This is a genomic window from Bacillus siamensis KCTC 13613, from assembly GCF_000262045.1.
Classification (GTDB): domain Bacteria; phylum Bacillota; class Bacilli; order Bacillales; family Bacillaceae; genus Bacillus; species Bacillus siamensis.
In genome coordinates, this window is record NZ_AJVF01000016.1 from 1 (window position 1) to 57,671 (window position 57,671).

A 57,671-nucleotide genomic window follows, 5' to 3' on the forward strand; every position below is an offset into this window, starting at 1 on the left:
GCGATTTATTTAAAACTTTGAATTAACAGGTACGTTTTGTCTTGTTTAGTTTTCAAAGATCATCTTCAACCTCATCTTGAGGCGACTTTCTCAGTATAACATTTCAGCAAGTTGCTGTCAAATGTTTTTTTGTTTTTATTTCTCCGCCGCTGTGTGCTTTTTGTCGAAGCGCATCAGCGACGTTTAATAATATAACACGCCTATAATTCAGCGTCAACACTTTTTTTGAAAGAATATCCTCGATGATATACTTCCTGCCCTTTTGTCTCTATTTGAGATACTTCAATAAAACCTTTTTCCGTCAGGTAATCAAGCATGACACCGAGATCTTGGGTGAAAGGCGCCAGCTCAGGATGCTGAAGCAATTCTCCAAACTGCCACATTTCTTTTTCACTCATAACTTGAAAAAGATGCGCAGAGCCGATTTCAGCTTTTGAATGGATGAGAAAATCATTTGCTAAGAATAATAATTCGAGCCTTTTCTCCAAACTTTCGTGGCTCTCGACAAGTTCGGAATATAACTTATATACCTGCGGTTCAATATGGCGGACCTGATTCCAGACTGTCGTTTCAGGATAAAACCCCCGGTCAATCACTTCTATGCGGGCCAAGTGGTGAAGAGCATGCACGACCGCATAATATGCATCCAGAAAATGATCAGCTTCAAAAAACGCTTTTCCTTCTACAAACCTTCTGATCAGCTTGCCGTATTCCATTCCGATCTTTAATTTACGCTCGGCGAAAGGAAAAGTGCTGAGCCGGTCATTAAGTTCAGATATATATTCATTGCGGTCAAACAGCACCTTGCCGTTTATGATCCAATCTATAACTCTTCTATTTGTCCCCAGCAGAATCCATTCCTGAAGCAGGGCATCCGTTACAATATGTAAGGAAGCGGTTTTGTGTTCGAATTCATAATGCTTTATAAAAAGAGGCTCTTCAGCCTGTTTGACAATGACAAGCATGACCGCATCAAAGTTATCTGTGATGGATGATGCTTTGCTCCTTCTCTCAATCATAAGGACGGCCAGCGTATCGGGATGACTTGCTCTTTCTTGGTAAATTGGACGGAGAAGATTGTCCATTACGATTCCTCCAATGCGATTGTTTCACAAGCTTTTGTTTCTACATTTCTATGATAAAACATGAAAGTCCTTTTTTCTAAACACATTGAACTATTATAACAAATTTCCTTTCAGCTGCCATATCTATTCTTCCCTTTTCTTACGAAAACATGAAGAATATGCCATCTGATTTGTGCTATAGTTAAACCAGAGGGGGATGGACATGGCGAAATACTCAAGCAAAATTAATAAGATCAGAACGTTTGCGTTAAGTTTGGTTTTCGTTGGGTTTATCATTATGTACATCGGGCTGTTCTTTAAGCAGTCTGTTTTGCTTGCCAGCTTGTTTATGATTCTCGGCCTGCTGTCGATCGGGCTCAGCACCGCCGTTTATTTTTGGATCGGCATGCTGTCCACAAAAGCGGTCCGGGTGATGTGCCCCGCCTGCGAGAAAGAAACGAAGATTCTGGGCAGAGTGGATATGTGCATGCATTGCAGAGAGCCGCTTACATTGGATAAAGGTTTGGAAGGCAAAGCGTTCGATGAGTCTTATAACAGAAAAAACAGTGTGAAATAAACAAAGCTGACCGTATCAAAGCGGTCAGCTTCGTTTAATGGTTTTCTTTTTTGGAGCATTCTTGGCAGACGCCGTAAATCTCCAAACGATGGTGGCTTACCTTAAACCCCGTTACGTGAGCCGCAAGCTGTTCCACTTCGTCAAGGCCAGGATAATGGAAGTCCACGATTTTTCCGCAGTTTTCACAAATGGCGTGATAATGGTCAGAGGTGACAAAGTCAAATCTGCTGGACGCATCTCCGTACGTAAGCTCCTTTACAAGCCCCGCTTCCCGGAATACACGCAAATTGTTATAAACTGTCGCAACACTCATATTAGGGAATTTCCCTTCCAAGGCTTTATATATATCGTCCGCTGTCGGATGAGCCATAGAGTCCACGAGATATTCCAGAATGGCATGACGTTGAGGAGTAATCCGGACTCCCGTATCCTTCAACGTGTCTAAGGCTTCTTTTAATTCATGTGCAGCCATCCGTCATGCACCTCTCTTCTAAAAAAGATTCTTACTTTATAATGTTTATAATTAGTGTACATCTTTTTCCGGTCTCCTGTCAAATGCAATCTGACGAAAACCCCGTGAGTTCAGCATTTGTCCATTAATTAGACGCAATTTGTTCTAATTCGCGAAGCGCTTCCGCAACATGATCTTTTACTTTTACCTTTCTCCATTCCTTCACGAGACGGCCTTCTTTGTCTAACAGAAAGGTGGAGCGTTCGATACCCATATATTCTTTCCCAAAATTCTTCTTCAGCTTCCACACATCAAAAGCTTCCGCCAGTTTGTGCTCATCATCGACGAGGAGCTGGAAAGGAAGATCGTGTTTCTGCTTGAATTTTTCATGTTTGTCACGGCTGTCAGGGCTTACTCCGATGATAACCGCATCAAGTCCCGCGAAACTTTCGTGCTGATCACGGAAATCGCATGCTTCCGTCGTGCATCCGGGTGTCATGTCTTTCGGATAAAAATAGAGCACGACGTACTTCCCTTTAAAATCTGTTAATGATACTTTTTCTCCGCTGTCGTTCACTAATTTCATATCCGGTGCTGCTTGTCCGATTTCAATCGTCATTTCTTATACCTCCGGGTTTTTTATTAAGCGTATCCAATTCGCGTTAAGATTACAACTGTTATCCCCCGCTCTTTTCTGGAAGCAAGAACCGTTGTGCTCGCATTGAAGCATGCTACAATAGAATATGATGTAAGGAGATATTAGGAGGGTCATTTTTTGTATACAAAATCAGTTGAACTTCATAAAGAAGCGTTAGAGCATATCGTGGGAGGCGTGAACAGCCCGTCCAGATCCTATAAAGCGGTAGGCGGCGGTTCACCAGTTGCGATGGAAAAAGCAAATGGCGCTTATTTCTGGGATGTAGACGGGAATCAGTATATTGATTATTTAGCGGCTTACGGTCCGATTATTACCGGACATGCCCACCCGCATATTACAGAAGCGATTAAAAAAGCCGCTGAAAACGGCGTACTGTACGGAACGCCGACTAAGCATGAGGTCACTTTCGCCAAAATGCTGAAGGAGGCCATTCCTTCACTTGATAAAGTGCGGTTCGTAAACTCTGGTACTGAAGCGGTGATGACAACGATCCGGGTTGCACGCGCTTATACAGGCCGGACAAAAATCATTAAATTCGCAGGCTGCTATCACGGCCATTCTGATCTCGTGCTTGTCGCTGCGGGTTCAGGTCCGTCTACGCTCGGCACCCCCGATTCCGCCGGTGTGCCGAAAAGCATCGCCAAAGAAGTGATTACCGTTCCTTTCAATGACATTGACAGTTACAAAGCCGCATTGGACAAATGGGGTTCAGAAATTGCAGCAGTTCTTGTCGAGCCGATTGTCGGGAATTTCGGCATCGTTGAACCTAAAGAAGGCTTTTTGGAACAGGTCAATGAATTGACCCATAAAGCGGGCGCGCTCGTCATTTATGATGAAGTGATCACGGCGTTCCGTTTTATGTACGGAGGCGCGCAGGATCTTCTCCAAGTAAAGCCTGATTTAACGGCGCTCGGAAAAATCATCGGAGGCGGGTTGCCGATCGGCGCTTACGGAGGCAAAAAAGAGATCATGGAACAGGTTGCTCCGCTCGGTCCGGCATATCAAGCCGGCACGATGGCCGGAAATCCCGCATCCATCTTATCCGGTATCGCCTGTCTGGAAGTGCTGAAGGAAGAAGGCGTTTATGAGCGGCTTGATCAGCTCGGCGCAAGACTTGAGCAAGGCATTCTCGCCCATGCGGAGACACATGGCATTACCATTACCGTCAACCGTTTAAAAGGCGCGCTTACGGTTTACTTCAGTGATGAAAAGATCGTCAATTATGAGCAGGCGGAAAATACGGACGGAGAAGCATTTGCCAAGTTCTTCAAGCTGATGCTTGAACGCGGGATCAATCTCGCCCCGTCGAAGTATGAAGCTTGGTTTATCACAACCGCACATACTGAAGAAGATATCGATGCCACTTTAAAAGCGGTCGAAGATGCGTTCAGACATATGAAAAAATAACTGTTGAAACAAGCGGAAGCCCGGGGCTTCCGCTTTTTCTTTTTGTCCGATTTGTGAGATAATGGTTTTTTCAAAAAAAGACCTTGAATAATTGGTATGATCCCTGTATATTACTTTATTGTTTAGCAAATAAACCGACAGGGAAATGTAAGTGTCAGCCGTTCGTTCGGCACATAATTTATTAGAGAAAGGAATGCACGCACAAACCAATGAAACTTGGTGCCCGCATTTTTAAAACAGGGATTGCGATTACGCTCGCCCTCTACTTAGCATCATGGATCGGACTTCCGTCGCCGATCTTTGCCGGGATTGCAGCTATATTTGCCATACAGCCCTCTATTTACAGGTCTTTTCTTATCATTATTGATCAGGTGCAGGCAAATATCATCGGCGCTGTCATCGCTACGGTATTCGGACTGATTTTCGGACCGAGTCCGATTATGATCGGATTGACCGCAGTCATTGTCATTACGATTATGTTAAAACTGAAAATTGAACACACCATTTCAATTGCGCTCGTTACAGTTATCGCGATTTTGGAAACACCGGGAAACAGCTTCCTGACGTTCGCTCTGATTCGAACAAGCACCGTTATTTTAGGCGTGCTTTCTTCTTTTATTGTGAACCTTGTGTTTCTTCCGCCGAAATACGAAACGAAACTGACTCATCATACGGTTGAATACACCGATGAGATCATGAAATGGATCAGACTGACCATGCGCCAGTCGACGGAGCACTCGATATTGAAAGAAGATATTGAGAAGCTGAAGGAAAAGATGATGAAGCTTGACCATACGTATCTTCTTTATAAAGAAGAGAGAAGCTACTTTAAGAAGACAACGTATGTAAAGTCGCGCAAGCTTGTTTTATTCAGACAAGCGATTATTACGGCGAACCGGGCGCTTGATACGCTGAAAAAGCTGCATCGCTATGAAAACGAGATTTATCATATGCCGGAGGAATTTCAGGAGACGCTGACAGAAGAAATTGATTATCTGCTTCATTGGCACGAAAGAATTTTGATGCGGACTGTCGGCAAGATTAAGCCGCATGATGACGATGCTGAAGAAAGCATAAGATATAAACAGCTTTTGACGAAGTCTTTCTTGAAAAATCAGCAGAACTGCGAGGATGAACTGCTTGATTACAATATGCTCAGCATTATGGCTGCGGTTGCGGAATACCGCGAGCAGCTGGAACATCTTGATACACTGATTACGAGTTTCCAGACATACCACCCGAAAGACAGCGAATTAGAAACAGACGATGATGAGTAACCCGGTGCTAAGAAGAACCGGGTTTTTTTGTATAAAAAAACTTATGCCGCCCATTCGGCCGGCATAAGTTTTTCGGTCAATTTAAATTCTGGATCGTAAATAAATGTCTGTACTGGCCGCCACGCGCCATTAATTCTTCGTGCGTGCCGGTTTCAATGACGGAGCCGTTTTCCATGACGACAATTTTATCCGCATGCGTAATCGTGGACAGCCTGTGGGCGACGATAAATGTCGTCCGGTTTTTCGCAAGCTTGTCCATCGCTTCCTGAATGTAGTGTTCACTTTCAAGATCAAGAGCCGAAGTCGCTTCATCCAAAATCAGCAGCGGCGGATTTTTTAAGAATACACGCGCGATCGAAATCCGCTGCTTCTGCCCGCCTGACAATTTGACGCCCCGCTCGCCTACTTTGGTCTCATAGCCTTCGGGGAAGCCCATAATAAATTCATGGGCATTTGCCGCTTTCGCAGCCGCAACCACCTCATCCAGAGACGCTCCCGGTTTACCGATGGCGATATTTTCACGAATCGTCTCACTGAACAGAAATGTATCTTGAAGCACCATTCCGACTTGATTGCGGAGGCTTCTCGCTTCATAATCGCGAATATCTGTGCCGTCAATCAGCAGGCTGCCGCCGGACACATCATAAAAACGCGGTATGAGGCTGACAAGCGTAGATTTTCCGCCGCCGCTCATCCCGACAAGCGCAACGGTCTCCCCTTTTGTCACCTTTAAGGAAACGTCCCGCAAGATCTTTTCTTTTCCTTCTTCATAGGAGAACGAAACATTTCGGAATTCAACCTCGCCTTTAATGCTGTCAGCCTTGACGGCATTCGGTTTATCAGTCAATTCATACGGCTCGTCGATAAATTCAAATATGCGGTCCATTGAAGCAATCGACTGGGTCAGCGTCGTCGATGAGTTGATCAATCTTCTGACCGGATTGTACATTCTGTCAATGTAACCGACGAACGCAACCATTGTCCCTACTGTCAGCGGGCCGTTTATGACAAAATAGCCCGCAAACGCGATAACGAGCAGCGGCGCTAAATCCGTAATGGTGTTTACGACCGCAAATGTTTTGGCGTTCCAATTCGTATGACGGATCGCTTTGTCCAGAAAATGTCCGTTTTTCTCATCAAAATTGGCTTGTTCATAATTTTCAATGGCGAAGCTTCTGATAACGGGCATCCCTTGAACTCTTTCGTGCAAATGGCCCTGCACCTGAGCGAGAGCCTGAGAACGCTCGCGTGTCAGTTTTCGGAGACGGCCGTAAAAGTATTTCACTGAAATTCCGTATAACGGAAATAAAATGACAGATATCAGTGTCAGCTTGACATCGAGTGTGAACATAATACAGATGACGATCAGCACCGTCATCATATCAAGCCAGATATTCATCAGTCCCGTTATGACAAAGTCTTTTGTCTGTTCGACATCATTTATCACCCGGGAAATGACTTCGCCTGTTCTCGTATTGGCATAAAACCGCAGGCTCAATTTTTGAATATGGTCAAACAATACTCCTCTGATATCGTAGAGCACCCGGCTGCCCGTCCATTGCGCGAAATATTGCCGATAATATTCTACCGGCGGACGCAGAACTAAAAACAGCACGAACATGATGCCCATAATCGTGAATAGTGATGACGTTTTAGCGCTTGCCGTGCCGCTCCCTTGAATAATGTCATCGACTACGTATTTTAACAGAAGCGGGAGAGCCAGCGGGATGGAGAACTTTATAATACCGATACACACTGTGATAAAGATTTGTTTTTTATAAGGTTTTACAAATTGCATATAGCGTCTGATTACGCCCACACTTTATCCCCCTCTCTCTTTAAGGCGTGTGAGCCCATGTGAAAAACCTGTTGACACCCCAACAGGTTTTTATTATATTCTTTATTTTGTATAGCGCAGATACCGTTCATACCACATATCAACAAATTCCGGAGCAAACGGTCCTTTCCGCTGATGAATCCAGTGCAGCAGCGTATTCAGATACTCCTTCAGAATGCTGTCGATCTCTTTAGGGTAATTCATTGATTTGCGGTGATCATCGTATTCATCTTCGTCAAGAATGTTATACGTCATATCCGGAAACACCTTGACATCCAAATCGTAATCAATATATTTGATGGCCTCCCCGTCATAAGCGAACGGCGAGCTGATGTTGCAGTAATAGTGAACCCCGTCATCTCTCAGCATTCCGATGACGTTAAACCACTGACGGGCATGAAAGTAGCAGATCGCCGGTTCTCTCGTCACCCACGTCCGTCCGTCGGATTCCGTCACCATTGTCCGGTCGTTAGCTCCGATGATACACAATTCCGTACTTTTTAAAATCGTCGTTTCATTCCAAATTCGATGAAGCAGCCCGTTATGCTTATAGCTGTGAATTTGAATGGTTTCTCCTTCCTTGGGATATCCCATATTTCTCCCCTACTTTCTGTAAAGCCCTGCAGTCAATGCAGCCGCAATTGCTTTCCGACAAGTCTTTTCACTATTATACCGTTACGAATTAAAAAATGAAAATAAAAGAACCACTCCGCTTCCGGAATGGCACATTCATTTCTGCACATAGGAAGACGGCTTTTCCGTGCTGCGATAAGACTGGATGACTTGCTCTGTCTGCCTTTGGAATAACTCCTGTATGCCGGCCAGATCTTTTCGCTTTGTCGCAATTTCGTCCTGTACATTGTCCAGCTTCGCATCTCTTTCCAGACTGATGAGTTCCGCCTCCACCTGCCGGCAGCGGTCGAGTTCTGACTGCAGCTCGAGAAGCTGATCCATGATCTTCATCTGTTCACTTACAAGCTTTTCAAACTCTGACATCGGGTTCCTCCTTAGGCTTTTAGGTTGATACTCCTTACCATTTCGATTTTCAGCCGGAAAACCCTTTGACTCATTCTGTAGAGGAATCACAAGTTTTGTCGTTTTGAGAAAAGAAAAAAGCACTTCCATCCGAGGATGAAGTGCTTTTTTGTTTCAGTGATTAGCTGTTTTGCTGTTTGTTTTGTTCAGCAGATTGGTTTTGCTTTCTTACCTGCTGCGCATCAGTTTCACTGCCGAATTCAGTGCCGTATTGACCTTGACCGGAAGCTGATTGCTGATTTTGTTTTTTCACCTGCTGAACGTCTGTTTTGCTGTATTTTGAGTTTGCCATTGTTATCACCTCCACGCACTTTAGAATGTGCAGGAGGTGTTAAGGCTATTCATGTTTTTTAAAAACTTATACGAGCAGAGAGCGTCCGCCGTCGATAATGATGGTCTGGCCGCGGATCATGTCCGCTTTTGAAGAAACTAAAAACTCCACCGTATCGATCATATCTTTAATTTCGACCATTCTGCCGGCCGGCGTATTTTGGCGGGCATCTTCAAGCAATTCGTCTCTGTTAGGGAAATGCTTCAGCGCGTCCGTATCAATCGCTCCGCCGGAAACCGCGTTTACGATGATATTTTTCGGAGAAAGCTCAACCGCCAGGTAACGGGTTAACGCTTCTAAAGCGGCTTTTGAGACACCGACCGTCGTATAGTTCTCAAGGTAACGGATGCTGCCGAGCGAGCTGATGCTGACGATGTGGCCGCCTCCGTTTTTCTCCATCAGCTTTGCCGCTTCCTGAGCGCAGAAAAGCAATGCTTTCGCGTTGATATTCATCGTCCAGTCCCAATGTGTTTCTTCGAGTTCCATAACCGGTCTCAGCACGCCTGAAGCCGCGTTATTGACGAATACGTCCAGTCTGCCGAATGCTTCGTCGATCTGGCGGAACATGTCTTTAATTTTTGCCGGCTGGCCGACATTGGCTTTAATGACGAGCGTTTTAACGCCGAGTTTCTCAATTTCTTCGGCAGTTTCTAGTGCCGCTTTTTTACTGCGAGCGTAATTGATGACGATGTTGTAGCCTTTTTCTGCGAGTCTGATGGCTGCCGCTTTTCCGACGCCCCGGCTGCTTCCCGTGATCAGTGCGCATTTATTTTGTTCCATTTTTCCTCAGCTCCTTGCTGCGTATAGTTCTTTTCATTCAACAAACAATAAAAGCAATATTCATTGAAAGGGGTCTTTTTATATGTATGTCGGACGTGATATGGGCGAATTGGCCATGATGCCCAAACAAGATTGGAAAGATTCAGAGCTCGCCTATTTCCACCATGCCTTCCAGCAAATTATGCCGTATTTAAACGAGGAAGGCCAGTCCAAATACCGGGAACTGATTCAGGAAATCGAAGCCCGCGGCGGACTGAAACGGAATGAGGCGGATTACAGCCACGGCACGCGCGTCAGCTATGACTGACGCTTTTTACCGGCGGCCGCTTTCGTCCGCCATTTTCCAAATCTTTTGATGGGAAACGGGAAAAGCATATTCCTCGAGTTCCTCTTTTGTGACCCGTATTAATTCTGATGTATCCGACACTTGTTTTACTTTACCGAAAAAGACCGAAATATTCCAGACGAGATGAGTAAAAACATGCTCAACGATGCCTTCCAGCTCCCCGATTTCAGCGGTTGTTCCCATCTCTTTTTCTAAAAAGGCTTCAAGCTGCTCTCTTTCGGTTTTGATTCCTTTTTGGGTTTCGGTGTTCGGAAACTCCCACAGATTGGCGAGCAGTCCTTTTGGCGGCCGTTTATGAATATAGACATTGTCCTGGTCGTCTGTCAGCACAACGGCTGCCATTGTTTTCACCCCGGGTTTTTTCTTTTTGCTTTTGACAGGCAGCTCCCGCTCTGTCCCTTCCGCAAATGCCGAACAGTGCTTTTGCACGGGGCACAGCAGACAGGACGGCGATTTCGGGGTGCAGATGATCGCACCGAGCTCCATTAAACCCTGGTTGAATTCAGATGGTTTTTCATGAGAAATAAAAGCGGATACCGCCTGTTCGAAAATGGTTCTCGTTTTCGGCTTTGCGATATCGTCCCATATGGAAAGAATTCTCGACATGACACGCATCACATTGCCGTCTACGGCCGGAACCGGCTTGTTGTATGCAATGCTGAGCACGGCGCCTTTTGTATAAGGGCCGACACCTTTCAGTCCGCCGAATTCCTTTTCCCCGTCAGGAACGACTCCCCCGTACCGCTCGTGCACTTCTTTTACGGCGCTTTGCAGATTTCTCACACGGGAGTAATAGCCTAACCCTTCCCAGGCTTTGAGCACTTTTTCCTCATCGGCTTCAGCGAGCGCCGAGACGGTCGGAAATTGCTCAAGAAACCGTTGGAAATAAGGGATGACAGTATCTACGCGCGTCTGCTGCAGCATGACCTCTGACACCCACACCCGATACGGATCCTGATTTTCTCTCCACGGCAGAATTCTCTGTTCTCTTTCGAACCATGTAATTAAATCCTTACGAAATGCGTCTATATCTTTTTGTTTCAATTTTTCTTCAAGTGCGTTCATATCTTCTCCTCAGATGTTTCGGGTCCCGCTTTTCTTGACACTGTATTTTGGTGTAAACTAAGGGCACGTTACGATAATATGTTACATTAAATAGTGATAAAGAAAAAGCGGAAACATATGAGAACGGCGGATAAACGCCATGATTGGGCAAACAGAAAATGGGGAATATCTTATAATGCGAAATATGCGGGCGACTGATGTATAACGCCTGCTAGGAGGTCACCAATGGATACTGGCACTCACGTTGTCATGGGCATCGCGCTTGGCGGAATCGCAACTCTCGATCCTGCCGTCGGCATGCATACCCCCATGTCTCAGGCAGTTATGATCGCCGCTCTTGCCGGCTCTCAGGCACCTGATATTGATACCATATTGAAGCTGAAAAATAATGCCGTTTATATTCGAAATCATAGAGGGTTCACGCACTCCATTCCCGCCGTTTTATTTTGGTCCATTCTGATTCCGGGCATTCTGTTTATGTTTTACCCGGAAGCGAACTTTCTGCACTTGTGGCTGTGGACGCTTCTGGCTGTCGTTCTGCATGTGTTTGTCGACATTTTTAACGCGTACGGAACGCAGGCCCTCCGCCCGTTTTCGAAAAAATGGGTCGCTCTCGGTCTCATCAATACCTTTGACCCGTTTATTTTCATCAGCCATTTGGCCGCGATTGCCGTGTGGTATATCGGAGGCCATCCGGGCGTGACATTTTTGACGCTGTATATCATCCTCGCGGGATATTACGCCGTCCGGTTTTTGATGCAGCTGCGGATTAAGCGGCGGCTGCGTGAGATGATTGAAGAAGAAATTGAAACCATCATTATTTCGCCGACGATGAAATTCAGGCAGTGGCGAATCGCCGTAACGACGGCGCATGCCTTTTATGTCGGCAGAAGCCTTGACGGCCATGTGGTGATATTGGATACATTCAACCGCGTGCCCGTACCGGAAACCGATGTGATGAAGGCCGCGAAACAGGATGAAAATATTGCAGCCTTTCTATCGTTCTCGCCCGTTTACAGGTGGGAGGTCGATACCTTTAAAGATCATTATGAGGTGCGTTTTATTGATTTGCGCTATCGAAGCAAAGGGCACTACCCCTTTGTCGCCATCGTCCACCTCAGTCATGATTTAGAGCCTCTTTCTTCTTACACGGGCTGGATTTTCAGCGAAGAAAAACTGCAGAAAAAATTAAAGCTCGGCTCTGTTTAAGAGCCGGGCTTCTTTTGTCTTCTCACATATATGGCGGCAAGCACGAGGCTGATGACCGATAGAGTGGCAGCCGGTTTAAAAAACGGCGGGTAATACGTTAATTGAATATCATTTTTTCCTTTTTGCGCTTTAAATCCGATAAAGGAATAATCCGCTTTTTCAATCTGTTCTTGTCTGCCGTTTATCTTCAGTTCCCATCCTTTTTCATATGGAATCGGAAGCATGATATACGGCGCGCCTGTTTTGTTTTCATACGAGATATGAAGCGTATTTCCGCGCCAGCTGAGATCGGCCGGCGGTTCTTTTTCCGCTTTTCGGTATGCATTTTTCAGTGTTCCGTACCGTTCTTCGTAAAGCGCCAGTCTGTCGAGCTGATACGTTCCTTTCGGCAGCCGGATTTGAATGTTTTTTGTTTTCGGCACTCTGACGGTGAGATCATTTACACCTGTTTTATAAATGGATTGATTCGATTTTCTCGTTGTCGTGTAATCGTTCACTTTTAATGTAAATCCCTGGTCCTTCGCTTTGTTCAATAAATAAAAGCTGACATAATAATCTCCGCCGCCAGCCTCAGCGCCGTGCGGTGTAATGATCAGGCCGCCGCCGTCTTCGTTTACCGTCAGGATGCCGTCTTGATAATCCGCATGGTCGGCCGTTACCTTGGCCTGACGGATCATATTTTTCGCTTTTGGGGTTTTTTTCGTTTTTACTGTGCTCGATTCCGTGATGATTCCATCAAGCATCGCCCGCTCCCTGGCAAGGGCGGGCGCTTTTTTCAGGTCGCCCTCGTTATATACGCGATCGGCTGTCCGGACGAACGGGAGCACATATTGATTTTGATAAACCGCATAGCGGGATGACTCCATGATTTTTTTGAATCCGTAAGGGACGCCGGCCTCGTTTGTTTTTTCCGTCATATAATATTTTCCGTAAAGCAGGCTGTGTAAATTAGCCCTGTTTCCTAATGTCGCATAGCGGCTGACGCTTTCTCTGCCCATATCAATCTGAAGGTCGTTCCAGTAAAAGGACAGCAGATTGCGGTTCAGGATGCTTGAGTATACGCTGAATCCGTTGAACCCGTAAATGATCGGAGTGTTATTAAATACTCCGTTCATCCAATCTAAACGGGCAAAGGGATCCGGGTCTTTTTCTTTCAGACGCTGAATAAGCTCTGTTTGTTCTTTGCCCTTATAATCAGGACCCGTCATAAAGGTATGCGATACCGTATAAATCTTCCCGCCTTCTGATAACGCATATTTTTCATATGTATTAGCCGTCAGCACCGCCGTGAAGAGAATGACGGCATAGACGGCGGGCACCGCGCCTTTCAGTCTTGTCTTTGCTGCAAGGAAAGCGGCAATGGTCAGCCCCAGAAGGAGCAGGATAGGCAAGTTGGCCTGATCAGAAATATCCAGACTGAACCGTCTCACCTGGCTCCAATAGAGCAGAACGGCGAGTACGGCGGATATTAGCATACTCTTCATGCTGATGTCTGAAAGCTTAGAAAGCCCTGCTGCGACTGTTCCGGCAATCGTGAAGCACAAGACGTATTCAAACCTGTTTTGCGGAGCTGAAAAACCGTTAAAGGCACTTGCCGCAAACGGACTGAAGTGAAACAGAATGTACAGCAGACTGATTCCCGCGAACAGCCGGAACAGCCGGTTTTTATATAAAGAAAATGTAAATAGAAAAAGCAAAAAAACCGCCGGCAGAATAATTATCCGGCTTGAGAATAAAATGTTGTCGGAAAAATCAAGCCATGCAATCTGCTCTGAATACGGCGGCCGCAGATTATGAAGATATCCGTATACGACAGGGATAAAGGAGACTGCGCTTATGCCGAAGCCGAGCAGGCCTGACAGAATAAACATTCTGCATTGAGTGAGCTTTTTGGCTTCATTCTCTTCAAGATGAATGATCCATCTGAATAAGATGTAAATGCCGATGAAAATCAGGTTAATATACGCGAAATAAAAGTTGTTGATCAATGTCAGCGCACAGGCGAAGATAAACCACGCCGGCTTTTTTTCTGTAATGATTTTTTCCGCGCCGAGCACGAGCAGCGGCAGCCACACCATACTGTCAGTGAAAAAGTCCCAATACACCTCATGCCGGAAGTAGATAATCGAGACCCCGTACAACACGGCGCCGACAAAAGCAGGCACTGTCCGTTTGACGAAATAACGGAACACACAGGCTGCCGTGAATATGACGAAACTCTGCTTGGCGATGCTGATAAAAACGGAGGCCTGGGCCCAAAACAGCGCATCCGCGTCACCCGACAGCTGCATTAGCTGCAGGATGCGGACAGCGGCGGAGATAAACAGAAAGAGAAAAGAAGTAGAGAAATAATAGCCGAGCTGACTGTACACTCCCCCGCCCATTCCGAACGAATAGCTGTAAAACAGCCGGCCGTTCATATATTGGTCAAACAGCAGCTTTTTGAAGACCGCCATTTGGGCGATCCCGTCTCCAGACCCCGTCATATAGCGGCCTGCCGACCACTCCTTTAAGAAAAAAATATGAGCGGCTGCCGCAGCCAGCACACAGGCTGCCGGCAAGATCCATTTATTTTTTTTCATACAACGTCTCCAGACCCTGCGCACAGCGGCGGCTGTTTAATGGTTCCACTTGCGCTTTTTTGTATAATTCGTTTCATTTTGTTCTCCGTACGTAATATTCGCTTCTTTAATTAAATAGTGCGGGCGTTTTTTCGTTTCATAGTAAATCCGGCCGATGTACTCGCCGATGATGCCGAGACTCAAAAGCTGGATGCCTCCTAAAAACAGCACGGCGGAAATAATGGTGAAGTATCCGGGAACGGACACGCCGTGTGTCAGAATATGAATAAAGGTCGTTACAATATAAACCATCGACAGAAGCAATATCAGAATACCGGTGAAAAAGCAAACCCTCAGCGGTTTGTTGTTAAAGGAGACGACACCGTCCATTCCGTAGTTGAACAGATTGCTGAATGACCATTTGGACTTGCCGTTCTGCCTTTCGACATTTTCATAAAATACGATTTTCTGGTCAAACCCGATCCAGCAGAACAGCCCTTTGGAGAAGCGGTTCCCTTCACTCAGCTTCAAAAGGGCATCAACGGCCTGCCGGCTCAGCAGGCGGAAATCCCCGACTCCGTCACGCAGATCCACTTCGACGGCTTTGTTAATAAATTTATAATACAGGGAAGAAAGCACAGAACGCACGGGGCTGTCCCCTTTTCGGTTGCGCTGCGCAATAACTTGGTCATATCCTTCTTCATAGCCTTGAATGAAGTCTTTCAGCAGATGCGTCGGGTGCTGCAGGTCAGCGTCCATCACGATTACCGCTTCTCCCTGCACGTGTTCAAATCCCGCCAAAATGGCCGCTTCTTTCCCGAAGTTGCGGGAAAAAGATATGTATTTGACGCGATGGTTTCTGGCGGCCAGTTCCTTAATCTGCTGAAGGGTGTCATCCGCGCTTCCGTCATTGATGTAGAAAATTTCATAGTCATAATGAATCGTTTGAAACTCTTTTTTTAAAGATTCATGGATGAGCTTGACGTTGTTTCCTTCATTGTAAGACGGAATAATAATTGAGATTAACCTTTGTTTCATGAAGGCACCTTCTTTTGTATTATTCTTTTTTTAGTGCGGCCTTAGTGGAATACTCCGCAAAACTTCAGTAAGGCTTTTCCTTTTTTTAAAGTCGTTTAAACCCTTTTTTCGTTACAGGGAAAGAAAAATTTTTCTGCATATGGTTATATATTTTTATTTTGTCATGTTTTTCGGCAGATATGAGAAAAAAAAGAAAAAGTCTGTACGCGGGACAGACTTTATTGCTGAAGGTATTCATGAATCAAATGGCTGACGATGCGCGGTTTTTCGTGAATGACCCAATGCGAGGCATCATCTATGAAGATTAAGTCGCCGTTTGGAATCATCCGTTTTGTTTCCGAAGCGAGCTTTTTGCTCAGCGCGCGGTCATTGACGCCCCATATTAATCGGTACGGAACAGACATTTTAAGCGGAACTGAAGGGCCTAAACCGCCGCATCTGATCGCCCGGTACCAGTTCAGCATAGCCGTGAGGGCTCCTTTTCTGCCCCACGCTTCTTTGTAGCTGTCGACATCTTCCCGTGAAAAAAGCGCCGGGCGTTCGGATAAGCCGATGGCGTGATCCAATACACGGTAATCATCTTCAGATAATCTCCGTTCAGGTTTTTCCGGGAGCTGAAAGAACGCGATATAAGAGCTTTTCTTCCATTGCGGGGGGTAGAACGGTGTAACCTTCCGCATAACCGCCGGATGCGGGATATTGACCGTGATTAATTTTTCAACGTATTGCGGCCGCGTGGATGCCAAGTGCCAGGCTACAGCTCCTCCCCAATCGTGACCGATGACGACGGCCTTGTCATCTGTAAAGTGAGTGATCAGCCCGATAATGTCATCCCTGAGTTTATCAATGGTATAGTTTTCAATGCCCTCCGGTTTATCACTGAGATTATAGCCGCGCTGATCGGGCACGACAACATGGTATCCGGCATCCGCAAGCGGTTTGATCTGGCTCTTCCACCCGTACCAAAATTCCGGAAACCCGTGCAGCAGCACCGCCAAAGGGCCGTCTTTCGGGCCGGCTGAAGCCGTGTGCAGCGTCACTCCGTTTGTTTCGATCATGTGAAAAGTGATGTCATTCAATCGGTTCTCCTCCCCTTTTGTTTTAATCTTCTTTCTGTTAAGGCTATGATCAGCGCGCTGATCGCAATCAAACATACGGCTTGGACGATCAGGCTGTACGGCTGAGTGAGCGGAATGAGCAGGCTGCCCGCAAATCCGGCCGCAGCCGTCAGAAGGCCGAACAGAATCATGAGGACCGCACTGAAACGGTTGCCTTCTCTCCACTGGGATTCATCCGCCATTGAGCGTTTTGTCCGATATCCGTACAGGCTGTTAATTGACTTCGGCGGGAAAAGTGTGACTAAAATGCCGGCTGCAGCCATCAGAAGGCCGCCGATAACCATTATCATATCCGTCACTCTCCTTTTCATTTCATACAAAAGGAAAGGCGGAAAGTTTCAGAAAAAAAGCAGGCTCATCCGCCTGCCTGAATCTTTATTTTTGAACTAAGTCGGCCGTCTTCACATAACCTGCTTTCCCGCCGTATGTGACGTACGCCCATTTACGGTCAAATCCTCCGTCATGGCTGAATCCCCAGCCGAGCACATTGACGGTTTCCCCCGCTTTCACGGAGCTTTTTTTGCCGGTTTCCAAAGTCGGCGTATAAAAAGCGGTTTGTTTCGCGGTCACTGCCTTCATCGGCTGCTTCATCAGAAAATGAGTGGAGATATAGGCTTTCTGACCTTTGTAGTTAATCTCGGCCCAATCTGCCCCTTCAAGCTGTTTAACCTTTACGGCATCTTCTGAACGGAGCGTGCCGACAATCCGCCCTTGTTTATTTGGTTCTTTACGGACGTTAAGTTCTCCTGCTTTCACGATATATGTATCTGCTGCGGTGTCTATTTTTGTCTGCTGAACTGCTGCGGCATTCGCTGCCGGATCAAAAAAAACGGTGCCTGCGGCTAAAAATAAGCAAAGTCCTGCGGCCGGAATAATTGCGGTTAACCCTTTTTTCATGTTCATTGTGGTTCCTCCCCGCTATTTTATTAAGTTATTACACAATTCCACACTTTGCGGGTCATCAAACATGATTTTCCTATTTCTTTTATAAAAAGAAAAAACCGCCGGAAGACATCCGGCGGAACGCACTATTATGTTAATGCAGGAGTCCCCTGCTTTGATCCAAATAATGAGAAACGTCTTCCCGCATGCTTTGGAACATATGAAGCTTGCTGCCGTACGATTCAATCCATTCCTTGACGACGCGTTCTGTCATTTGCTCTCCTTGATACGGGCGGCCGGCTTTTGCGTAAGTCGCTTCGAAATCTCCCCATAAAAGCTCCACCCAAGTACGTGCTTGCAAATAGCTGAGCATATCATTTTTCTCAAGCAGCAAATTCGTCAGTTTGTCGATATATGTATTCATGTCTCTGTCTCCTTTCCTTGGGAAAACCTGCTGCTTTTACGCAGCTTGTCACAGGCATATACTAACTTTACGTCTTCAGTCCAGAAGGCGCAACCTTTTGATATTGGCCGAGGGGGAAAACAAATGGTCCGGAACAAAGCAAAAGGATTTCCTAATCAGAACAATAATAAGTTTGAAGGCGAACCGCGGGCAAAGGATGACTACGCTTCTAAACGGGCGGACGGTTCAATTAATTCGCACCCGCAAGAGCGCATGAGAGCTTCAGGCAGACGATAAACACACCGTAAAGAGACCGGAAATGATCCGGTCTCTTTTTTGCAAAGGACATTAACGTCAAACAAATACCGTAATATGTAAGTAAAAAACCGCTGCCCGTTACTCTCGCTGACGGCTCACCGTGATGAAAACTGAAAAAAAGCTTGCAGACGGAATATCCGCTGCAAGCTTTTTGTTATCCTTTATGCATTTGGTATTCATAGACGTCCTTCTTCTCAGACAGATGAGCGAACGTGGACAGCACAAGGCCGAGAGCGGTCATCAGCGCACCGCCGGCAAACAGCCATGAGTAAGATCCCGTTCCGCCGAGAATCAAACCGCCGATCCAGGCGCCGAGCGCGTTTGCCAGGTTAAAGGCGGAAACGCTCACCGCGGCGGCGATCGTCGTGCCGTTTTCAGAGGAAGAAATAACCTTTGTCTGTAAAAGCGGCGGCGTACCGAACGCACATGCACCGAATAAAAATGTCGCCGAAACGGCTGCGGCGGGAAAAACAGCGATATAAGGGAAAATCGCCATGACGCCGATCAAGCCGATCATCACGCCGATCATTGTGCGTGTCAGCAGTTTGAGCGGCACTTTCCCTGCGAAAAAATTCCCCGCCACTCCGCCGAGACCGTAGGCAAATAACGCGCCTGTGATGCCGACCGTGCCGAAACCAGCTGAATCTCTTAAAACCGGCTCGATAAACGTGTAAGCGATAAAAACGCCTGAATAGCCGAGAATGGTGATCGCAAAGGAAAAAATCACTTGCTTATGCTTAAAGACACTCCATTCATTCATCAGCATCGGAATCACTTTCGGTTTTTGATTCGGTACGACCAGCATCAGACCGATCAGTCCGATCAGGCCTAAAACAGAAATAATGAAAAAGACGGCACGCCAACTAAGGGCATCCCCTAAATAAGAGCCGAACGGAACGCCGAGCATCAGCGCCACGGTTAATCCTCCGTTCATCGATGCAGCGGCGGCGGAACGTTTTTCAGGCGGCACCATTTCACTCGCAAACACCATAGCGATAGCAAAAAAGGCTCCGTGAATGGATGCGGATAAAATTCTGGAAATCGCCAGTACGGCGAAATTTGGCGCAAAGACGCTCATCAGGTTGGCAAGGACGAAAATTCCCATCAACCCGAGCAGCACCGGCTTTCTCGGGAGCTTAACCGCGACAATGGTTACGATCGGGCCCGTCAGGCAGACGCTTGCCGCGTACGCCGTAACAAGCATGCCCGCTGAAGATACATGTATATGAAAGTCATCGGCAATCGACGTCAAAATACCCATGACAGCATATTCCGTATACCCGATGGAAAATGTGCAAATCATTAAAACAAAAATCATTAATTTCACTGATGGCTGTTTCATTTTGATATTCAACGCGACTCGCCTCCTTTTTAATAAAAAAACAACGAATTTCATCTTAAAAGATATCGAAATTGAATTCAATCATTTTTTACTGAAAGTTTGAAACGAATGTGTTCAAAAGAAAAAGAGGCCGGAGCCGGCCTCTTTTGTTAACTTTTTTCTTTCAAAACAGAAATCGGCAGCGCCTCTTCCCGGTCAGGCGACGATGATCTGTGCCCCCAGGCGAATACGCCGTTGATGTAATCAATGCTGAATGTGTCATCAGAACCTTCTATCTGATACACTGCGCCGGGCTGAAAGTCTTCCGGCTCCAGCATGTAGGCTTTGGCCATCGTGATTTTCCGTTCAAGCACGGCCAGTTCATTTACAATGCCCATCTGTTCCGCTTTTCTCGCTCTTTCCGTCAATCCCGCAATTTCTGTCTGTAGTTCATGAGGCGTCATTTGACTGTATCGTTTGTCCATTTCGGTTTACTCCTCTTCCTGCAAAAATTGTTCAATATCGTCAATCGAGAATCCTTTTCTGAATAAGTACTGTTTGACCTTCATTCCGCTTTCATAGCTGCCGTCATAGCGGTATTTCCTGATCGCCTTTTCCCCATGAATCTTCAGGGCTTCCATCTCAGCTTCGTCATCATTCTCATACTCCGTCTGCTCCAGGGCGGCGTTGATGACGTCGAATGGAAAACCTTTTCGCTGAAGCTGCATCTGCGCCCGCTGTCTGATCTCTTTTGTGGACAGCTTTTTGTCTTTTTTCAGGATTTTCCCGATATGTTTCAGCGCTTCTTGTATCTGCTCATCAAATGTAAACGCACTGAGCGTCTCCTTGATGGTATCGTCGTCTATTCCTTTCGCTTTCAGCTCGCGGAACAGGACGTCAGGGCCTTTGCCGTTTGTTTTTTTGTGGGTGCTTGCATAGGCTTCGGCAAATTCTTTGTCATTTAAGTAGCGGTAATCGTACAGTTTATGGATGACTTCAGGAATGACCATCTCAGGTGTTTCTTTTTTCTTCAGATGGTCCCGGACTTCTTTTTCAGAGCGCATCCGGTATGATAAAAAATCTACGGCGCGGTTAAAGGCTTTTTTCACTTCATCGCCGTGCTGGATTTCAAGAATGTCAAGCTCGTCCAGTTCTTTCCCTTTTTTCAGGTCAAAACGCACAAGTACGTCGGCGTCGACGCTGAATGCATATTTCTCATCAAGAAAGATGTTGAAGCGCTCGGTGTTTTTCTTTTGGGTCGATATTTTTGTAATAAACGGCATCCCGGTCTCCTTTCCCGCCCGATGTTCAGGCGTTTTTCTTTTTGACAAATGAGGTACAGTATATGTATCAACGTGTAAGGAGAGATGGATATGAATATCGCGATGACAGGCGGCACGGGTTTTCTCGGCCGGCATCTGACAGATGTGTTTACCCGCCGGGGACATCATGTCTATATTTTATCAAGAAAACAGAGAGAAACCGAACAAAAAAATGTGACATATGTTCAATGGCTGGCCGAAAACGCGGCGCCTGAGCGCGAGCTTCCCCCTATTGATGTATGGGTGAACCTCGCCGGCAAATCCATCTTTGACCGCTGGACGGACACAACGAAGGAACAAATCATCTCAAGCAGAATAAAAGCGACGAGAGAAGTCAGACGGATTATGAAGCAGCAGCCCCAAAAACCGCGGGCTCTGATTCAGGCAAGCGCCGTCGGCATTTACGGCACTAGCACAGAGAAAACGTTCACCGAGCAGTCCGATACGTCAAATGAAGACTTTCTCAGTTATACGGCTCATATGTGGGAGCGTGAAGGCCAGAAAATTGAAGCGCTCGGCATTCGGACGGTATATGCCAGATTCGGCGTGATGCTCGGTGAAAAAGGCGCCCTGCCGCTCATGGTTCTCCCTTATAAGCTGTTAGCGGGCGGCACCGTCGGCTCGGGACGGCAATGGCTGTCATGGGTTCATGTCGATGACGCCGCGGAACTCATCGCGTATGCGGCGGAGCATGATGACTTATCCGGCCCGATGAATGTGACATCGCCGAACCCCGTTGAAATGAAGCAATTCGGAAAGACGATCGCAAGCGTCCTGCACCGCCCTCACTGGATTCCCGTACCGGAAGTTTTTCTGGAGAAAGCATTGGGAGAGATGAGCCTGCTGATCGTAAAAGGCCAGCGCGCCCTGCCTAAACAGGCGCTGACGTCCGGTTTTCAATTTACGTATGAAGAACTTGATTTGGCTTTAAAGGATCTCTTATCTGCATAAAAACGGAAATAAAAGCCAATCCTATTGGTATTCTGTTTTGAAGGAGGGTCTTCTTTTATGGAAAAGAAGCGCGAAAAACATCAGCAGGGAGCCAATCTCAAAAAAATGCAGGAAGTCCTTTATTCCGGTGAATTCAAAAAAGCGGAAAGAGCAGCCAAACGGAAATAAACGAATAAAGATCGGGACCGGGCAGATACTATGTTTGTTTGATATCACTTTTTTCAGGGGGCGATTGATATGGGCAGAAATCATACTCACAAAAACCGTGATAAAAACAAACAAAAACTTCCTCAAGTTCCGGCTGCTTTGAAACGTGAAACAGACGGCACATATGAGGAATATTCAAGCGAGCTTGCTGATTCCGCTGACCGCGAAGCGCAAGCGCGGATGAAAGCTGCTGACAACAGAGCAAAAAGCAAAACCCGCTAATACAAAATCCCCGCCTCTTCTTGAGGACGGGGATTTTTTTACAGTTCGGTAAACAGGCTTTTTGCCGGCGTCCGTTCTTTCGCCTTAGGCTGTTCATCCGGATAGCCCGTTTGGATGATGGCGGCGAAGCGCTCATTGTCTGCAAGGCCGAAGTCTTGATGCACCTGTTTGTCATACATAATGCGGCCGCTTTTCCAAACCATGCCGATGCCGTTTTCATGCGCGAGAAGCTGAAGGTTTTGAATCATGCCGCTCAGCGCCGCAAAATCATCATTTCGCGTAAATTCATTTTCATCTTCTTTTAAGACGACCAACAAAAATCCCGGAACGGCACTGAGATTTTTTCTCATGTTCCGCTCTTTTTCCTCGTTGAAATCATCTTTTATTTTTTTGAAAAATGAAACGTAGCTGTCCGCAAGCTTTTCTTTTCCCGCTTCGCTTGCCGCGTAGATAAAACGCCATGGCTCCGTCAGTCTGTGGTTCGGTGCGTAAACGGCCGTTTCGAGCATATCTAATATGACTTCAGAAGGAACGGTTTCCGGTTTAAATGACCGGATGGATCTTCTGTTTCTGATCGTATGTTTAAGACTCTCGTTTTGCTGTAATTGTTCGGTTTTCGGCATGCCGATTCACCTTCCTATTCAATTGAAAATGATTATCATTTATAATATAACGGATAGAACCGGCTTTTGTAAACCGTTACGGAAGCTGAAGATGAATTGATTCGGCATACACGGCCGTTCCTGTCATCTCGATTTTCACCTTGCCGCCTTCCTCCGTGATCCTGATTTCCACTTTTCCGTCTTTCCCTATTTCCTGACCTTGTTCAATCGTGAGGCATTCGGCTTCAGAGCCCCCGTATTGCCGCATATAGGCCGCCATGACGCCTGAAGCGGTTCCCGTGACGGGGTCTTCGGTCGTTCCGGAGAAAGGAGAAGAAAAATGGCGTCCGTGCAGATCGCTTTCCTGATGAACGGTTTCCAGAGAAAATGGATGAACGCTCGCTTTCGGAAGATCTTGCAATACAGCGGGAAATTGCGTGTTGTCCGGCACCATATTCCGTGATGCTTCAAGTGATTTCAGCGGAACAATCAGTGTCCAGATCCCCGTTGATCCGTAAACAATCGGAAGCTCGCCGTGGAAATCCTCAGCCGTTATCCCGAGCGAAGCCGCAAGCTGTTCTTTGTCTCCCGTAAACGGCAGAAATTGCGGGGGAGCCTGTTCAAGCGTGATGTATACCCGCCCGTTTCGTTCAGCGGCTTTTACGGGAAGAATGCCGGCTTTTGTCTCAATCCGATACGTCTGATCAGCCTGAAGCCTTCCTTTTTCAATTAATGCGTAAAGAGAGGCAACTGTAGCATGTCCGCATAAATTCATTTCATGGCCGGGTGTAAAATAGCGGATGCGCAGATCGGCTTCTCCGCTTTTACAGAGAAATGAGGTTTCATTGTACCCTGCCATTTCGGCGATCATCTGCATCTCTTCATCTGAATAATCATCACCGTTAAAGACGATTCCAGCGGGATTTCCCAGATCAGGAATATCGGTAAACGCTTCATATTTAAATACAACTGCCTGTTTCATTCATCAGTCTTCCTTTCGTCTCATGGTATGTTATTCAGTATAACAAAAGAAAATTAGAATTTTTAGTTAATTACATTAAAGGAAAAAAAAGACGCCTTTTAACGGCGTCTTTTTTTTGTTTTTCCGATCAGGCGGGTGACGAGAAACATCGTGACAGACAGTGATCTGTTTTTGCGGTATGCCAAGTATTTCCCGCGCCATTCCGGTTTGTATTTTTCTTTAAAGGCCCGCAGCCCGCTGAAGCTGTACATATACCGGACGTTGTTGAAGATGACGGCTGCGATTCTTTCCGACCAGAAAGATGTAAAGGCCGTTCCTACGTTTGACAACGGCGCCATCCCCATATTAAAAGTGGTATAGCCTTTTTCCTGCGCCCAGAGAAACAGACGGATGAAAAGCGCGTCCATAATACCGTTCGGCGCGTTTTTCCGATAACGCATCAAGTCGACTGATATTTCGCCTTCCTGGTACATCGGCATCAGGTTGGCAAAAGCGATGATCTCCCCTTCTGTGTCTTTCACGTAAGCAATCGGGGCTTGTTCCAAATAGTCCCGATCGAAGAAACCGAGAGAAAAGCCTTTCTCTTTTTTCGGTCCGAGCCATTCGTCCGAAATGTCTTTCAGCTTGGCCATAAACTCGGAAGAAAACGGCGGCTCCCCGACATGAAATGTGTAGCCTTCGCGGTCAAATTTGTTGTTAATCGCCCGCAGCCCCGCTTTTTTCTTTCCTGACAGCGTAAATGCCTCCATATCCACGAGAGCTTCTTCTCCAAGCTTGAAGAAGTTATAGCCGAAATCGTGGTACAGCGCCATGTCTTCACGTTCAATCTGATAAAACATGACACTCAGTCCCTGCTTATGCGCTTCGTTCAGAAATTCCTCGATTACCAGCGGAAAAGAGTCTTTCTGCCCTGACGGATCACCGAGCACGACAAGTCTTCTCGAAATCTGGCCGAACAATAAAAGCGCTTTGCCGTCGCTTGAGAAATAAAACCGCTTATCCCCGAGAAAGCCGAGATGGCTGAGCGCATTTCCGCCTTCTTCCGCCAAAAAGGTCTTCAGCCGTTCAGGATCGGCCTCTTCCCCGATCGGCTTCAATCTTTTATGATAAAAGACCGTAAACAAAAGGAAAAACAGAGGCACGACAATAATGGCCGTCATCGTCGCATATGTAATGTGCGAATTATTATGGACGAAGTAATCGTGGCGCAGCAGCCGATTCATTTTATCCCAAATAAAACCGGCAATGAGATTATAGTTAAACAAGGCGATAATAAACAGAGCGGCCGCAAAAATCATCTGGCCGAGTGTATACGATGCCTGTTCCCTGATAAACTGCCGCTTCAGCAGCACAAGCACGACGATGACGACAGGCAGAATAAAGATCGCACTGATGTTCATTCCTTTTAAGAAACTGAACACAAAACCGCCGACCAGCGCGGCGACCGCCATTGAATAAGAGCGTTTCGTCCGTTTATATAATTCAATCGGCAGAATTAATAGAATCAAAGCCGCGCTTAGCGATAACGCGTTAAACGCAAGGAGCGCCGGCCGCGGAATATGCGGAATGACCGTCTCTCTGTCGATCGGCAATGCGACGGACGCCAGCACGACCACTCCCGACACGAAAACCAAAAGCGACAGCGAACCGTAAAGCACTCTGATTAAGATCCCGCGCTGCAATACGAGAAGCACGTTCGTCGTTTCTACGGCAGGCGCCATCTTCGGATTTGATTCCAGCCGTTTCAGCGTGTTTTCCGTTAAGTCGCCGGCCGCAAAGAACAGCCCGAACACAAACGGAATAAATGAATACACAATCCGGTAGATGACGATGGATGTCACAACCGCTTCCTGCGGAAAGCCCATATTCTGCATGCCGAGCAGAAACAGGAGGTCAAACGAGCCTAATCCGCCCGGCACAAGGCTGATGATTCCCCCGATAGCGGCTATCGCGAATACACCGAATACATGGCGGACATCTGCGTGAATCCCCATGACATGCAGTGAATAATACATAACGACGGCCGCCGCAAACCATTCGGCAAACGAAGCTCCGATATAAGAAAAAATCGGATGCCTCAGTTTTGCTTCACCATCTTCCGTTCGAGCTTTTTTATTGTTGATCCAAGCGGCGATTAAGGCCACCGGCACAATAAGCGCCACGCCGGCGATGACAGCCCACAGCCACGGCTTCTCACCTGTGATTTCGCCCACCGGCAGCACCCGGGCGACAGTCAGAATACTGAAGACCGACAGCCCGAGCAGCGCTGAAGAAGTAAGCCAGGCAATGCCTGCGACAAGTCGTTTTACGTCGTTCGTATGCTCTTTGTACAGCATCGTCCGCAGTCCGACGCCCGCCAGACCCCCGAATCCAAGGACATTGTTAAAGGAATTGGCGATAAAGGAAACCCTGAACACTTTCCAATTCGGAATGTTGAGCCGCAACGCCCGTTTCAGCACAAAGTCATAAAAGGACATCACACTGACGGCAAGGAGGCCGAGCAGAACGAGGATAAATAAATCGTACCGCTCAATCCCGTTAATAATGTACAGCGTGCGTTTAAAAGAAAGATCTGTCAATTCCTTCTTCGACTGATAAATGACTAAAAGCAAAACTGCAATAGGAAATAATACTTTTAATATCGATAAGGCATTCTTTTTAGTCAGCAATGTTCTCTCCAATCATCATAAAATAGCTTATTTATTATAAATTCCCCCAATAATCTCCAACATATTATACACTACCACCTCACATTCAAACAAAACTCGTCTGCAACTTTCTTTCTCAGATGAAAATCAGTAATATGGTATGAAGGAGTATGAATGAGGAAGTGAGACGATGGATTATAACCTGCATGATACAACGGTCTTGGGCGGCGATATTTTTTCTCCTGAGGAACGGGATATTTGGGTGCTGTACATGAAAGTGATGACGTCGGCTGGACTCGGCGATGTGTCAGAATGGATGAAGCTTGATATGAGCATGCCGCAAATGAAGGTGCTGATGCTTCTGAACAACCATGGGACGCTGAAGGTGAGTGAAATTGCAGAAAAAATGGGTGCTTCCCTTTCAAATACCACGGGGCTGCTTGACCGGTTGGAAAAATCGAGTTTCGTTACACGCGCCCCGTCAGAAGAAGACCGCCGTTCAGTCGTCGTTCAATTAACGGAAAACGCGAAAAACATTTTCCGCAGCCTTTATCAAAAAGGACATGTAAAATTGAAGCGATCATTGGAAACGCTGACTGCTGAAGAAAAACAAACGGTTAATCAAGGGCTCGCCATTTTGGCAAAAGCGCTGGAATCCTCCAAACAGGCATAGAGATGAAAAAGGCCTGCCGTATCGGCGGCCTTTTTTTATTTGACATTTAATTCATTCAAAGTGAATAATATATTTTAAGTGAATTAAAATGAAAGGATTGATCAGTATGCCGGGACGAGTGCAAACAGGAAAAAACCAGAGCTGGGCCATCACCCTTTTTACGATCGGTGTGTTCATGGCGGCGCTGGACAACGGAATTATTTCCGCTGCTCTGACGACGATTAACAGGTCTTTTGATATTTCTCCTTCATGGGGATCGTGGGGCGTGACCCTTTACACATTGGGACTCAGTGTCAGTGTGCCGATTGTCGGCAAGCTGTCGGACCGCTATGGACGGAAAAAACTGTTTATGATTGAAGTCGGACTGTTCGGTCTTGGCTCTTTGCTTGTCGCACTCAGTCAGAGCTTCCCGATGTTTTTGGCGGCGCGGCTCATTCAGGCCTTTGGCGGCGGAGGAATTTTTATTATCGGCAGCTCACATGTGCTGGCTGTTCTTCCGAAAGAAAAACAGGGAAAAGCTCTCGGGCTTTTAGGGGCGATGAACGGTATAGCGGCCGTCCTCGGACCGAATATCGGGAGTTTTTTGCTTGATATAACCGGGTCGTGGCATTGGCTGTTTTTGATTAATCTGCCGATAGCCGCCGCTTTGGTTGTGTGCGGCGGTTTGTTTATCGCTGAAACGAAAGAGCCTGAGGCGAAAAAGCTTGATCTTGCCGGCACGATGATGCTGTCTCTGGCAATCTTATCTTGCATGATCGGTATCACAAACCTCGATGGGGCAAAGCTGTCAGAAAGCATAATGGACGTGAAGGTGTACGGATATCTTCTGGGGGCGGCACTTCTCTTTTGGGCGCTGCTTAAGGTTGAAAAGCGGGTTGAAAACCGCGGGGGCGATCCGATTCTCGCCTACTCGCTGCTGCAAAATAAAGTGTTTCAATGGACGCTCATCATCGGATTTTTATCGGGAGGGCTGCTCGCTGCGGTCATTTTTATTCCTTCTTATGCGGAGCAATATTTGCACGTATCGGCGGAGAAAGCGGGTTATTGGATGACGCCGCTCGCGTTGGCATCAGGCATCGGAGCATGGCTCGGCGGGGCGGTCACGGATAAAAAAGGGCCGGTCTTCTCTGCTGTTGTATCAGGCGCTATCGCATTTGCCGGCTTCAGCCTGTTTCCGTTATGGGTGACGGATAAATGGGAATTTGTCACGGCGAGTGTCATTGCGGGGATCGGTTTCGGATTCCTGCTCGGAGCTCCGCTGAACGTGCTTGTATCAGAAACGGCGGGCCAAAACAAAGGGACGGCGCTCGGCACGCTTTCCCTCGTGAGGCAGGTCGGGCTGACGCTCGCCCCGGCCTTATATGCCGGCTTCATTACAGCCGGCTTTGACCGGATCGGAGATGACATCAAAAACCGTTTAGCAAAAAGCGGCATTCCCGCTGACCAGGTGCAATTGCCCGATATCAGCGGCGGGCTTTCTTCGTTGCAGGAACAGGTAAGCCGAATCCCCGTTCCCGCCGTCAAAAAAGCGGTTTCTGATGCGATTGAAGCGGGCATTGCCAGCGGCTATCATCATCTTTATACGGCAGCCGCCGTCATTTCGTTATGCACGATTGTGTCTGCGGCTGTTTTGGCGTTTTTCCGGAAGCCGGCATCCTCTAAGACAAACGCCAGTCCATCCGCCGGCAAAGCTCAGTAATATGGGCGATATGATGTTCAGAATGCCAGACATATAATCCGAGCGCTTGTTCCAGCGTAACCGTCTCTTTGGATACAGGATGGAAGTATCTCCGTTTGTATTGGGCTTCCGTCATAGAGCGCAAAAGAGCGGCCCACCTTCTGTGCAGGATTGTTAACAGCTCAAGCGTATCCCCGCAAGCGGCGGTTTTTGAATCATGAAGATCGGCCCAGCCGTTTTCATCATAGGGACGGATTTCCGGTTCATCTTCTGTTAAAGCCAATTTAAACCGGGTATAACCGTTCATGTGGCTGTCCGCCAGATGGTGAACCACTTGACGGACAGTCCATCCCCCTTCGCGGTACGGCGTATCGAGCTGATTGTCCGACATCGCTCTGACAGCTTGTTTCAGTTTGGCCGGAGCGTGTTCCAGCGCATTGATCCATTCTTGTTTCTGTCCGGCCGAAATCGATTCAGCCGGCTGATATTCTCCAATCGGATAGCTGAGGGTTTGTTTTTCCATTTTTGTCTCTCTCCCGTTGATCGTATTATGAAAGTATGATGGTGATGTCGCAGCCTTCCGCTTTCGCTTCACGAAAGACTTGGAGCACACTCTCGGCGCCATTTTCTGTAAGCTGCTTGCTTTGTTCAAACTGTCTCCATTCTAAAACGAGGGGGTACTCAACCCAGCCGGTCAGACAATCCCATAAAGCGTCAAGGTTTTCACCGTAGTATTCAGGAAGGGCAAGCTCCTTTTTCAATGTCTGGTGAAGGTCGCTCATACTTCTGATTTGTTCCCCGTTAATGATTGCTTTTTTCATGTGCGGCTCCTTTCTCATGATTTTATTCTATCAGTTTACCATTTTCCTCTTCAGAAGTGACCGGAGTCTGCCGCGGTTCCAGCTGGACGATGCCTTGCCCGCCGTCAACGGCCACCCTGTCCCCCGTTTTCAGTTTTGACGTTGCATTTCCGCACCCGACAACAGCAGGAATCCCCAGTTCCCGGGCGACGATCGCCGCGTGGGACAAAGGGGCGCCGACGTCCGTTATGATAGCAGCGGCTCTTGGAAAAAGCGGGGTCCAGCCTACATTGGTTGTCGAAGTCACTAAAATTTCCCCCGCCGCAAAAGAATCCCCGTCTTCCGGGACATCAAGGACACGGACAATGCCCTCCACTCTCCCGGCCGCTCCCGCGAAACCTTTTAAAGTATACGCATCATCAGTTTCCGCAGGCATAGAAGCATCGTAATAATCCGCTCTTCTGTCAGGATCCTCAGCCCATTTAAACGGATTGAATCTTCCGTTAATAACGGATGGGAACGGCGGCAGTTTTTTATAAGTTTCATAGTTTTGCTTTCTCGCTTGAATCGACGCAACCGCCGGCTCTTTCCCCGCGAGCAGATCGGTTATTTCATACAGATACAAGAAGAAAATATCGTCCTTCATGCCGGTCATTTCCGCCGCTCTGAGCGCGAATGCTCTGGCTGTCCGGTACACCCTGACAAATTCGGATCTGGTTGTTTCTCTAATATTCGCGTAATCTGACGCTTTTTCCATTTTGGCTTTGAGCCATTTGACCTTATGAGGAAACTTTTCTTCAAATCTTCGGAAGGCCTGTTCATGCGCCCGCTGCTGTTTCAAAAGCAATTGTTCGGCATCAATACCCGACTCCTTGTGTTCTTTGATCTGCTTCGTCAGCCAATCCCGGTTTTCTCCCGGATGCGGTATGGAAAGTTCGTATTCATGCGGGCCTCGGTGGCCTTGGTTCCTGAGATATTCCTCCTCGCTCATACGGCCTTTCATGACTTGATCAATGCCGATAATCGGCTCCAGGCTGGCCAGTCCGCCTTTTCCCCTCAGATTGGAAAGCAGGAGATTCGCATCTTCTATGCCTGCGAGTTTTGTTAATTGAGAGGTTAACGACGAAGAGGATTGCGCAGAATCACGCCCGCCGGATATTAACGCAAACCACGCGTTGCATAAATACGGATAGATCTCATTGTTCCATATCGCTAATAATGCCCGCTCCGTTTCGGCACGTTTCAGCTTTTCCTCAATATTCCGGCACCACTCCGGCGATTCGTCCAAGTAGGAGGACATGTTTTTTTTTGCGTGCTTCATTTTCGACAGATACGGTTTCAGTTTTTTCGAGATGATCTTCAAAAGTTCATACTTTGAGAACGGATATAAAGGAATCTTCATTTCCGCCGGGATTTCTCCCAATGTATCGCTCATCATTTTTCCTATTTTACCGCCTTTCGGATTCAGACCGAAAGCGGCGAGAACGGAAAGAGGCTGGCTCATATTGTTATAGGCTCTTCCGCAAATATTGCCAGACCAGACATAATAGCCCGGAATAATGCCCGACTCTTCATCCAGATTCCGGAGGAGCGACCATGTCAGCGGCGTCATCACATCGGGAATCGCTTCTCCTATATTTGTGTTTGTCCATAAAAAATCACCGCTGAAAGAATCATTCCATTCATAGGTTTCCAGATTTCCGGCTTGTAAGGTCGTAATCGGGCGGGATTGAAGAATATACAATGTCCCGCCCGCGGCGGCCCATTCAATATCCTGCGGCCCTCCAAGACCTTTTTCCAGCTTTTTCGCCAGTTTATAGAGCTTTGACGCATATTTACGAAATTCCCCGGGGCCGTCATATTTTTTCTTGGGCCGTGCCAGTTTAAAAGAATAGGCATCGGCTTCCCCGGAAACGAGCTGCTCCCCGAGACCGTAGACGTAATTGCCTGTCATCTCCCGCCTGCTCCCCGTAATCGGATCTGCGGTAAACAGCACTCCGGATATCTCAGACGGTATCATCAGCTGGATGACGATTGCGATTTCATGCTCATCTTCCATTCCCTGAACGGCGCTGTACGCTTTTACCCTTTCTGACTGTGCCGATCGGCGGACTTCATCAATCGCCCCGGATATGTCTTGATCTGTTTTGACATTCAACACCGTATCGAATTCTCCGGCAAAGGAAGCCTGAGCGGAATCCTCGCTCAGCGCAGATGAGCGTACGGCAAACAACGCAGATGCATGGCGGCTGCGGATGGAATTCACATATTGATCAATAGCCTCTCTCGCCTGATGGCGGAGCTGTCCGTCCTGAAAGGCTGACGGCAAAATCACAAATCCTTCAGGCACAGGATACCCGCTTTGATACATTTTAGAGAGAATGCTTCCTTTTCCTCCCGCAGAGAAATAAAGTTCGGCCGGAAGTTCTCCGAATGTTTTGACACAGTCATTCATAATGTCCCCGCTCCTTTTTAGTCGTTCATCCAAGCTCACCGTTTTTCTCTTTTTCACTTTTTTTGAAAGTATTTCCTATAAGTATACAATATATCGGTCTTCACAAGGGAGAAAATCGATGGCGTTATTTTGTCATAAATGCATCCGGTCAAAAAGGACGCAGGCGGGGGGCTTCAGCCAGTGAACGCGCTATTAAAATTAGAGATTGGCTGCCCGATACTGCTTACCTGGCATTCGCTGTCGGCTTGCCCGGGGGGCTTTGTATGCAGGATGTCCAACTATCCGTCCTCGTGCCGGATAAAGCGGACCCGCATCAAAAGGCGGCTGAAACGCCGCCTTTTTTTCAGACTGTGCGGCCTTGATGCGCCGCCGTATTTCTTTTAATCTGCTTCGGCTGATACACTTTCCCGACAAACAAGTATCCGTATCTGAAATGGTTGCACCCCCAAGATACGAAAATGGGACCGAGCGTGCAGATCAAAAATAACAGAAGGATGGCAGCCGGCAAAGGCATTGACCGCAAATAGCCTTCCAGGAGGTATCCGCTGATTAAAAAGTAGGAGTGCAGCAGATAGATTGAAAACGAATAGTTGCTGATCATCATCACAATCGCGGGCACTTTTTTGAGCTTTGAAAACAGATGAAAACACAGAAAGATCATACTGACCGCGTAAATCATAATATCCGGACGCTTAGAGGAAATGGACCCGCCGCTGACATATGAAACCGCCACAATCAATATGGCCGATACGGCCGCACTGAAGTAAACCGCATAACGGTACTGATTGATGAGCGCTAAAAAACGCCGGTATTCCTTTCCGCAATAAAATGCCAGACAGAAATAAAACAGCCAGCCCGGAAACGGAACCCAAAAGAACGGAAAAATAGAATCAAGCCCCGATGAAGCAGGCGGACGAACGATTGAAAAATAGGCCAGATAGACGGCATTGATGATAAACGAAACAGACAGCACCCACACGGGAGATGTGTTGTTCAGCCAGCGGTGCAGCAGCATATGGAGAATGTAAAATTGAAAGATCACTAGAATGAAGTACCCGATGAAGTTTCCTAAAAAGACGTTTTCTAAAAATTTACCGAATACTGAAATGAAACCGGCTCCCTTTTCTGCCACACTTTTCATTAAGATGGCATCCACCGCGGCGATAAACAGAAACGGCACGAAAATGACTTTTCCCCTTTTCTTTAAGAAACCTGCGGGGACGCCTTCCGGATAGGACCTGGCAAGCAAAAATTCCGAGATAAAGATAAACGCCGGCGTGCTGAACATCAGCAAAGTCCGGAATGCATCAACCGTACGGGCGGCGCTTGCTAAGGACTCTTCCTGAATCATCAGCACCATTGATACCACGTGCAGCAGAACGACACTTAAGCAGGACAGGCAGCGGATCACGAAAATTTCTTTTATCTGCATGCGGCCGCTCCTTTTTCACAAGCGCGGCGGACTTTGGCGTATGCCTGGCGCAGCCGCTTTTCCCGCAGCTCGGGTGTGCTCGTTTTAACTGAGGACATAAAGTTCCGTTCGGCTTTTTGAATGCCGCAAAATTGCAGAATTCCTTTTTTCAGCGTAATCCAGTCCGCGTTTTTCCGGAACCACTTTAAGTGCCTGTTCGGGGAGTCCGCCGTATAAAACACCTGTGCCGTCTCTGCCCGCAGCAGGCCTTTTACACGGCCGTTTTCAAATGTGTAGGCTTCTCCGGCGACAAGCACTTTGTCAAAAAAGCCTTTCATAATCGCCGGAACGCCTCCCCACCACAGCGGGTAGATGAAAATGAGATGATCCGCTTCTTTCATCAGTTTCCGATATCTCTTCGTTTCAGCGTCCCGTTTCATATCCGTCCGCTTTTTTTCATCTCCGGCCTTCAGCACGGGATCAAATTGATCGGCGTATAAGTCAATGACAGTATAGCTTTTGCCGCTGTCCTTCAAAGCCATGGCGACGTATTTTACGATAGCCGCATTGAAGCTGTTCTCATCCGGGTCTGCATACACAATCACCGTCTTCATATGTACCTCCCAGTATTTCTTAATTTTTACAATGATTATATCATGATGTCTTATGAATAAGGCAAAGACATGATGAAAGGGGTTTCAAATCTGTATGCGGCTGAAACCAAAATCCAATCCCGAAGTCTTTCTATGATCAGGATTTCCGCATCCGGCATTTCTGCGTTTTTTCGCAGCCGTGTGGTATACTAGCTGTCAAATGAATGGGCTTGGAGGACAACATGAGAATTTTAAAGTACGCGATTTTAGGGCTTTTAAGAAAAGGCGAATTGAGCGGATATGATATATCGAGCTATTTTAAAGAAGAGCTCGGCCAGTTCTGGAGCGCAAAGCACAGCCAGATTTATCCGGAATTGAAAAAACTGACGGCTGAGGGGTTTATTACGTTCCGCACTGCGATTCAAGGAACGAAGCTTGAGAAAAAAATGTACACGCTGACCGGCAATGGAGAACGGGAGCTTGCCGCCTGGCTGACGAAAAAAGATCCGATTCCGGAAACGGTGAAGGATGAATTTATGCTGAAGGCTTATTTCATCTCAGCTTTGACCCGGGAGGAAGCGGATGAGCTATTCACCGATCAGCTCGTAAAGCGGAAGGAAAAATTGTCCGATCTGGAAAACAGCTATCACGAACTGATGACATCGTCCGAGGATGCGGATTCATTTTCGTCTCCGGATTTCGGCCATTATCTCGTGCTGACAAAAGCGCTTGAGCGGGAACGCAATTACATTTCCTGGCTTGAAGATATTTTGGCTCTCATCAAAAAAGCATAAACAAAAAAACGGGCGGCTTTGTATCTATAAGCCGCCTGTTTACGTTCTGAGAACCGCCGTGATCAACGAATCAGCCATTAAAATAAGAAAAAGCAGGCTGAAATATACAATCGAATACAAAAACATCCCCTTCGACCATTGCGTGTCATCCGCCGCCTGAAAACCTTTGACGCTCCGGTGCAGCCAGACGGCTCCGAGCAGAAGAGCGGACGCGGTATAAAGCGGGCTGACATCTATATAGAAAGGAACGAGCAGCGAAACCGCAGTCAGAACGGCGATGTAACGCAGCATTTTCATTTTTGTGACGCGGTTGCCTTTTATAATCGGCAAAAGCGGAATACCGGCGGCACGATACTCTTCCTTTCGCCTGATCCCGATCGCCCAAAAATGCGGCGGCTGCCACAAAAACATAATCGCATATAACAAAATCGCGGGCATATCAATAAACCCGGCCAGCGCGCAATAACCGATTAAGGGCGGAGCGGCTCCCGGAAAGCTGCCGACAAATGTACTCCAGACGGATTGTCTTTTAAACCAAAGCGTATAAACGACGGCATACAGCAAAAATGCAAGCAGGCCAAGAACGGCGGTCAGTACATTAAGCGAAGCAAGCATGATGAATCCGCATGCGCCGAGACAGATGCCATACAGGATCATGACTGGCGGCGGTATTTTCCCCGTGACGCTGGCGCGGGTGCGGGTTCGCGCCATCTTTGCGTCCATGCCGCGGTCAAAGAAGTTATTAAAAACAGTGCTTGACGCCATGACTAACGCCGTTCCGATCATGGCAACCGCCATGGCGGCAAATATACCGGGCCCTCCGCCCGTCCTTTCTGACTGAAGCCACGCGATCCAAAATCCGCCCAATGCGGCGAGTGAATTCGAGATGATAATCCCGGGTTTGGCAAGGATGATAAAGTCCTTGACCGTCACCCGGTTTCCGTTATGCTTCATCGGCTGTTCCGTCTGTGCTGCATTAGAATTCATCAGTTCAGATTCTCCTTTTTCGGCTTATCATATCAGGAAGAATAAGGAAGTTCAATTCATATCGGTTATTTTTCACAAAATTGTAAATAGCATACGAAAAGCCGTATCTTCTGACAGGATACGGCTTATGGCTCCCTGATCTGCCGAATGTACACAATTTTCAATTCAGCGGAGGCCCTGAGCGCGGGCCGGCGATGGCGGGCTCCAGGCGCCATTTTTGCGCGTCACTGTGATTTTCGCTCTCCTTTCGAGAACACTTCAGAAAAATAAAAAACCTTGCCGGTGAACGGCAAGGTTTCTTTCTTACAATGTAAATGCGATATCCGCCCCTGACACAGGGTCTTTGACGAATATGCCCGCTTCTTTTTCTTCAATCTCAAAGCCGGCATCGGTCAGCGCTTTTGTCACACGTGAGAGCTCTTTTTGATGCGGGAGCACGATGGTGTAATAATCCAGTCCGCTTGCGTTTCCCGGTTTCGGCGGCGCATCTGTTCCGGCCCATATATTCAGGCCAATGTGATGGTGATACCCTCCCGCTGAAACAAACAGGGCGGACATGGCGGCGTAATTGCCGACAATGTCAAAACCGAGGATATCGGTGTAAAAAGCTTTAGCTTCCTGTAAATCCGTCACATGGAGATGGATGTGACCGATTACGGTTCCTTCCGGGAGGCGGCTTTTCCGTTCAGCTCCGGCTTCTTTCAAAAGCCCGTCCACATCGACGGGCGCCGTTTGCATGACGTAATTGCCCTCTGCATCGCGCTGCCACGTGCTGCGGGGACGATCGGCGTATATTTCAATGCCGTTTCCGTCCGGATCAGACAGGTAAAGAGCTTCACTGACCGCGTGATCCCCCTGACCGAGCGCGATGCCGTTTTCAATCAGCCGGGCCAATGCGATGCCGAGTTCTTTCCGGTCAGGCAGAAGTATCGCGAAATGGTACAGGCCGGTGACAGACCGCTCCGGGAGAATGACGGCGCTTGGATTTTCTTCAAGCATCAGCAGGACGCGTTTTCCGTCTGCTGACAGTTCTGCGGAACGATCGGTTTGCGAGATGACTTGAAAGCCGATCACATTTTGGTAAAAGTCGAGCGACCGTTCCAAATTTTTGATGGTCAATTTGACATAACCGATTGCTGTATCTTGATGAATGCCGGTCATTTGAACGCCTTCTTTCTTATGCTGAAAAAGTTTCTCCCTTTTTTGATTTGAAAAGGAGCTGGTCCAATGAAAGCAGACGGCTTCCTGAAAGCGCTAAGTGAATAGATGCAACCAGTAAGATGAAATCAAATTCCGAGCCGCCCATAAATGGTGAGGAAAGCTTCGCCGTAAAGATGGCGCCGACTAATGTGAGGGCAAACAGAACGCCGATTATGCGCGTCGCCAAACCGAAAAAGATCAGAACCCCGCCGACAAGCTCAATCGTTGCGATGACATAGACCATAAATGCCGGAAGCCCGATGCTTTGGAAAAATTGTGTGGTGCCTTCTAATCCTTGGAACTTGGATAAACCGTGTACAAAAAAGATAATACCTGTTACAACCCTTAAAAGCAGTGTTCCTGTTTCGAATGATTTATTCATAAAATCCTCCTTGAAAATTATTATCACTTACTTTATGTAAGCTAGTATATATACATAACTTATTTACGTCAAGTAATTTCGTTACATTTAACGAAAATAACTGAAAAGTACTATTTATCCTCATAAAAAAAAGACCTCCGCACTCTGTCGGAGGTCTTTGTCCCTATTTACGATTCCCGGAACTGGCTTTCATATAATTCTTGATAAAAACCATTCTGGCTGAGAAGTTCGGCATGGGTTCCTTTTTCAGCCATTTCACCGTCTTTCAGCACAAGAATCTGGTCGGCTTTTTGAATCGTGTTCAGCCTGTGAGCAATAATGACGCTCGTTCTGCCTGCCATTAAACGGCCGAGCGCTTCTTGTATTTTCACTTCGGTCACTGTATCAATGTTGCTCGTCGCCTCATCCAAAATGAGCAGAACTGGGTCCGCGAGCACAGCTCTCGCGATGGAAATGAGCTGCCTCTGTCCTTGGCTGATGCCCGCGCCGTTTTGGGTAAGAACGGTATCATAGCCTTTCGGGAGCCGTTCGATGAATCCGTGGGCATTGGCGGCTTTTGCGGCTTCCTCCACCTCTTTGTCAGAAGCATCCAGCCGGCCGTAGCGGATATTCTCCCTGATAGTGCCTTGGAAGAGAAATGAATCCTGCAGAACAAACCCCATGTTTTTTCTCAGACTGGATCTTGTCAGTTTTTTGATGTCCGTTCCGTCAATGAGAATTTTTCCTTCATTCGGCTCGTAAAAACGGGCGATCAAGCTCGTAACGGTTGTTTTACCCGCTCCGGTCGGACCGACGAAGGCGATTGACTGTCCTTTCGGAACGCTGAAGGACAGATGTTTTAAGATCAGGCTGTCTTCCTGATAGCCGAAGGAGACATCGCGGAATTCAATGTCACCCGTTTTGATCGGCTGGTGCGCCGCATGCTCTTCATCTTCCCGCTCCTCTTTTTCATCAAGCACGTCAAACACCCGTTCAGCCCCGGCGATTGCCGATAACATCGTATTGAACTGATTGGCTAAATCATTCAAAGGGCGGGTGAACTGCCGCGAGTATTCGGCGAATACGACAATGGAACCGATTGAGATCCACCCTTTCAGCGCAAACAGCCCGCCGACCGCCGCTATAATCGTAAAGCTTAAATTATTTAAAGAGTTCATGACTTTCGGAATGAAACCCGAAATGGTCTGCGCCCAAAACCCCGATGATTTTAACGCCGCGTTTTTTTCTAAAAATTGCTCCATGACTCGGTCTTCTCTTGAGTAGGCTTTAATGACCTTCGCTCCTGATACCGACTCTTCAATAAAACCGTTCAGCTCGCCGAGGTTTTTCTGCTGCTGCTTAAACAAGAGTCCCGTCCGGTTGGTGATCCATTTGATGCTTAAAAACATGATCGGAATGATCAAAAGCGTAATCAATGTTAAAAGCGGGCTCATGTACAGCATCACGGCGATTGTGCCGACGAATGTAATGACGCTCGACAGCACTTGAATGACGGATGTATTTAAAGTGGAGCTGACATTTTCAATATCATTGGTGACCCGGCTCATCAAGTCCCCGAGCCGCTGTTTATCAAAAAACGGGATCGGCAGCTCATGCAGATGGGTAAACAGCTCGCTCCGCATTTTAAACACGGTGCTTTGCGAGATATTGATCATCCAATAGTTTTGAAACCATAAGGACAACGATTGCACGAGGTAAATCCCAAATAGTATGAACAGCACCCCCGCCAATCCGTCCGTCGTCCGTCCGACGATGAAATGATCAATCGCTTTCCCGATGACGAACGGTCCGAGGAGGCCGAATACGGCGCTTATGACTACCATGATGATCACAAGAGTCAATAGCCCTTTTTTCTCTGCTACATACGACCAGATTCTGCGCAGGGTCCCTTTTGCATCTTTTGCTTTCGCACGTTTTCTGCCGCCTTCACTCGATTTGAGCGGTATTTTCGGATAACGGAAAGGTTTACGAATGTCTTTCTCCACTGTCAGCTCCCTCCCTTCCGAATTGGGATTCATAAATCTGCCGGTACAGATGAGACTCTGCCATCAGCTCTTGGTGCGTGCCTTTTGCCAGCAGTTCGCCGTCTTCAAGCAATAAGATGGTGTCAGCCTTCATCGCGGTCGTTATTTTTTGCGTGATAATCAGTGTCGTGCATTCATAGGATCTGATCGCTTTTAAAAGCTTTGCTTCCGTCTGAAGATCCAGCGCGCTCGTACTGTCGTCTAACAGCAGGAGGGACGGCTTTCTGATAAAAGCGCGCGCGATGGAAATGCGCTGCTTCTGCCCGCCTGACAAATTGACGCCCCGCTGTCCCAGCACCGTGTCGTATCCGTTTGACAGCTTCATAATCGTTTCATGGATTTGCGCGTCTTTGGCTGCTTCCATTACTTCATCTAGTGAAGCATCCTCCCGCCCCCAGGCGATATTTTCACGGATTGTGCCCGAAAACAGGAGCACTTCCTGCGGAACATAGCCGATTTCCCTGCGCAGCCCGTGAGCGGAGAATTCACCGATCGGTTTTCCGTCTATGAAAATACTGCCTGAATCAGCCGTGTACAGGCGCGGAATCAGCTGAAAGAGCGTTGATTTTCCTGAGCCTGTCGCGCCCATAATGGCAACCGTTTCTTTCGGGCTGGCAGAAAAGGAAACGTGATGCAGCGCGTCTTTTTCCATGTCCGGATAGCGGAAGGACACTTCACGAAACTCAATCCCGCCGGCAAGCGCTTGTGCCGGGTCATGTCCCGTTCCCTCGCCGCCTTCAGTTTCCAGCACCTCTCCGATTCTTTCGCCGGAAGCCTTCGCCCGGGAAAATACCATAATGAGAAATGGCAGGACGGACAGCGCGCCTGTAATCCGCGTCGCATAGTTAATCACGGAAACGATATCTCCGACCTGCGCCCCGCCCTGATCAATGCTTTTGGCGCCGAACCATAAGATAAACAAAATGCAGCTGTTCATCAGCAGCATTAAGATCGGCATCGCCGCTTCCACGAGACGAAATGCGGATACTGTTTTTTCCATCAGCTTCGTATTCGATTTCAAAAAACGTTTCACTTCGTGGTTTGCACGGAGAAGCGCTTTAATCAGTTTGATCGCCGTCAGGTTTTCCTGCATGATCGTATTGACCTGATCAAGCCGCTTTTGCACAGACCGAAACAGCGCGCCGCCTCTTTTCAGCACCCAGAGCAAAAACAAAAGCAAAATCGGCACCGTGATCAGCAGAAAAAAACCGAGTTTCGCATTGACGGTCAGCGAGAGAATAATGCCGCCCGCGATCATTAACGGCGCCCGAAGCATAAACCGGAGACTCATAAAAAGCATATTTTGGACCTGCGTCACATCGTTTGTCAGCCGGGTGATAAACGATGTGGATGAGAATTGCGCAAACGTCGAATAGGAGAAGGACTGGATTTTTTGAAATAGCCCTTTTCGCGTATCATACGCATAGCTTTGGCTGATGTGGGCGGAGTAGAACGAATTTAAAATGCCCGATGCAAATGAAACAACGGTCAGTCCGATCATCACGCCGCCCCACAGCCAGACCGTTCCGAGCTCCTGCTTTAAAATTCCTTCGTCGATGATTTTCCCGATCAGCAGGGGCTGTATCAGCTCTACCGCAAGCTCGATGAGCATGAAAAACAGAGCGATTCCCGCCAACAGAGAATACGGTTTTACATATGATAAAGCCTTTGACATGTGTAAGCCTCCAAATTCTTTGTTCAGTATGTATGTATATTTATTTTATTTGTTTGTCTTAAATGAATAAAGGATTAACCCTTGAACCCGCACCTTTTATTATGTACTTTGTGAAGAAAAAACGGAAATTATTGAAGATCAAAATTGAAGGAATGAGGGCAGATATATGGAAGCTGTCTTATCTTTTCTTTTTACCAGTTCCTGAACCGGAACCTTGATTTTAAAATGAATTAGCGGAGCCTTTAATAAGGCGTCCGCTATTCAGGATGGTCATTTATGCTTTGTCATTTCATTTAACGAATAAAAACGAGAGCGACCCCGAATCCTTTATCGGCATCAAACTCTTTGATCACTTTCATGACCTGCCAGCGCTGGTTTGGAGCGTCGGATTTCGCTGCAATCCCGTTATGGGCATGAATAAAATCTCCGGCTTTCACAGTCTCATCGCATTTGACATATACCTGACCGATAAGCCCGACAATGTTCCACTCGTCTCGTTCTTGTCTTGAAGTGTAGTCTTCTTCAGGGCGAAAGTCCGGATTTTCTTTTGGCGCCATGACCGTATGGCCGTTCGCATCTTTCTGTTCTTCATAAACATAGCCGCCAAACTCATTCTTTACGTATCGGCCCGACCAGTGAAAACTCGACTCACCGAGAATCACTCCGGCAGTCTCGGAAATAACCCCGAGCATGAGATCACCCTCTTCAGCCGGTCTGATCTTATCACCTTCAAGTGTGACAAGTGTTCCCGTCGGAATTTTCTCCCCGCTCAGGCTCTCAAAATACTCAGCGTAGTCAGAGAATATCGAGGAACCTGTTACCCCTCCGGAAGCCTTAATTGTTCCTTCTTTTGCGTGAAGCTCAATTTTTCTGTTGGCTGATGACGGAGTGCTGCCGGCACCCCAGCCAAGTGCTACAGAATCTGAATTCGGGTTAATTGTATTGTACGAAGACAGCACTGAAGATTGTGCCGCTCCGGCCGCTCTTCCCCGAACAGAACCAGCCACAAAATTATTGTTCCCTGTAGCATGAGATTCACGGGAGCCAATGACTCCGCTTCCTTTATGTTTGAATAAGAAATAAGGAGTGACTGCTCCTCCAATGTTAAAGTCAGTTTCATAACCTGAAAAATCACAATTGGATACATTAAGGTCTGGATCTGAGGAATAAATTCCAACTGTCCCGCTATTATTTTTTGGAGATCTCTGTCCCCAAACATTGCTAACAACAGACTCGTACATTCCGCTGCCGAATGCAACTCCTTTTTTTCCGGAGTCAATCAATGTGACACCATCCACCATCACTTTCCCTACTGAGTTATCCCCGCCGACAATATATAAGTCGTTGTCTGCAGTTTTAAATCCGCGGATGGTTATATTCTTTAGACTGATTAAGCGTCCTTTATAAAATACGCTGACTACCGAATTCCCCTTATAATCAATTGAACTGTCATCACAAATAGCATGGAAATTCACAACGCTCACACCATCATATCCGGAGATTTGCAACGCGTTTGGACCCGCCCCTTTGTATAGATCATTTGGTTTAGGGTTATATGAGATACAATTCGCAAGCTGCACATCATGTGCTGTCGCTGACTGAGGTTCGCTTGCTGTGTGGTGACCGATATGGCGAATACTATATCCAATGGCATTTTCATATGCGCGACAATTAACAAGCTGTACTCTCTTCGCAGCCGGTGCATAACCGTGTGCTTTAATTTCAAAGCCTCGGACTCCTCCAATTGAGATACAACTATCAATCATGACGTCTTGAGAGCCGTCATCAATTTCAAAACAATTCGTATTAGAAGTTCCGTCATTCAGCCCCATTGGATGGTAAGAGAGGCAATGACTGAAAGTCGTGTGTTTCCCAAAATGACAAGTAAAGTTATCATCGCCGGACCCTGTTGCTTCACAATGAGAAAACGTTACAAAGTTACAGCCGTTGGGCTGATAATAAGTGGGGTCGTCCATTTCTCCATGTCTGTTATAGTTCGGGCTTGTAGAATCAAAGCCGTGCAAGCCGCCGTTCCTCGCAAACACATGCTCGACAAAAGAATAGTCAACATTCGCAAAAAGCAAACAGCTTGAAGTAGGGCCCTTCGGAATCTTCCAGCCGGCAGGACGCGTATCCTTGTTCCAGTCCAGCGTAAGATGGCCGACGTAAATATTTTCATTACCGTTCGTATAATCGCTGTTGGTCAGAACAGAATGGCCGACCGGTGTTTCGTCTAATAATTTAATGACCGTTCTTTTCTTGCCTGCTCCGACAAGCATTGTATTTGACGGAACAAACAATCCGGATGTTCTGAATACACCCGCGGGAACCGTTACGACATAACCTCCGTCGGCCATAGCATCATGAAATGCCTGCGTGTCATCTGTTACTCCGTCACCTTTAGCCCCAAAATCCATTACGTTTCGCTCTGTCACATGTTCAAATCTGTTTTCATACATTTTAAGTCTTTCATTTAAATTTTCATAAGTTGACGTGCCATCGCTAAGGGCAGCACCGATTTTGCTGTCAATCGCTTCAAAGTTTTGAGCAATGCTTTCAACTTCAATCCCCTCCGTTTTATCGGGTTTGTAAAGTCCTAAAAACGTCGTATAGTTTGTCATGATCTTGCCTCCTATTTTTCAATTGCTATTTGAAACATCGCAGAAGTCATTCCGTTTTTGCATCTCCCTCTTTCACTCCTGCATGTACAGGTGGCAAAGGTATGACAAATTCATTCATACATTTTTTCAAAACATAAAAAGAGCGCCGGATTAACAAGCGCTCTTCCCATTCTGCACATAGTCTGCTGCTGCAGTATTTTAACCGTTCAATATTTTCTCGACACGCTCCCGCATTTGCGGAACGCCTAATCCGACAATGACCTGAAGCGCCTTGCCTTTTCTGACGACGCCGTGGGCTCCCAGCTCTCTGAAATCGGCATCACTTTTGACCTTTGATTCATCAGCGACAGTGACACGGAGACGGGTGGCGCAATTGGTGACCTCTGTAATATTGTCCTTTCCGCCCAGCGCTTCAATATACAAAGCGGCTGTATCCCGCTGTGTTTCGTCTGCCGCCGCTGTTTCTTTTGAAGCCTGCTTCCGTTCTCTGTACTCCTTTTTCGAATAAAGCTTTGTTTCCTTTCCTTCCTCTTTCTCTCTGCCCGGGGTGGCGATGTTGAATTTGAGAATGAGGAAGCGGAAGACGAAAAAGTAAATGGCGGTAAAGCACAAGCCGATGATGATCTGGTATACATACGTCAAACCGTGGCTTGGCGCCAGCGGGATCCAGTTCAAGGTCGCCGCTTCAATCAAACCGCCGCCCATATTTCCGACGACGCCGGCCATATACATGACGGTCGCCATGGAAGCGGCAAGCAAAGCATGAACCGCAAATAAAAACGGCGAGATAAAAAGGAATGTAAATTCAATCGGCTCCGTAATACCGGCGACAATGGACGTCAAGGTGACCGGGATCAAAAGGCCGGCGACGATTTTTTTCTTTTCCTTTGAAGCCGTGGCGTAAAAGGCGAGCGCGATTCCCGGAATGCCGAAGATTTTCGAGTTGCCGTGAAGCGCGAAGCCCCCCTGCGGGAACAATTCTTTCAGCGGTTTGACGCTTTGGGAGTATTCTCCGAGATGCTGGGCCCAATAGGTGACGATACCGCCTTCAGCTACAGCCGGCCCGTAAACAAACGGTGAGTAAATAAAATGATGCAGGCCCGTCGGAATTAAAATCCGCTCCAAGAACGTGTAAATCCACACGCCGACCGCCCCGGAAGAAACGAGAAAGCTTTGCAGCGATCCGATTCCGGACTGAACCATCGGCCATACGTAGGCCACCGCAAGTGAAATCGGTATCATAATGAAAAAAGAAATAATGACGATGTACGAAGATCCTTGGAAAATCCCCAGGAAATCCGGCAGTTTTTTATCAAAATAGCGATTGTGCAAGTAAACGACAATAGATGAAATAAAGATGGCGCCGATAATATTCGTATCAAGCGTTTTGATCCCGGCGATCATCGTCAGCCCGCTCGTTCCGCCGGCTTCCTGATTCATATCGACATGAAAAGCCCCGCCCCAAACCGTCAGAATCGCATTGATAAAGTAATTGAATGTAAGATAAACTGTAAGCGCTTCCAAACAAGCCCGCGCCTGCGCTTTTTTTGCTAAAGCGACAGGGATGCCGATCGCAAACAGGAGCGGCATTTGATTAAAGACGGTCCAGCCGCCCTGTTCAATGACATACCAGCATTGATACCAAAGCCCGTCAGGATCAGCCAGCGGCCCCATCAGCGTTTTATTTTTAAAGAGCGTACTCAGACCGACAATAATACCGGAAAATGCAAATAACAAAACAGGCACAAACATCGCGCTGCCAAAGCGCTGGACTTTTTGCATCATTTCACGTGACCTCCCGCTATTTATCAAAATTTTCAAGCTCTTTATAATCAACATATGCACGGAATAACGCTTCGCCTACCAGAAAAAACGGGGCAAATGCGACAATTTCCGTTTTATCGCTTAACGTTACCGGCTTGCTGGTCGCATAAAGATTATACGGCGTCGTCTGCGCCAGTACGTTGTTTTTCAGATTGGTGATTGAAATGAACGGAACTCCCTTTGCGGACAAGGTCCTTGCCTGCGGAATTAATTCAGGTGTTTCCCCGGATAAAGAAATAATGATGAATACGTCATCAACCGTAAAATCATCACACATGATATCAAACTCTGTGATGTCCTGTATTAAAATCAAATACTTCCGCCGGGATACAAACATCCGTTGCAGCTCGCGGGCGCACACCCTTTGAGCCGTGCCCGATCCGTAAACGAAAATCCGTTTTGCTTCATCTATCAGCCGGCACATCTCCGTCATATCTTTTGACTTTACGTATTTTACGTTGGCTTCAATATCATCCAGCAGCTTTTCAAATGTCATATTCTCGCCTTCTTCAGGCTGATCCTCCCATTTCAGAAAAACCCGGAATTCACTGTAGCCGCTGAAGCCGAGCTTTTGGGCGAGCCGCAGGATCGAAGACCGAGAGACATTGCAGGCTTTCGCCATGTCATTGATACCGAGATGGTAGCACGTATGCTTATTGTTCAATATATATTTTAAAATATAAAAATCGTTGTCATTTAATTTCGCGTAATGCTGATTAACCAGTTCTTCAAGACTCATCCCAAAATCCCCCCGTTTTCTTTCTATTATATAGAATAACAGATGAAGAAAACGGGGAAGATTGTCATCAGGAAATATGAGACGGACTTACATCAAGCTCAGGCCAGTAATCCTTATTAGCCTCCATCAGATCTTCAAGAATCAGTCTTGCCACACGGGCATTCGGCACTGTTTTTGACAGGATCAGCGCCTGCCACAGCTTTTGAAATGACCGCTCTTCCCATGCTTCAGCCGTCAGTTTTTCGACAGATACCTGCTGTTCCATCAGGCCTTTTTGAAATTGAGGAATATTCCCGACGGAGAGCGGTTCCGGTCCGTTTGAACCTACGAGACAAGGAATCTCAACCATGGCTGATGGATCAAAGTTTGCGATCGCGCCGTTATTTTCAACGATTAACAGCATTCTCTCCCCGGTATTGTAAGCGATGGCCCGGGCAAGATCGACGATATAGGAAGCATGGTCATCAATTGTAATTTCACTGTTTTCCGATGACTGCTCGCGCGTAATCATATCGCATTGGCTGAAAATGAAAGCTTCGCGCCCTTCCATGACTTCGTTGGCTCTCGTATGATTCGGATTTGATTTTTTCACCATATCATCCGGGAATAAGTAATATTGCAGATATGTGTTCGGAAGCGTATCCGGATCGGCCGCCTGAACGTCGCGCGCCTTTTTGAAGGTGTCATTCCAGCTTGCTTCGGTCTGTTCAGCCTCCGTCTTCGGAACGTAGCCGTATTCACGGACATGCTCTTTCAGCTTCGGCATTAAATCATTGCCCTCTTGATCCGTGATGGACGTCCACCAGCCAAAGTGGTTCAAGCCGTAATAACGGACCTTCATTTCTTTTCTTGACGATAATCCGAGAATGTTCGCTATGCGATCCTCAATTCCGACCGGCATGTCACAGATGTTCAATATTTTTGAATTCGGTCTGAGGCGCCGTGTCGCTTCGGCCACAATCGCCGCAGGATTGGAGTAATTCAGCATCCATGCGTCAGGCGAGTACGTTTCCATATAATCAAGGATTTCCAGAACGCCGCCGATAGACCGCATGCCGTATGCAATTCCGCCCGGCCCGCATGTTTCCTGCCCGACGACACCGTACTTCAGCGGGATTTGTTCATCCAGCGCGCGCATCGCATATTTCCCGACGCGGATATGCGCCATGACGAAATCAACATCCGTAAAAGCCGTCTCCGGGTCATCAGTCGCCAAAAATTCAATGTCCGGCGCTTTTTCTTTTATGAATACCTCACACGCACCCGCAATCCGTTCCTGCCTTTCTTTATCATTGTCATAAAGTTTCAGCTTTCTGATCGGAAACTCTTCCAGGTGATTCAAAAGCATTAATACAATTCCGGGGGTAAATGTGCTGCCGCCGCCTGCAATAACGATTGAGAATGATTTGTCTGTCATGTGAAGCCCTCCTCTGATAACGTTTACATTTTATTTATATCATGAGAATGGCTTCTCTGTACCGGGTTTGTGGGAGTTAGATCATTTAATCATTTTTAGTTATTTTTCTCAAAAAGCGGGAAAGTTCTCACAGGAACAAAAAAGGCCTGCTGTGATCAGCAGACCTGTGGTCTCAAAAATGCTCTTGTAAATCAGAAAGCTGCACTTCCTGCTCAAATTGAGGATTTCCGATCGGAAAAATCCTGGCCGTTTCCTTGTCCTCGTTGACATGCTGAATATAAATCGGGACGCCTTCATATGTCACATACGCCATGGCAGCGGATTCAGCAATGTCTTTCGCACGCTGTGTGTTCACGTCTCAAACCTCCTTTGGGCCTCACACATAACGTGTCCGGCAGCCAAGAGAAGTATGCTTGTTTCTTACAATTGTCCGGCGGTGAGTTTGAATTTTTTGAGGCGTTTGTAAAACGTGCTCCGCGGAATTCCCGCCATTTTGGCGGCCAGCGTGACATTTCCCTTTGCCGATTCAAGCGCGTTTACGATGATGTTTTTCTGAATGTGCTCCCGGATGGAAACAGGGGGCGCTTCTTCTTGGCTAAAAGACTGAGACTCTTCTGTGAGGCCTGACGCTTCAAGCAGAGATGGGAGAGGGCGCCCTGACAGCCTTCCGTCCGGGAACATGACGGACAGACGTTCAAACACATTAAACAATTCTCTGATATTCCCCGGCCATTTTCGGTTCTTTAATAGGTCTAAAAAGTCATCAGGAAGCTCCCCCCGCCAGCCGCGATTTCGCTGAAATTCAAGGAAGAGTCCGGGAATGTCTTCGGTGCGTTCTCTTAATGGCGGGAGATGGATCGGACAGACGTGAAGCCGGTAAAATAAATCCTCTCTCAGCTTTTTGCTTTCAACAAGCTGTCTCAGATCAGTGTGGGCGGCGGTGATGATTCTGATGTCAACGGGAATTTCTTTCGTCCCGCCGATCGGAGTGACCTTCCGTTCCTGCAGCACGCGTAACAGAGCGACCTGCATGGAGTGTGATATTTCTCCGATTTCATCGAGGAAAAGCGTGCCTTTATCGGCTTTTTGCAATGCACCGACCTGTCCTTTCCTTTTGGCGCCGGTGAAGGCGCCTTCCGTGTAGCCGAACAGTTCGCTTTCAATCAGCTTCTCGGGGACCGCTCCGCAGTTCACTGCGATAAACGGGCCGTTTTTGCGGGAGCTGTTGTTATGAATCGCCTGGGCGGCAACCTCCTTTCCCGTACCGGTTTCTCCGGTCAGACAGACGGTTGCGTCCGTTCGGGCGACAAGCTCCAGCTGCTGCAGCATATGTCGGGATGACGGGCTTTCACCTGCCGCGCCATGAAATATAAAAGACGGCTTTTCTTCTCGTTTGGTTACATAAAAGCATGTGAAGCCGTTCTCCTCCCGTTTCGCCTGCTTCATCTGAAAGCCCTGTTCCTCAAGCTCGCGCAGCATATGCCCGGTTAAATGCTGGACGGGGCGGCTTGCCGCGATAATCCGATTGATCTCATTGCAAAGCACGATAGGCTCATGAGACTTGGTGAGTTCCTCAAATTTTCCGATCATATCAAGTTCTGTCATCTTCATCTTTAAGGCGAGCTCCCGTTCCGCCGTATAAGCGATGGAGGAAGCAATTCCGAGCATAAATGGCTGAGCGCGGGCGGCAGGGCAGGAAATATCAATGACACCGGCCAGCCGCCCGTCTTCATAACGGATCGGAGCGGCGGAACAGCTCCACTGATGGGAAGCGAGCGAATAATGTTCAGAGCCGTGTATCATGACCGGCTCATTCGTATAAAGGGCCGTCCCGATCGCATTCGTGCCGACCGCCGTCTCCGTCCAGCAGGCGCCTTTTAAGAAATTGATGCGGTTCGCTTCATGAATGGTGCGCGGGTGGCCGTTAACAGAATGGACAACGCCGTCAGCATCAATCAGGAGAACCATCATTTCCATTTCCCGCATCGCCGTCTTCATTTTTTCTGCATGCGGCGACGAGGCCGCCAAAAATAACGCATGCTTCTCGGCCTGCCTTTCTAAATGATCTGCCGGCATTACCTTCGGCCCCTTTTCCAGATAAGGGTTGACGTCGGCTTTTTTGCAGCGGTGCCATGAGGCTGCGATCCGCTTCTGAATACGGGATTCATCAAGCACGCCTTCTTTCACAAAGCGCTTCCAGGTTTTAAAATCATTCCGAATGACATTCATCGTATCCGCTCCCCCCTGTTCAGACCATCTTTTCATATATTGTAGGGGAAAAGTAAAGCGCTTTCAATAAAAAATACCCCTTCTCAGTCTGAGAAAGGGTATCCCGGCTAAACGGAATGCACCGCAAGTCCGGTGACATTCAGCAGAGCTTCCTGAAGCGTTTCCGAAAGAGTCGGATGCGCGGCGATCAATTGCTCTGACATATCCGCCGTCATTTCACCGTTCATCAGCATGACCGCCTGGCCGATCAATTCCGTTACGTCCGGCCCGATCATTGACACGCCGACGATTTCTCCGAATTCCGGTTCGGCAATGATTTTCATTTTGCCGCCGTGCTGATGTTTAATTAACGCTTTTCCATTAGCGGAAAATGAGCATTCTCCGATTTTTACGTCTCCGTATTTCTCTCTCGCCTGCGTTTCCGTCAGTCCGACAGCGGCCATTTCCGGCGATGTATAAATGCAGCGGGGCACCGCCCGCATATCGACTTTGCTGTCCTTTCCCGTGGCATGCGAAGCAGCGGTGATGCCTTCATGAATAGCGGCATGCGCCAGCTGCATTCCTCCGGCCGCGTCGCCGCATGCATATATATGCGGCACGTTTGTCTGCATATGGTCATTGACTTCAATGCCGCGCGGAGAATACAGGATGCCTGCCTGCTCCATGTTCAGCTTTTGCAAACGCGGTTTTCTGCCGATTGCAACCAGAATGTGATCAGCCCGGGCCTCAATTTCTTTGCCGTCTTGTGTCCACACAGCAGTTTTCCTTTCTCTGTCAATCCGCTGTAGGGCGGCTTTCGTCTGAATATCAACCCCGCTCTCTCTTAAAGAGTCTTCAAAAGCGGCCGCGATTTCTCCGTCTTCTGCCGGGAGCAGCCTGTCAGCCGATTCAATCACCGTTACTTTCGTTTTAAACCGGCTGAATAAAGATGCAAACTCGCAACCGATTACACCTCCTCCGACAATGAGAAGAGAGGAAGGAATGTGCTGCAAAGAAAGCGCATCTTTGCTGTCGATCACCCAATTGCCGTCAAAAGGGGCAAACGGCAGCTCCGCCGGTTCAGATCCGGATGCAATCAATATCCGGTCCGCTTCCAGAATGTCTTTTGCGCCTTCTTCTTCTTCAATCAGCAGCGTCTGATCTGTGAGAAATGAAGCAGTCCCGCGGATGACTTTAATCTGATTTGCTTTCATTAAGTATTGAATTCCCTGCACGAGCTGGCTGACGATTTGCCGTTTGCGCCCCTGCATGCGGGCCCAATTGAGTGTAATGTTTTGCGGGAGTTCGATGCCGAATGTATCTGCGTGCCTGATTTTATCAAGCACATTTGCGCTTTCCAAAAGCGACTTTGTCGGGATGCACCCTTCATTGAGACACGTACCCCCGAGCGGTCCTTTGTCTATCAGGACGACTTCTGCTCCCCTCCGCGCGGCAGTCACGGCTGCTGCATATCCGGCCGGCCCGCCGCCGATAATGGCTAGTTTCATTTCTTCACCTCTCTCTATAAAATCAATCCGGCAGGCTCTTCAAGCAATGTTTTGACTGTTTTCAGGAAGTCCGCAGCCGGGGCGCCGTCACATACTCTGTGATCAAAAGTAAGGCTCAGCGGCAGGATGGTGCTTTTGACAAGCTCATCTCCTTTGAACGCCGGCGTTTCATAGCTTGCGCCTACTCCGAGAATACCGGCTTCAGGCGGATTAAGAATCGGGGTGAAATGCTCAATTCCGTAACCCCCGAGATTTGTAATAGAAAATGTCGATCCGCGAAGGTCATCGCCGGAAGCATTGCCTTCCCGCGCCCGCCGTGCAGATGTGCTGATGTGATCCGCAAGCTCAAGGAATGAAAGCTTTTCCGCATCCCGGATCACCGGCACGACAAGGCCGTTTTCAAGCGAAACCGCCATCCCGAGATGGACATATGGATAGGTGATGATCCGCTCCTCTTGATAAGAGCTGTTCAGTTCAGGATGCTGTTTCAGCGCAAGCACCGCCGCCCGGGATACGAAGTGAGTGACTGTCAGCTTAACTCCGCTCCGCTTTTTCGCACTGTCAGCGAGCTGCCGCTGCCATTTCAACAGCTCTGTAATGTCGGCTTTCATGGTCAGCGTCAGCTGGGCGCTGTTTTGCAGGCTTTTGTGCATTCGGTCTGCAATCACTTTTCTCATCGCTGAAGCCGGTTTTCCCTCCGGCTGTGCCGTCTGAACCGAAGACTGCGGTTCAGCTTCCGTCTTCATGGCTTTAATGACGTCAGCTTTTACAATTCGGCCTCCGGGACCCGTCCCGTTCAGCGTATCGACTTTCAACCCGGCTTTCTCGGCCATTTTTCGGGCAACGGGAGATATTTTCACACGGTGTTTACGCTTTTGCCCGGCTTTGGGAGCGGGTTTATTTTCAGGTTCAGCTTGCGGTTTCCCTTCATTTTCAGGCGCCGGTGTCTCTTTTTCCCGCACTTCTTCGCCGTTTTCCCCGATATAACAGATGGCCGTTCCCGGCGGGACCCCCTCTCCCTCTTTGACTTTAATATGAAGAAGCGTGCCGCTTTCAGGCGCTTCAATGTCCATTTCTATTTTTTCAGAGTTGATGCTGGCGATGCTTTCTCCCTTTTCAACCGGGTCGCCGACTTTTTTATTCCAGACGGATACTTCACCTTTCTTCATCGCCATTCCAAGCTTCGGCATCACTACTTTTACAGCCATTCTTTATCCCTCCTTTAATACGCCAAAGGTTCTCCTAAAAGCTCAAGCGTCTCATTTACGATACGGGCCGGCGCCGGAAGATAAATATCTTCTAAGACCGGTGAAAACGGAACAGGCGTATGCGGGGCCGTGATTCGTTTTATCGGTGCGTCCAGCAGGTCAAAGCCTTTATCCGCAGCAAGCGCCGCGATGTCTGTCGCAATGCTGCAGCGCGGATTGGCTTCATCAATAATGATCAGCCTGTTTGTTTTTTCAAGTGACGCAAGGATAGCCTCTTCATCAAGCGGGGACAGACTGCGGGGGTCAAGCACCTCTGCTTCGATCCCTTTTTTCGACAGCTCTTCCGCGGCTTCCAGCGCCGTATTCACCTGCTTGCCGACTGCAAAAAGTGTCACATCGCCGCCTTGGCGTTTAATATCAGCTTTGCCGAGCGGGATCGTATAATATCCTTCAGGCACCTCGCCTGTCATGCTGTAGGACGTTTTGTCTTCAAAAAAGAACACCGGATCATTGTCCTCAATCGCAGCCAGAAGAAGTCCTTTTGCATCATACGGATTTGAAGGGACGACGGTTTTCAGGCCGGGAATGCTTGTAAACAGAGCATACATGGCTTGAGAATGCTGGGCGGCCGCTCTGAAACCCGCTCCGTAAGTCGTACGCACTGTAATCGGCACCTGGGCTTTCCCGCCGAACATATAGCGAAATTTTGCCCCCTGATTAAGCACCTGATCAAAGCAGGTTCCGATAAAGTCATTGAACATCAGCTCGGCAATCGGTCTGAGTCCGGTGGAGGCCGCAGCCATGGCCGCTCCCATGTAGCCCGCTTCAGAAATCGGCGTATCAAGCACCCTGCTTCTCCCGAATTCCTGAACAAGCCCCTTCGTCACACCAAGCACGCCGCCCCACGCTTCATCATTCTGCAAATGGTCGACATCCGCGCCTCCGGCCACATCTTCACCGATTAACAGCACATTTTCATCTCTTTGCATCGCAAGTCTCATCGCTTCATTGATTGCATCGGACATGCTCACGATTCTTGCCATTTCAACATTCCCCCTTTTTTAATAGCTCACATACACATCAGTCAGAAGCTCAGATTCGCTCGGATACGGACTTTTCTCACTGAAAGAAACCGCTTTTTCAACCGCTTGTTTCACATTGTTTTCAATATCGGCGAGCTTTTGTTCCGCCGTCTTTTCCTGAAGCAGATATGCTTTAAAAGCGCTGATTGCATCACGGTCTAAGTGATCCGTCTTTTCCTCTTTCGGCTTATACGTCTGAGCGTCTCCTTCGAAGTGGCCGTAATTTCTGTAAGTCATGCATTCAATTAATGACGGCCCTCCGCCGTTTCTCGCCCGCGTGACCGCTTCTTCTGCGGCTTCATAAACGGCCAGCACGTCTTTTCCGTCCACAGTTACGCCGGGCATCCGGTAAGCCGCCGCTCTGTCGGCAATAGAATCACAGGCCGACGCGTACGAAAACGGCGTCGCTTCTCCGTAGCCGTTGTTTTCCGCGATAAACACGACAGGAAGATTCCATACAGCCGCCAGATTGAGCCCCTCATGAAACGTACCTTGGTTGTTTGCGCCGTCTCCAAAGAAGCAAACGCTTACATTATTAGTCCCTTTATATTTAGCTGTCAGCGCTGATCCGCAGGCAAGCGTAAATCCTCCGCCTACAATTCCGTTTGCGCCGAGCATGCCTTTATCCAGATCTGCAATGTGCATAGAACCGCCCTTGCCTTTACACAGTCCGGTCGCTTTCCCGAATATTTCCGCCATCATACCATCCAGATCACAGCCTTTGGCGATACAATGGCCATGTCCCCTGTGTGTGCTCGTGATGCTGTCTCCGTCATTCAAATGAGCGCACACCCCTGCAGCTACCGCTTCCTCACCGGCATACAAATGGACGAATCCTGGAAGCACTCCCTGCGCGAACAGTTCATGGACTTTGTCTTCAAAGCCCCTGATTTCCAGCATCTTTTGGTACATCCACAGCGCTTTCTCCTCAGTTAATGACAAGCCTTCCCGTTTTAACAATTCCATTTTTTGTGCGCCTCCTTCTATTTAGGGTTCATATTTATAAATGCAAGAAGTGTGCCAGCTTTTAAAGCCCGTAAAATCAATGTTTTTATTTTATACTGTGAGACAGTTTGATACAGGTGTCTCATTTTGTCTCGATCTATATCCATTTGTCTCGTTTTCAGGCATACAAAAAAGACCGGACATCACCCGGTCTTTGACAATGATCGACGTATTTATTTCCTCGGAAATCTTTTAACAGCTTCATACTTCTGCGCTGCTTGTCTGAATGGCTGTTACAGTTCATGCTTTTCTTCTAGAGCCTTATTCAGCGCTTGAAGCATGTAGCCAATGCCTTTGTACGATGACAGTGGCCAGCTGACATGCTGATGCTCTCCGATGACGGCGTTTAGGACGCTTCGGTATTTTTTCCCGCCAAGCATGACAATTTCTACGGTGTCAGAAAAGCCTTTTTCACAAAATTGGCGCTGCAGCTCCTCCGCTGCCATGATCTCCGGATGACCGGTTCCAAAAGTGACATCGTAATTTTCAGGAACCATATCATCCGGACGAAGGAATCCGTGCTTTGCCGACAAAATCACCCACTCATCGAAAAATGCTTTCGCGTATCGCTCGCATGCTTGATGAAACGGGCTGAGATAGGCGTCCTCCGCCTTTACCGGCCCTGTATCCGGATTGATGTCCCAGATTTTTTTCTTGCCGCAGGGGATAATGCACAGTCGTTTCATTTTTCTCTCCCCCTTTATGCAGTTTCTCATATCAATGTACCATTATCTGCTGATTTACGCATGATAAAACGTCAGGGGAACGGGACATAGATCTGCTTTCTGTAATCAGGGTGCAGGCGGTGGAAAGGCTGCACACAAAAAGACCCGGAATTCATAATCCGGGCCAGATGAGGAATTGTTTATGTCACTCTTGCTCCATCCCATCAAGATACTTTCTCTCAAAGTTATCGAGCAATGCACGCACTTCATCTGTTGACTTTGTATTCATGCATTGATTTCTTAATTCACTTGCTCCCCGGAATCCGCGGAGATAAATCTTGAAAAAGCGAGGGAGCGGTTTGTATGCTCTAGCTTCTTCTTTTGAATATTCATCATGAAGATCCAGATGCAGTCTCAAAAGATCAAGCAATTCCTTACTGCTATGCTCTTTCGGCTCCTTTTCAAAGGCGAACGGATTTGTAAAAATGCCTCGTCCAATCATAATCCCGTCAACACCGTATTGTTCGGCAAGCTTTAACCCGGTTTCCCGGTCAGGAATATCCCCGTTGATCGTCAAAAGGGTATCTGGCGCTATCTCGTCACGAAGTTTCTTGATTTCCGGGATGAGCTCCCAATGCGCATCTACTTTGCTCATTTCCGCTCTGGTGCGCAGATGAATGGAAAGGTTAGCAATATCCTGTTTCAATACGTGTGTCAGCCAGCCGCGCCATTCGTCTACATCCGTGTAGCCAAGTCTGGTCTTCACACTTACCGGCAGTCCTCCCGCTTTTGCTGCCTGTATTAATTCGGCTGCAACTTCAGGACGGCAGATCAGGCCGCTTCCTTTTCCGTTCCCAGCCACATTAGGCACAGGACAGCCCATATTGATATCCAGCCCTTTAAACCCTAATTCCGCCATCCCAATACTCATTTGGCGAAAGTTTTCAGGCTTATCTCCCCATATGTGGGCTACCATCGGCTGTTCATCCTCTGTGAAAGTCAAACGGCCGCGCACACTATCCTTCCCATCCGGGTGACAATAGCTTTCTGAGTTTGTAAACTCTGTGAAAAACACATCAGGCCTGCCAGCTTCACTCACAACATGGCGAAAAACGACATCCGTCACATCTTCCATTGGCGCCAGTACAAAAAATGGCCGCGGCAATTCACGCCAGAAATTATCTATCATAACAAATTCATATCCTTTCATTAGGGAATACGGCTGCATCATTTATTAAAAAACTGACCATGCTTTCCTTTTACACTTATAGCATGCGAAAGCATTTCTTATCAAACGATAGTAAATTTTGAACATTTCACTTTTTACACGTAAAAAAGTGAAAAAGCAAACTGAAGCAGAACACATTAATTGAGTTAACGTAATAGACTATCGCTATAGTTATCCTCATATCGTTCATTTCGGATCAACTCAGTCAAACTCCTTAACCTTTAATAGGTTCTAAGAGAAAAAGCGGGATGATTAACTGCACCTTATTTATATTGTGGTTTATTCATATTAGCGCTGACCTTCATCTTTCGTAGCGGCCTTACTTATGAACTTTTTGGATAAAAAGGATTCCAGCCTAAATAGAATATCATATGAGTTCTCCCTATTACCAATGCAAAATAATTGGCCATATGTCAATATCTTTATAACGTTTTAGTTTTAAAGTTATTACTTATAAACAAAATATCTGCATAAAAAAATAATTACATTTATAAGGCGTCGCCAGAAATCATCTATATATGTTTGGATAAGGTTTCGATTTGGTAATCCTGATCCAAAACCAATAAAATAGACTGCTGACTAAGTTCCGCAGTCTACTTTTCGAATATCCTTTTTTATACCTGTGATGATTTGTATAACAGTGTAAACCCCCAAGAAAACAGTGATAATATTAAACCATGGATTATCATAGAATGAAAGATATTTTTGAAAGAAATCCAGTTCAACTATATTTGCTGGGAATCCATTCATTTCTCTATACTTAGGACCCCATCCCGTTAATTCTACAAAGTTAAAATAAAACTGTGAAACTAAAAATGCCAAAACCGTGAGAAACCAACTTCTTTTATATAACGATCGTTTTTTGTTTACTTTATCCATTTA

At 47.5% G+C, this 57,671-nt stretch carries 54 protein-coding genes and 2 pseudogenes; 12 read left to right on the top strand and 44 right to left on the bottom strand.

Annotation, left to right across the window (positions count from 1 at the left end; translation table 11 throughout):
* Positions 1-200 precede the first annotated feature (200 nt).
* Positions 201-1,085, bottom strand: coding sequence for a nucleotidyltransferase-like protein (locus tag Y79_RS0105000; protein ID WP_016936703.1), 885 nt, complete (start codon positions 1,083-1,085; stop codon positions 201-203).
* A gap of 202 nt (positions 1,086-1,287) precedes the next feature.
* Between Y79_RS0105000 and Y79_RS0105005 the strand changes: the two genes are divergently transcribed.
* Entirely contained in the window at positions 1,288-1,641 is a 354-nt protein-coding gene (locus Y79_RS0105005; RefSeq protein ID WP_007408568.1) for a YgzB family protein, read from the top strand.
* Positions 1,642-1,675: 34 nt separating this feature from the next.
* Here Y79_RS0105005 and perR read toward each other — a convergent pair whose 3' ends face one another.
* Both perR and bcp read right to left on the bottom strand, forming a co-directional pair.
* Positions 1,676-2,113, bottom strand: a complete 438-nt coding sequence (gene perR / locus Y79_RS0105010; RefSeq protein WP_013351502.1) for a peroxide-responsive transcriptional repressor PerR — start codon at positions 2,111-2,113, stop codon at positions 1,676-1,678.
* A gap of 124 nt (positions 2,114-2,237) precedes the next feature.
* Complete coding sequence (bcp, locus tag Y79_RS0105015) at positions 2,238-2,711, bottom strand: thioredoxin-dependent thiol peroxidase (protein ID WP_016936704.1); 474 nt, start codon at positions 2,709-2,711, stop codon at positions 2,238-2,240.
* Between the two features lie 156 nt (positions 2,712-2,867).
* Here bcp and Y79_RS0105020 point away from each other — a divergent pair, with 156 nt between their 5' ends.
* Positions 2,868-4,157: a glutamate-1-semialdehyde 2,1-aminomutase gene (locus Y79_RS0105020; RefSeq protein ID WP_016936705.1), complete on the top strand. Its 1,290-nt coding sequence runs from the start codon at positions 2,868-2,870 to the stop codon at positions 4,155-4,157.
* 209 nt (positions 4,158-4,366) lie between these two features.
* Positions 4,367-5,434: an aromatic acid exporter family protein gene (locus tag Y79_RS0105025; RefSeq protein ID WP_016936706.1), complete on the top strand. Its 1,068-nt coding sequence runs from the start codon at positions 4,367-4,369 to the stop codon at positions 5,432-5,434.
* A 76-nt stretch (positions 5,435-5,510) separates the two neighbouring features.
* On the opposite strand, the gene Y79_RS0105030 is transcribed toward Y79_RS0105025, so the two are convergent.
* The 5 genes and pseudogenes from Y79_RS0105030 to fabL form a co-directional block, all read right to left on the bottom strand.
* On the bottom strand, positions 5,511-7,253 hold the full coding sequence (locus tag Y79_RS0105030) for an ABC transporter ATP-binding protein (protein WP_016936707.1): 1,743 nt from the start codon (positions 7,251-7,253) through the stop codon (positions 5,511-5,513).
* Positions 7,254-7,334: 81 nt separating this feature from the next.
* Positions 7,335-7,865 carry a nucleoside tri-diphosphate phosphatase gene (gene ntdP / locus Y79_RS0105035; protein ID WP_003155475.1) on the bottom strand — a complete coding sequence of 177 codons (531 nt, stop codon included), beginning with the start codon at positions 7,863-7,865 and terminating at the stop codon, positions 7,335-7,337.
* 135 nt (positions 7,866-8,000) lie between these two features.
* Positions 8,001-8,267: a YgaB family protein gene (locus Y79_RS0105040; RefSeq protein ID WP_003155476.1), complete on the bottom strand. Its 267-nt coding sequence runs from the start codon at positions 8,265-8,267 to the stop codon at positions 8,001-8,003.
* Positions 8,268-8,427: 160 nt separating this feature from the next.
* Positions 8,428-8,580 (bottom strand): annotated as a pseudogene (locus Y79_RS0105045) (gamma-type small acid-soluble spore protein); the annotation flags it as partial.
* An 84-nt stretch (positions 8,581-8,664) separates the two neighbouring features.
* Positions 8,665-9,417: an enoyl-[acyl-carrier-protein] reductase FabL gene (fabL, locus tag Y79_RS0105050; protein WP_016936708.1), complete on the bottom strand. Its 753-nt coding sequence runs from the start codon at positions 9,415-9,417 to the stop codon at positions 8,665-8,667.
* 82 nt (positions 9,418-9,499) lie between these two features.
* Between fabL and Y79_RS0105055 the strand changes: the two genes are divergently transcribed.
* The gene (locus tag Y79_RS0105055) at positions 9,500-9,724 is read left to right on the top strand and encodes a hypothetical protein (protein WP_016936709.1); all 225 of its coding nucleotides are present in this window, start codon (positions 9,500-9,502) and stop codon (positions 9,722-9,724) included.
* Positions 9,725-9,730: 6 nt separating this feature from the next.
* Here Y79_RS0105055 and mutY read toward each other — a convergent pair whose 3' ends face one another.
* The gene (gene mutY, locus Y79_RS0105060) at positions 9,731-10,828 is read right to left on the bottom strand and encodes an A/G-specific adenine glycosylase (RefSeq protein WP_016936710.1); all 1,098 of its coding nucleotides are present in this window, start codon (positions 10,826-10,828) and stop codon (positions 9,731-9,733) included.
* A 225-nt stretch (positions 10,829-11,053) separates the two neighbouring features.
* Here mutY and Y79_RS0105065 point away from each other — a divergent pair, with 225 nt between their 5' ends.
* On the top strand, positions 11,054-12,037 hold the full coding sequence (locus Y79_RS0105065; protein ID WP_016936711.1) for a metal-dependent hydrolase: 984 nt from the start codon (positions 11,054-11,056) through the stop codon (positions 12,035-12,037).
* Here the strand turns inward: Y79_RS0105065 and Y79_RS0105070 are convergent.
* The 6 genes from Y79_RS0105070 to Y79_RS0105095 all read right to left on the bottom strand — a co-directional run bounded on the left by Y79_RS0105070 (position 12,034) and on the right by Y79_RS0105095 (position 18,060).
* Positions 12,034-14,619 carry a YfhO family protein gene (locus Y79_RS0105070; protein WP_016936712.1) on the bottom strand — a complete coding sequence of 862 codons (2,586 nt, stop codon included), beginning with the start codon at positions 14,617-14,619 and terminating at the stop codon, positions 12,034-12,036. The two genes, Y79_RS0105065 and Y79_RS0105070, sit on opposite strands and share 4 nt — an antisense overlap.
* Before the next feature lie 36 nt (positions 14,620-14,655).
* Positions 14,656-15,636 carry a glycosyltransferase family 2 protein gene (locus Y79_RS0105075; protein ID WP_016936713.1) on the bottom strand — a complete coding sequence of 327 codons (981 nt, stop codon included), beginning with the start codon at positions 15,634-15,636 and terminating at the stop codon, positions 14,656-14,658.
* 218 nt (positions 15,637-15,854) lie between these two features.
* Positions 15,855-16,715, bottom strand: a complete 861-nt coding sequence (locus tag Y79_RS0105080; protein WP_016936714.1) for an alpha/beta fold hydrolase — start codon at positions 16,713-16,715, stop codon at positions 15,855-15,857.
* Complete coding sequence (locus tag Y79_RS0105085) at positions 16,712-17,044, bottom strand: SdpI family protein (RefSeq protein WP_016936715.1); 333 nt, start codon at positions 17,042-17,044, stop codon at positions 16,712-16,714. Before Y79_RS0105085 ends, Y79_RS0105080 begins: the two co-directional genes overlap by 4 nt.
* An 85-nt stretch (positions 17,045-17,129) precedes the next feature.
* Positions 17,130-17,657, bottom strand: a complete 528-nt coding sequence (locus Y79_RS0105090) for an SH3 domain-containing protein (protein WP_016936716.1) — start codon at positions 17,655-17,657, stop codon at positions 17,130-17,132.
* A 133-nt stretch (positions 17,658-17,790) separates the two neighbouring features.
* Positions 17,791-18,060, bottom strand: coding sequence for a YfhJ family protein (locus Y79_RS0105095; protein WP_016936717.1), 270 nt, complete (start codon positions 18,058-18,060; stop codon positions 17,791-17,793).
* Positions 18,061-18,183: 123 nt separating this feature from the next.
* On the opposite strand from Y79_RS0105095, the gene Y79_RS0105100 reads away from it, so the two are divergent.
* Positions 18,184-18,336, top strand: a complete 153-nt coding sequence (locus Y79_RS0105100; RefSeq protein WP_003155495.1) for a small, acid-soluble spore protein K — start codon at positions 18,184-18,186, stop codon at positions 18,334-18,336.
* 175 nt (positions 18,337-18,511) lie between these two features.
* On the opposite strand, the gene Y79_RS0105110 is transcribed toward Y79_RS0105100, so the two are convergent.
* The 3 genes from Y79_RS0105110 to recX all read right to left on the bottom strand — a co-directional run bounded on the left by Y79_RS0105110 (position 18,512) and on the right by recX (position 20,961).
* On the bottom strand, positions 18,512-19,705 hold the full coding sequence (locus Y79_RS0105110) for an MFS transporter (RefSeq protein WP_029575233.1): 1,194 nt from the start codon (positions 19,703-19,705) through the stop codon (positions 18,512-18,514).
* A 143-nt stretch (positions 19,706-19,848) separates the two neighbouring features.
* Positions 19,849-20,163, bottom strand: coding sequence for a YfhH family protein (locus Y79_RS0105115; RefSeq protein WP_016936719.1), 315 nt, complete (start codon positions 20,161-20,163; stop codon positions 19,849-19,851).
* Positions 20,164-20,169: 6 nt separating this feature from the next.
* Entirely contained in the window at positions 20,170-20,961 is a 792-nt protein-coding gene (gene recX / locus Y79_RS0105120; protein ID WP_016936720.1) for a recombination regulator RecX, read from the bottom strand.
* A gap of 90 nt (positions 20,962-21,051) precedes the next feature.
* Between recX and Y79_RS0105125 the strand changes: the two genes are divergently transcribed.
* The 3 genes from Y79_RS0105125 (at position 21,052) to Y79_RS0105135 (ending at position 22,380) form a co-directional block, all read left to right on the top strand.
* Entirely contained in the window at positions 21,052-21,951 is a 900-nt protein-coding gene (locus Y79_RS0105125) for a TIGR01777 family oxidoreductase (protein WP_016936721.1), read from the top strand.
* A gap of 57 nt (positions 21,952-22,008) precedes the next feature.
* Entirely contained in the window at positions 22,009-22,119 is a 111-nt protein-coding gene (locus tag Y79_RS1000000120655; RefSeq protein ID WP_003155504.1) for a YfhE family protein, read from the top strand.
* Positions 22,120-22,188: 69 nt separating this feature from the next.
* Complete coding sequence (locus tag Y79_RS0105135) at positions 22,189-22,380, top strand: YfhD family protein (RefSeq protein WP_016936722.1); 192 nt, start codon at positions 22,189-22,191, stop codon at positions 22,378-22,380.
* Positions 22,381-22,418: 38 nt separating this feature from the next.
* Here the strand turns inward: Y79_RS0105135 and Y79_RS0105140 are convergent, their stop codons facing one another.
* The 3 genes from Y79_RS0105140 to mprF form a co-directional block, all read right to left on the bottom strand.
* Positions 22,419-23,003, bottom strand: coding sequence for a nitroreductase family protein (locus Y79_RS0105140; RefSeq protein ID WP_016936723.1), 585 nt, complete (start codon positions 23,001-23,003; stop codon positions 22,419-22,421).
* A 76-nt stretch (positions 23,004-23,079) separates the two neighbouring features.
* Positions 23,080-23,964, bottom strand: a complete 885-nt coding sequence (locus Y79_RS0105145; RefSeq protein WP_016936724.1) for a PhzF family phenazine biosynthesis isomerase — start codon at positions 23,962-23,964, stop codon at positions 23,080-23,082.
* 98 nt (positions 23,965-24,062) lie between these two features.
* On the bottom strand, positions 24,063-26,633 hold the full coding sequence (mprF, locus tag Y79_RS0105150) for a bifunctional lysylphosphatidylglycerol flippase/synthetase MprF (RefSeq protein WP_016936725.1): 2,571 nt from the start codon (positions 26,631-26,633) through the stop codon (positions 24,063-24,065).
* 169 nt (positions 26,634-26,802) lie between these two features.
* On the opposite strand from mprF, the gene Y79_RS0105155 reads away from it, so the two are divergent.
* Entirely contained in the window at positions 26,803-27,285 is a 483-nt protein-coding gene (locus Y79_RS0105155; protein WP_016936726.1) for a MarR family transcriptional regulator, read from the top strand.
* Between the two features lie 106 nt (positions 27,286-27,391).
* Positions 27,392-28,984 (top strand): MFS transporter, encoded by a 1,593-nt coding sequence (locus Y79_RS0105160; protein ID WP_016936727.1) that lies wholly within the window; start codon positions 27,392-27,394, stop codon positions 28,982-28,984.
* Here Y79_RS0105160 and Y79_RS0105165 read toward each other — a convergent pair.
* From Y79_RS0105165 to Y79_RS0105190, 5 genes are all read right to left on the bottom strand, one after another.
* Complete coding sequence (locus Y79_RS0105165) at positions 28,944-29,486, bottom strand: YfiT family bacillithiol transferase (protein ID WP_016936728.1); 543 nt, start codon at positions 29,484-29,486, stop codon at positions 28,944-28,946. The genes Y79_RS0105160 and Y79_RS0105165 overlap by 41 nt on opposite strands.
* Positions 29,487-29,511: 25 nt before the next feature.
* Positions 29,512-29,784, bottom strand: coding sequence for a ribonuclease inhibitor Barstar (locus Y79_RS0105170; RefSeq protein WP_016936729.1), 273 nt, complete (start codon positions 29,782-29,784; stop codon positions 29,512-29,514).
* 22 nt (positions 29,785-29,806) lie between these two features.
* Positions 29,807-32,218, bottom strand: a complete 2,412-nt coding sequence (locus Y79_RS0105175; protein ID WP_016936730.1) for a PEP/pyruvate-binding domain-containing protein — start codon at positions 32,216-32,218, stop codon at positions 29,807-29,809.
* Positions 32,219-32,561: 343 nt separating this feature from the next.
* Positions 32,562-33,650: an acyltransferase family protein gene (locus tag Y79_RS0105185; RefSeq protein WP_016936732.1), complete on the bottom strand. Its 1,089-nt coding sequence runs from the start codon at positions 33,648-33,650 to the stop codon at positions 32,562-32,564.
* Complete coding sequence (locus tag Y79_RS0105190; RefSeq protein ID WP_016936733.1) at positions 33,641-34,243, bottom strand: NAD(P)H-dependent oxidoreductase; 603 nt, start codon at positions 34,241-34,243, stop codon at positions 33,641-33,643. Before Y79_RS0105190 ends, Y79_RS0105185 begins: the two co-directional genes overlap by 10 nt.
* Positions 34,244-34,464: 221 nt before the next feature.
* On the opposite strand from Y79_RS0105190, the gene Y79_RS0105200 reads away from it, so the two are divergent.
* Positions 34,465-35,016, top strand: a complete 552-nt coding sequence (locus tag Y79_RS0105200; RefSeq protein ID WP_016936735.1) for a PadR family transcriptional regulator — start codon at positions 34,465-34,467, stop codon at positions 35,014-35,016.
* Positions 35,017-35,055: 39 nt separating this feature from the next.
* Here Y79_RS0105200 and cyoE read toward each other — a convergent pair whose 3' ends face one another.
* From cyoE to Y79_RS0105290, 18 genes and pseudogenes are all read right to left on the bottom strand, one after another.
* Positions 35,056-36,003: a heme o synthase gene (gene cyoE / locus Y79_RS0105205; protein ID WP_016936736.1), complete on the bottom strand. Its 948-nt coding sequence runs from the start codon at positions 36,001-36,003 to the stop codon at positions 35,056-35,058.
* 303 nt (positions 36,004-36,306) lie between these two features.
* Complete coding sequence (gene catE, locus Y79_RS0105210; protein WP_016936737.1) at positions 36,307-37,164, bottom strand: catechol 2,3-dioxygenase; 858 nt, start codon at positions 37,162-37,164, stop codon at positions 36,307-36,309.
* 16 nt (positions 37,165-37,180) lie between these two features.
* Positions 37,181-37,585: a DoxX family protein gene (locus Y79_RS0105215; protein WP_014304646.1), complete on the bottom strand. Its 405-nt coding sequence runs from the start codon at positions 37,583-37,585 to the stop codon at positions 37,181-37,183.
* A 167-nt stretch (positions 37,586-37,752) separates the two neighbouring features.
* Positions 37,753-39,570, bottom strand: a complete 1,818-nt coding sequence (locus Y79_RS0105220) for an ABC transporter ATP-binding protein (RefSeq protein ID WP_016936738.1) — start codon at positions 39,568-39,570, stop codon at positions 37,753-37,755.
* Positions 39,551-41,284, bottom strand: coding sequence for an ABC transporter ATP-binding protein (locus Y79_RS0105225; RefSeq protein WP_016936739.1), 1,734 nt, complete (start codon positions 41,282-41,284; stop codon positions 39,551-39,553). The genes Y79_RS0105220 and Y79_RS0105225 overlap by 20 nt, the downstream gene beginning before the upstream one ends.
* Positions 41,285-41,577: 293 nt before the next feature.
* The gene (locus tag Y79_RS0105230; RefSeq protein ID WP_016936740.1) at positions 41,578-43,905 is read right to left on the bottom strand and encodes a peptidase G2 autoproteolytic cleavage domain-containing protein; all 2,328 of its coding nucleotides are present in this window, start codon (positions 43,903-43,905) and stop codon (positions 41,578-41,580) included.
* A gap of 198 nt (positions 43,906-44,103) precedes the next feature.
* A complete protein-coding gene (locus Y79_RS0105235) occupies positions 44,104-45,690 on the bottom strand; it encodes an alpha-glucoside-specific PTS transporter subunit IIBC (RefSeq protein ID WP_029575234.1) in 1,587 nt (528 codons plus the stop codon).
* Between the two features lie 16 nt (positions 45,691-45,706).
* Entirely contained in the window at positions 45,707-46,468 is a 762-nt protein-coding gene (locus Y79_RS0105240) for a MurR/RpiR family transcriptional regulator (protein WP_016936741.1), read from the bottom strand.
* Between the two features lie 67 nt (positions 46,469-46,535).
* A complete protein-coding gene (gene glvA, locus Y79_RS0105245; RefSeq protein ID WP_016936742.1) occupies positions 46,536-47,885 on the bottom strand; it encodes a maltose-6'-phosphate glucosidase in 1,350 nt (449 codons plus the stop codon).
* 172 nt (positions 47,886-48,057) lie between these two features.
* The gene (locus tag Y79_RS0105250) at positions 48,058-48,240 is read right to left on the bottom strand and encodes a small acid-soluble spore protein H (protein WP_016936743.1); all 183 of its coding nucleotides are present in this window, start codon (positions 48,238-48,240) and stop codon (positions 48,058-48,060) included.
* A gap of 65 nt (positions 48,241-48,305) precedes the next feature.
* A complete protein-coding gene (locus Y79_RS0105255) occupies positions 48,306-50,114 on the bottom strand; it encodes a sigma-54-dependent Fis family transcriptional regulator (RefSeq protein WP_016936744.1) in 1,809 nt (602 codons plus the stop codon).
* Between the two features lie 107 nt (positions 50,115-50,221).
* Positions 50,222-51,601: a dihydrolipoyl dehydrogenase gene (lpdA, locus tag Y79_RS0105260; RefSeq protein WP_016936745.1), complete on the bottom strand. Its 1,380-nt coding sequence runs from the start codon at positions 51,599-51,601 to the stop codon at positions 50,222-50,224.
* A 14-nt stretch (positions 51,602-51,615) separates the two neighbouring features.
* The gene (locus Y79_RS0105265; RefSeq protein WP_016936746.1) at positions 51,616-52,809 is read right to left on the bottom strand and encodes a dihydrolipoamide acetyltransferase family protein; all 1,194 of its coding nucleotides are present in this window, start codon (positions 52,807-52,809) and stop codon (positions 51,616-51,618) included.
* A 14-nt stretch (positions 52,810-52,823) separates the two neighbouring features.
* A complete protein-coding gene (locus Y79_RS0105270) occupies positions 52,824-53,852 on the bottom strand; it encodes an alpha-ketoacid dehydrogenase subunit beta (protein WP_016936747.1) in 1,029 nt (342 codons plus the stop codon).
* Positions 53,837-54,857, bottom strand: a pseudogene (locus Y79_RS0105275) (thiamine pyrophosphate-dependent dehydrogenase E1 component subunit alpha). Before Y79_RS0105275 ends, Y79_RS0105270 begins: the two are co-directional and overlap by 16 nt.
* A 272-nt stretch (positions 54,858-55,129) precedes the next feature.
* Complete coding sequence (locus Y79_RS0105280) at positions 55,130-55,582, bottom strand: DUF6884 domain-containing protein (protein ID WP_016936749.1); 453 nt, start codon at positions 55,580-55,582, stop codon at positions 55,130-55,132.
* A gap of 184 nt (positions 55,583-55,766) precedes the next feature.
* Positions 55,767-56,750, bottom strand: a complete 984-nt coding sequence (locus Y79_RS0105285; RefSeq protein WP_029575235.1) for a tRNA dihydrouridine synthase — start codon at positions 56,748-56,750, stop codon at positions 55,767-55,769.
* A 618-nt stretch (positions 56,751-57,368) separates the two neighbouring features.
* Complete coding sequence (locus tag Y79_RS0105290) at positions 57,369-57,668, bottom strand: YfzA family protein (RefSeq protein ID WP_016936751.1); 300 nt, start codon at positions 57,666-57,668, stop codon at positions 57,369-57,371.
* Positions 57,669-57,671: the final 3 nt, after the last annotated feature.

Excerpts from the sequence above, each read along its gene's own strand:
- Y79_RS0105000 (WP_016936703.1), bottom strand. The coding sequence starts at position 1,085 with ATGGACAATCTTCTCCGTCCAATTTACCAAGAAAGAGCAAGTCATCCC.
- Y79_RS0105005 (WP_007408568.1), top strand. The coding sequence starts at position 1,288 with ATGGCGAAATACTCAAGCAAAATTAATAAGATCAGAACGTTTGCGTTA.
- perR (WP_013351502.1), bottom strand. The coding sequence starts at position 2,113 with ATGGCTGCACATGAATTAAAAGAAGCCTTAGACACGTTGAAGGATACG.
- bcp (WP_016936704.1), bottom strand. The coding sequence starts at position 2,711 with ATGACGATTGAAATCGGACAAGCAGCACCGGATATGAAATTAGTGAAC.
- Y79_RS0105025 (WP_016936706.1), top strand. The coding sequence starts at position 4,367 with ATGAAACTTGGTGCCCGCATTTTTAAAACAGGGATTGCGATTACGCTC.
- ntdP (WP_003155475.1), bottom strand. The coding sequence starts at position 7,865 with ATGGGATATCCCAAGGAAGGAGAAACCATTCAAATTCACAGCTATAAG.
- Y79_RS0105040 (WP_003155476.1), bottom strand. The coding sequence starts at position 8,267 with ATGTCAGAGTTTGAAAAGCTTGTAAGTGAACAGATGAAGATCATGGAT.
- fabL (WP_016936708.1), bottom strand. The coding sequence starts at position 9,417 with ATGGAACAAAATAAATGCGCACTGATCACGGGAAGCAGCCGGGGCGTC.
- Y79_RS0105055 (WP_016936709.1), top strand. The coding sequence starts at position 9,500 with ATGTATGTCGGACGTGATATGGGCGAATTGGCCATGATGCCCAAACAA.
- mutY (WP_016936710.1), bottom strand. The coding sequence starts at position 10,828 with ATGAACGCACTTGAAGAAAAATTGAAACAAAAAGATATAGACGCATTT.
- Y79_RS0105065 (WP_016936711.1), top strand. The coding sequence starts at position 11,054 with ATGGATACTGGCACTCACGTTGTCATGGGCATCGCGCTTGGCGGAATC.
- Y79_RS0105070 (WP_016936712.1), bottom strand. The coding sequence starts at position 14,619 with ATGAAAAAAAATAAATGGATCTTGCCGGCAGCCTGTGTGCTGGCTGCG.
- Y79_RS0105075 (WP_016936713.1), bottom strand. The coding sequence starts at position 15,636 with ATGAAACAAAGGTTAATCTCAATTATTATTCCGTCTTACAATGAAGGA.
- Y79_RS0105085 (WP_016936715.1), bottom strand. The coding sequence starts at position 17,044 with ATGATAATGGTTATCGGCGGCCTTCTGATGGCTGCAGCCGGCATTTTA.
- Y79_RS0105090 (WP_016936716.1), bottom strand. The coding sequence starts at position 17,657 with ATGAACATGAAAAAAGGGTTAACCGCAATTATTCCGGCCGCAGGACTT.
- Y79_RS0105095 (WP_016936717.1), bottom strand. The coding sequence starts at position 18,060 with ATGAATACATATATCGACAAACTGACGAATTTGCTGCTTGAGAAAAAT.
- Y79_RS0105100 (WP_003155495.1), top strand. The coding sequence starts at position 18,184 with ATGGTCCGGAACAAAGCAAAAGGATTTCCTAATCAGAACAATAATAAG.
- Y79_RS0105115 (WP_016936719.1), bottom strand. The coding sequence starts at position 20,163 with ATGGACAAACGATACAGTCAAATGACGCCTCATGAACTACAGACAGAA.
- recX (WP_016936720.1), bottom strand. The coding sequence starts at position 20,961 with ATGCCGTTTATTACAAAAATATCGACCCAAAAGAAAAACACCGAGCGC.
- Y79_RS0105125 (WP_016936721.1), top strand. The coding sequence starts at position 21,052 with ATGAATATCGCGATGACAGGCGGCACGGGTTTTCTCGGCCGGCATCTG.
- Y79_RS1000000120655 (WP_003155504.1), top strand. The coding sequence starts at position 22,009 with ATGGAAAAGAAGCGCGAAAAACATCAGCAGGGAGCCAATCTCAAAAAA.
- Y79_RS0105135 (WP_016936722.1), top strand. The coding sequence starts at position 22,189 with ATGGGCAGAAATCATACTCACAAAAACCGTGATAAAAACAAACAAAAA.
- Y79_RS0105140 (WP_016936723.1), bottom strand. The coding sequence starts at position 23,003 with ATGCCGAAAACCGAACAATTACAGCAAAACGAGAGTCTTAAACATACG.
- Y79_RS0105145 (WP_016936724.1), bottom strand. The coding sequence starts at position 23,964 with ATGAAACAGGCAGTTGTATTTAAATATGAAGCGTTTACCGATATTCCT.
- Y79_RS0105155 (WP_016936726.1), top strand. The coding sequence starts at position 26,803 with ATGGATTATAACCTGCATGATACAACGGTCTTGGGCGGCGATATTTTT.
- Y79_RS0105160 (WP_016936727.1), top strand. The coding sequence starts at position 27,392 with ATGCCGGGACGAGTGCAAACAGGAAAAAACCAGAGCTGGGCCATCACC.
- Y79_RS0105165 (WP_016936728.1), bottom strand. The coding sequence starts at position 29,486 with ATGGAAAAACAAACCCTCAGCTATCCGATTGGAGAATATCAGCCGGCT.
- Y79_RS0105170 (WP_016936729.1), bottom strand. The coding sequence starts at position 29,784 with ATGAAAAAAGCAATCATTAACGGGGAACAAATCAGAAGTATGAGCGAC.
- Y79_RS0105175 (WP_016936730.1), bottom strand. The coding sequence starts at position 32,218 with ATGAATGACTGTGTCAAAACATTCGGAGAACTTCCGGCCGAACTTTAT.
- Y79_RS0105185 (WP_016936732.1), bottom strand. The coding sequence starts at position 33,650 with ATGCAGATAAAAGAAATTTTCGTGATCCGCTGCCTGTCCTGCTTAAGT.
- Y79_RS0105190 (WP_016936733.1), bottom strand. The coding sequence starts at position 34,243 with ATGAAGACGGTGATTGTGTATGCAGACCCGGATGAGAACAGCTTCAAT.
- Y79_RS0105200 (WP_016936735.1), top strand. The coding sequence starts at position 34,465 with ATGAGAATTTTAAAGTACGCGATTTTAGGGCTTTTAAGAAAAGGCGAA.
- cyoE (WP_016936736.1), bottom strand. The coding sequence starts at position 36,003 with ATGAATTCTAATGCAGCACAGACGGAACAGCCGATGAAGCATAACGGA.
- catE (WP_016936737.1), bottom strand. The coding sequence starts at position 37,164 with ATGACCGGCATTCATCAAGATACAGCAATCGGTTATGTCAAATTGACC.
- Y79_RS0105215 (WP_014304646.1), bottom strand. The coding sequence starts at position 37,585 with ATGAATAAATCATTCGAAACAGGAACACTGCTTTTAAGGGTTGTAACA.
- Y79_RS0105225 (WP_016936739.1), bottom strand. The coding sequence starts at position 41,284 with ATGTCAAAGGCTTTATCATATGTAAAACCGTATTCTCTGTTGGCGGGA.
- Y79_RS0105230 (WP_016936740.1), bottom strand. The coding sequence starts at position 43,905 with ATGACAAACTATACGACGTTTTTAGGACTTTACAAACCCGATAAAACG.
- Y79_RS0105235 (WP_029575234.1), bottom strand. The coding sequence starts at position 45,690 with ATGATGCAAAAAGTCCAGCGCTTTGGCAGCGCGATGTTTGTGCCTGTT.
- Y79_RS0105240 (WP_016936741.1), bottom strand. The coding sequence starts at position 46,468 with ATGAGTCTTGAAGAACTGGTTAATCAGCATTACGCGAAATTAAATGAC.
- glvA (WP_016936742.1), bottom strand. The coding sequence starts at position 47,885 with ATGACAGACAAATCATTCTCAATCGTTATTGCAGGCGGCGGCAGCACA.
- Y79_RS0105255 (WP_016936744.1), bottom strand. The coding sequence starts at position 50,114 with ATGAATGTCATTCGGAATGATTTTAAAACCTGGAAGCGCTTTGTGAAA.
- lpdA (WP_016936745.1), bottom strand. The coding sequence starts at position 51,601 with ATGAAACTAGCCATTATCGGCGGCGGGCCGGCCGGATATGCAGCAGCC.
- Y79_RS0105265 (WP_016936746.1), bottom strand. The coding sequence starts at position 52,809 with ATGGCTGTAAAAGTAGTGATGCCGAAGCTTGGAATGGCGATGAAGAAA.
- Y79_RS0105270 (WP_016936747.1), bottom strand. The coding sequence starts at position 53,852 with ATGGCAAGAATCGTGAGCATGTCCGATGCAATCAATGAAGCGATGAGA.
- Y79_RS0105280 (WP_016936749.1), bottom strand. The coding sequence starts at position 55,582 with ATGAAACGACTGTGCATTATCCCCTGCGGCAAGAAAAAAATCTGGGAC.
- Y79_RS0105285 (WP_029575235.1), bottom strand. The coding sequence starts at position 56,750 with ATGATAGATAATTTCTGGCGTGAATTGCCGCGGCCATTTTTTGTACTG.
- Y79_RS0105290 (WP_016936751.1), bottom strand. The coding sequence starts at position 57,668 with ATGGATAAAGTAAACAAAAAACGATCGTTATATAAAAGAAGTTGGTTT.